This is a genomic window from Murinocardiopsis flavida (assembly GCF_003014485.1).
GTDB lineage: Bacteria > Actinomycetota > Actinomycetes > Streptosporangiales > Streptosporangiaceae > Murinocardiopsis > Murinocardiopsis flavida.
The window spans coordinates 56,779-114,449 of record NZ_PYGA01000022.1 but is presented as its reverse complement, the minus strand read 5'-3'; the positions used below and the strand labels follow the sequence as shown (position 1 = coordinate 114,449).

General features: G+C 71.4%; 49 protein-coding genes (2 of these 49 only partly in view). 24 read left to right on the top strand and 25 right to left on the bottom strand.

What is annotated here, in order from left to right; translation table 11 throughout:
• Positions 1-1,505 carry the 3' portion of an AMP-dependent synthetase/ligase gene (locus CLV63_RS26040; RefSeq protein ID WP_106585852.1) on the top strand. The gene continues 292 nt to the left of window position 1, outside the view, so 1,505 of the gene's 1,797 nt are visible here — the last part of the coding sequence; its start codon lies off the left edge, out of view; the stop codon is at positions 1,503-1,505.
• A 30-nt stretch (positions 1,506-1,535) separates the two neighbouring features.
• Here CLV63_RS26040 and CLV63_RS26035 read toward each other — a convergent pair whose 3' ends face one another.
• From CLV63_RS26035 to CLV63_RS26010, 5 genes are all read right to left on the bottom strand, one after another.
• A complete protein-coding gene (locus tag CLV63_RS26035; RefSeq protein WP_106585851.1) occupies positions 1,536-2,684 on the bottom strand; it encodes a glycosyltransferase family 4 protein in 1,149 nt (382 codons plus the stop codon).
• Between the two features lie 73 nt (positions 2,685-2,757).
• Positions 2,758-3,783, bottom strand: a complete 1,026-nt coding sequence (locus CLV63_RS26030) for a C40 family peptidase (RefSeq protein WP_245929060.1) — start codon at positions 3,781-3,783, stop codon at positions 2,758-2,760.
• Between the two features lie 592 nt (positions 3,784-4,375).
• A complete protein-coding gene (locus tag CLV63_RS26020; RefSeq protein WP_106585848.1) occupies positions 4,376-5,365 on the bottom strand; it encodes a C40 family peptidase in 990 nt (329 codons plus the stop codon).
• Positions 5,366-5,802: 437 nt separating this feature from the next.
• Complete coding sequence (locus CLV63_RS26015) at positions 5,803-7,236, bottom strand: NYN domain-containing protein (protein ID WP_106585847.1); 1,434 nt, start codon at positions 7,234-7,236, stop codon at positions 5,803-5,805.
• Positions 7,233-7,505, bottom strand: a complete 273-nt coding sequence (locus CLV63_RS26010) for a hypothetical protein (RefSeq protein WP_106585846.1) — start codon at positions 7,503-7,505, stop codon at positions 7,233-7,235. Before CLV63_RS26010 ends, CLV63_RS26015 begins: the two co-directional genes overlap by 4 nt.
• 233 nt (positions 7,506-7,738) lie before the next feature.
• Here CLV63_RS26010 and CLV63_RS26005 point away from each other — a divergent pair, with 233 nt between their 5' ends.
• The 3 genes from CLV63_RS26005 to CLV63_RS25995 are packed head-to-tail and all read left to right on the top strand — an operon-like array spanning position 7,739 to position 10,582.
• Complete coding sequence (locus CLV63_RS26005; protein ID WP_245929059.1) at positions 7,739-9,463, top strand: DEDD exonuclease domain-containing protein; 1,725 nt, start codon at positions 7,739-7,741, stop codon at positions 9,461-9,463.
• A 49-nt stretch (positions 9,464-9,512) separates the two neighbouring features.
• Positions 9,513-10,274, top strand: a complete 762-nt coding sequence (locus tag CLV63_RS26000) for a rhomboid family intramembrane serine protease (protein ID WP_106585844.1) — start codon at positions 9,513-9,515, stop codon at positions 10,272-10,274.
• Between the two features lie 32 nt (positions 10,275-10,306).
• Complete coding sequence (locus CLV63_RS25995; protein ID WP_106585843.1) at positions 10,307-10,582, top strand: Lrp/AsnC ligand binding domain-containing protein; 276 nt, start codon at positions 10,307-10,309, stop codon at positions 10,580-10,582.
• A gap of 49 nt (positions 10,583-10,631) precedes the next feature.
• On the opposite strand, the gene trpD is transcribed toward CLV63_RS25995, so the two are convergent.
• Both trpD and CLV63_RS25985 read right to left on the bottom strand, forming a co-directional pair.
• Positions 10,632-11,684, bottom strand: coding sequence for an anthranilate phosphoribosyltransferase (gene trpD / locus CLV63_RS25990; RefSeq protein WP_106585842.1), 1,053 nt, complete (start codon positions 11,682-11,684; stop codon positions 10,632-10,634).
• Positions 11,685-11,759: 75 nt separating this feature from the next.
• A complete protein-coding gene (locus CLV63_RS25985; protein ID WP_245929058.1) occupies positions 11,760-12,200 on the bottom strand; it encodes a hypothetical protein in 441 nt (146 codons plus the stop codon).
• 348 nt (positions 12,201-12,548) lie between these two features.
• Here CLV63_RS25985 and ctaE point away from each other — a divergent pair, with 348 nt between their 5' ends.
• The 4 genes from ctaE to qcrB are packed head-to-tail and all read left to right on the top strand — an operon-like array spanning position 12,549 to position 16,900.
• Positions 12,549-13,172, top strand: a complete 624-nt coding sequence (gene ctaE / locus CLV63_RS25980; protein WP_449288808.1) for an aa3-type cytochrome oxidase subunit III — start codon at positions 12,549-12,551, stop codon at positions 13,170-13,172.
• Between the two features lie 16 nt (positions 13,173-13,188).
• Entirely contained in the window at positions 13,189-14,130 is a 942-nt protein-coding gene (qcrC, locus tag CLV63_RS25975; protein ID WP_106585840.1) for a cytochrome bc1 complex diheme cytochrome c subunit, read from the top strand.
• Entirely contained in the window at positions 14,123-15,232 is a 1,110-nt protein-coding gene (gene qcrA, locus CLV63_RS25970) for a cytochrome bc1 complex Rieske iron-sulfur subunit (RefSeq protein ID WP_106585839.1), read from the top strand. The genes qcrC and qcrA overlap by 8 nt, the downstream gene beginning before the upstream one ends.
• A 3-nt stretch (positions 15,233-15,235) precedes the next feature.
• On the top strand, positions 15,236-16,900 hold the full coding sequence (gene qcrB, locus CLV63_RS25965; RefSeq protein WP_106585838.1) for a cytochrome bc1 complex cytochrome b subunit: 1,665 nt from the start codon (positions 15,236-15,238) through the stop codon (positions 16,898-16,900).
• A gap of 372 nt (positions 16,901-17,272) precedes the next feature.
• Here the strand turns inward: qcrB and CLV63_RS25960 are convergent, their stop codons facing one another.
• From CLV63_RS25960 to ctaC, 4 genes are all read right to left on the bottom strand, one after another.
• Positions 17,273-18,649: a L,D-transpeptidase gene (locus CLV63_RS25960; protein ID WP_211301474.1), complete on the bottom strand. Its 1,377-nt coding sequence runs from the start codon at positions 18,647-18,649 to the stop codon at positions 17,273-17,275.
• A gap of 265 nt (positions 18,650-18,914) precedes the next feature.
• Positions 18,915-19,340 (bottom strand): cytochrome c oxidase subunit 4, encoded by a 426-nt coding sequence (locus CLV63_RS25955; protein WP_106585836.1) that lies wholly within the window; start codon positions 19,338-19,340, stop codon positions 18,915-18,917.
• A 15-nt stretch (positions 19,341-19,355) separates the two neighbouring features.
• Entirely contained in the window at positions 19,356-21,035 is a 1,680-nt protein-coding gene (ctaD, locus tag CLV63_RS25950; protein ID WP_106585835.1) for an aa3-type cytochrome oxidase subunit I, read from the bottom strand.
• Positions 21,032-21,907: an aa3-type cytochrome oxidase subunit II gene (ctaC, locus tag CLV63_RS25945; protein WP_449288807.1), complete on the bottom strand. Its 876-nt coding sequence runs from the start codon at positions 21,905-21,907 to the stop codon at positions 21,032-21,034. Before ctaC ends, ctaD begins: the two co-directional genes overlap by 4 nt.
• A gap of 459 nt (positions 21,908-22,366) precedes the next feature.
• On the opposite strand from ctaC, the gene CLV63_RS25940 reads away from it, so the two are divergent.
• The gene (locus tag CLV63_RS25940) at positions 22,367-22,603 is read left to right on the top strand and encodes a sulfurtransferase TusA family protein (protein WP_106585833.1); all 237 of its coding nucleotides are present in this window, start codon (positions 22,367-22,369) and stop codon (positions 22,601-22,603) included.
• A 108-nt stretch (positions 22,604-22,711) separates the two neighbouring features.
• Here CLV63_RS25940 and rpsD read toward each other — a convergent pair whose 3' ends face one another.
• Entirely contained in the window at positions 22,712-23,323 is a 612-nt protein-coding gene (rpsD, locus tag CLV63_RS25935) for a 30S ribosomal protein S4 (RefSeq protein ID WP_106585832.1), read from the bottom strand.
• A 77-nt stretch (positions 23,324-23,400) separates the two neighbouring features.
• Between rpsD and CLV63_RS33305 the strand changes: the two genes are divergently transcribed.
• Entirely contained in the window at positions 23,401-24,174 is a 774-nt protein-coding gene (locus CLV63_RS33305; RefSeq protein WP_146165663.1) for a DUF2470 domain-containing protein, read from the top strand.
• 106 nt (positions 24,175-24,280) lie between these two features.
• Here CLV63_RS33305 and CLV63_RS25925 read toward each other — a convergent pair whose 3' ends face one another.
• From CLV63_RS25925 to CLV63_RS25895, 7 genes are all read right to left on the bottom strand, one after another.
• Positions 24,281-25,255, bottom strand: a complete 975-nt coding sequence (locus CLV63_RS25925; protein ID WP_106585830.1) for a carbohydrate kinase family protein — start codon at positions 25,253-25,255, stop codon at positions 24,281-24,283.
• Positions 25,256-25,511: 256 nt separating this feature from the next.
• On the bottom strand, positions 25,512-25,862 hold the full coding sequence (locus CLV63_RS25920) for a HesB/IscA family protein (RefSeq protein WP_106585829.1): 351 nt from the start codon (positions 25,860-25,862) through the stop codon (positions 25,512-25,514).
• 239 nt (positions 25,863-26,101) lie between these two features.
• Positions 26,102-27,205, bottom strand: coding sequence for a glycerate kinase family protein (locus CLV63_RS25915; protein ID WP_106585828.1), 1,104 nt, complete (start codon positions 27,203-27,205; stop codon positions 26,102-26,104).
• A gap of 142 nt (positions 27,206-27,347) precedes the next feature.
• Positions 27,348-27,932 carry a PspA-associated protein PspAB gene (gene pspAB / locus CLV63_RS25910; protein ID WP_106585827.1) on the bottom strand — a complete coding sequence of 195 codons (585 nt, stop codon included), beginning with the start codon at positions 27,930-27,932 and terminating at the stop codon, positions 27,348-27,350.
• Positions 27,933-28,007: 75 nt separating this feature from the next.
• Positions 28,008-28,943: a zinc metalloprotease HtpX gene (gene htpX, locus CLV63_RS25905; RefSeq protein ID WP_106585826.1), complete on the bottom strand. Its 936-nt coding sequence runs from the start codon at positions 28,941-28,943 to the stop codon at positions 28,008-28,010.
• Between the two features lie 231 nt (positions 28,944-29,174).
• On the bottom strand, positions 29,175-29,459 hold the full coding sequence (gene pspAA, locus CLV63_RS25900) for a PspA-associated protein PspAA (RefSeq protein ID WP_106585825.1): 285 nt from the start codon (positions 29,457-29,459) through the stop codon (positions 29,175-29,177).
• Positions 29,456-30,253, bottom strand: coding sequence for a PspA/IM30 family protein (locus CLV63_RS25895; protein WP_106585824.1), 798 nt, complete (start codon positions 30,251-30,253; stop codon positions 29,456-29,458). The genes pspAA and CLV63_RS25895 overlap by 4 nt, the downstream gene beginning before the upstream one ends.
• A 115-nt stretch (positions 30,254-30,368) precedes the next feature.
• Between CLV63_RS25895 and CLV63_RS25890 the strand changes: the two genes are divergently transcribed.
• Positions 30,369-30,998, top strand: coding sequence for a DUF3043 domain-containing protein (locus CLV63_RS25890; protein ID WP_106585823.1), 630 nt, complete (start codon positions 30,369-30,371; stop codon positions 30,996-30,998).
• Between the two features lie 247 nt (positions 30,999-31,245).
• On the opposite strand, the gene CLV63_RS25885 is transcribed toward CLV63_RS25890, so the two are convergent.
• Positions 31,246-31,449: a hypothetical protein gene (locus CLV63_RS25885; RefSeq protein WP_106585822.1), complete on the bottom strand. Its 204-nt coding sequence runs from the start codon at positions 31,447-31,449 to the stop codon at positions 31,246-31,248.
• A gap of 298 nt (positions 31,450-31,747) precedes the next feature.
• On the opposite strand from CLV63_RS25885, the gene CLV63_RS25880 reads away from it, so the two are divergent.
• The 7 genes from CLV63_RS25880 to CLV63_RS25850 all read left to right on the top strand — a co-directional run bounded on the left by CLV63_RS25880 (position 31,748) and on the right by CLV63_RS25850 (position 40,082).
• A complete protein-coding gene (locus tag CLV63_RS25880; protein WP_106585821.1) occupies positions 31,748-33,232 on the top strand; it encodes a leucyl aminopeptidase in 1,485 nt (494 codons plus the stop codon).
• 93 nt (positions 33,233-33,325) lie between these two features.
• Positions 33,326-34,702, top strand: a complete 1,377-nt coding sequence (gene lpdA, locus CLV63_RS25875; protein WP_106585820.1) for a dihydrolipoyl dehydrogenase — start codon at positions 33,326-33,328, stop codon at positions 34,700-34,702.
• A gap of 100 nt (positions 34,703-34,802) precedes the next feature.
• The gene (sucB, locus tag CLV63_RS25870) at positions 34,803-36,239 is read left to right on the top strand and encodes a 2-oxoglutarate dehydrogenase, E2 component, dihydrolipoamide succinyltransferase (protein ID WP_106585819.1); all 1,437 of its coding nucleotides are present in this window, start codon (positions 34,803-34,805) and stop codon (positions 36,237-36,239) included.
• 349 nt (positions 36,240-36,588) lie between these two features.
• A complete protein-coding gene (locus CLV63_RS25865; RefSeq protein WP_106585818.1) occupies positions 36,589-37,476 on the top strand; it encodes a TIGR01777 family oxidoreductase in 888 nt (295 codons plus the stop codon).
• A 29-nt stretch (positions 37,477-37,505) separates the two neighbouring features.
• Positions 37,506-38,216, top strand: coding sequence for a lipoyl(octanoyl) transferase LipB (gene lipB / locus CLV63_RS25860; protein ID WP_106585817.1), 711 nt, complete (start codon positions 37,506-37,508; stop codon positions 38,214-38,216).
• Between the two features lie 59 nt (positions 38,217-38,275).
• Positions 38,276-39,229: a lipoyl synthase gene (lipA, locus tag CLV63_RS25855; protein ID WP_106585816.1), complete on the top strand. Its 954-nt coding sequence runs from the start codon at positions 38,276-38,278 to the stop codon at positions 39,227-39,229.
• A 118-nt stretch (positions 39,230-39,347) separates the two neighbouring features.
• Entirely contained in the window at positions 39,348-40,082 is a 735-nt protein-coding gene (locus CLV63_RS25850) for a DUF4191 domain-containing protein (RefSeq protein ID WP_106585815.1), read from the top strand.
• A gap of 181 nt (positions 40,083-40,263) precedes the next feature.
• Here CLV63_RS25850 and CLV63_RS25845 read toward each other — a convergent pair whose 3' ends face one another.
• Positions 40,264-40,716 carry an RDD family protein gene (locus tag CLV63_RS25845; RefSeq protein ID WP_245929056.1) on the bottom strand — a complete coding sequence of 151 codons (453 nt, stop codon included), beginning with the start codon at positions 40,714-40,716 and terminating at the stop codon, positions 40,264-40,266.
• Positions 40,717-40,992: 276 nt separating this feature from the next.
• Here CLV63_RS25845 and glnA point away from each other — a divergent pair, with 276 nt between their 5' ends.
• The gene (glnA, locus tag CLV63_RS25840; RefSeq protein WP_106585814.1) at positions 40,993-42,417 is read left to right on the top strand and encodes a type I glutamate--ammonia ligase; all 1,425 of its coding nucleotides are present in this window, start codon (positions 40,993-40,995) and stop codon (positions 42,415-42,417) included.
• Between the two features lie 574 nt (positions 42,418-42,991).
• On the opposite strand, the gene CLV63_RS25835 is transcribed toward glnA, so the two are convergent.
• Complete coding sequence (locus CLV63_RS25835; RefSeq protein ID WP_106585813.1) at positions 42,992-43,324, bottom strand: hypothetical protein; 333 nt, start codon at positions 43,322-43,324, stop codon at positions 42,992-42,994.
• A 396-nt stretch (positions 43,325-43,720) separates the two neighbouring features.
• On the opposite strand from CLV63_RS25835, the gene CLV63_RS25830 reads away from it, so the two are divergent.
• A complete protein-coding gene (locus tag CLV63_RS25830) occupies positions 43,721-44,329 on the top strand; it encodes a cysteine hydrolase (RefSeq protein WP_106585812.1) in 609 nt (202 codons plus the stop codon).
• 147 nt (positions 44,330-44,476) lie between these two features.
• Positions 44,477-47,533 carry a bifunctional [glutamine synthetase] adenylyltransferase/[glutamine synthetase]-adenylyl-L-tyrosine phosphorylase gene (locus CLV63_RS25825; protein WP_106585868.1) on the top strand — a complete coding sequence of 1,019 codons (3,057 nt, stop codon included), beginning with the start codon at positions 44,477-44,479 and terminating at the stop codon, positions 47,531-47,533.
• Positions 47,534-47,613: 80 nt separating this feature from the next.
• On the opposite strand, the gene CLV63_RS25820 is transcribed toward CLV63_RS25825, so the two are convergent.
• A complete protein-coding gene (locus CLV63_RS25820) occupies positions 47,614-47,949 on the bottom strand; it encodes a hypothetical protein (RefSeq protein ID WP_106585811.1) in 336 nt (111 codons plus the stop codon).
• Positions 47,950-48,334: 385 nt separating this feature from the next.
• Between CLV63_RS25820 and CLV63_RS25815 the strand changes: the two genes are divergently transcribed.
• Positions 48,335-48,526, top strand: coding sequence for a hypothetical protein (locus tag CLV63_RS25815; RefSeq protein ID WP_106585810.1), 192 nt, complete (start codon positions 48,335-48,337; stop codon positions 48,524-48,526).
• A 211-nt stretch (positions 48,527-48,737) separates the two neighbouring features.
• On the top strand, positions 48,738-51,800 hold the full coding sequence (locus tag CLV63_RS25810; RefSeq protein WP_106585809.1) for a helix-turn-helix transcriptional regulator: 3,063 nt from the start codon (positions 48,738-48,740) through the stop codon (positions 51,798-51,800).
• Positions 51,801-51,878: 78 nt separating this feature from the next.
• Here the strand turns inward: CLV63_RS25810 and CLV63_RS25805 are convergent, their stop codons facing one another.
• The gene (locus CLV63_RS25805; protein ID WP_106585808.1) at positions 51,879-53,645 is read right to left on the bottom strand and encodes an NAD+ synthase; all 1,767 of its coding nucleotides are present in this window, start codon (positions 53,643-53,645) and stop codon (positions 51,879-51,881) included.
• A 198-nt stretch (positions 53,646-53,843) separates the two neighbouring features.
• Here CLV63_RS25805 and CLV63_RS25800 point away from each other — a divergent pair, with 198 nt between their 5' ends.
• Positions 53,844-55,205 (top strand): glutamine synthetase family protein, encoded by a 1,362-nt coding sequence (locus CLV63_RS25800; RefSeq protein WP_211301473.1) that lies wholly within the window; start codon positions 53,844-53,846, stop codon positions 55,203-55,205.
• 105 nt (positions 55,206-55,310) lie between these two features.
• On the opposite strand, the gene CLV63_RS25795 is transcribed toward CLV63_RS25800, so the two are convergent.
• A protein-coding gene (locus CLV63_RS25795; protein WP_106585866.1) for a helix-turn-helix transcriptional regulator crosses the window boundary here: on the bottom strand, positions 55,311-57,671 show its 3' portion. The gene runs 597 nt beyond the window's last position; only the last 2,361 of its 2,958 coding nucleotides appear in the window; its start codon lies beyond the right edge, outside the window; it ends in the stop codon at positions 55,311-55,313.

Here is a 57,671-nt window from a genome sequence, read left to right as displayed (position 1 = left end):
TCCCCATCTACGAGACCTCGTCGGCCGAGCAGGTCGAGTGGATCCTCGGCAACAGCGGCAGCCGCGCCGTGTTCGTCGAGAGCGCCGAGCACGGCGAGCGGGTCGGCGCGGTCAAGGACGCACTGCCGGACCTGGAGTCCGTCTGGCAGATCGACGATTCGGGCCTCGACACGTTCACCGCCACGGGCACCGAGGTCGACGCCGCGGCAATCGAGGAGCGCCGCGCGGCGGGCACCGTCGACGACCTCGCCACCCTCATCTACACGTCGGGCACCACCGGGCTGCCCAAGGGCTGCGAACTCACCCACCGGAACCTGCTCTTCACCATCCGCAACATCATCGACGGCCCGCTGGAGCAGGTGTTCACCGTCGAGGGCCGCGCCACGCTGCTGTTCCTGCCGCTGGCCCACTCCTTCGCGCGGATCATCGAAGTGGGCTGCGTGGAGTCCAAGACCATCCTGGGCCACTTCCCCACCACCGGCCCGGAGCTCATCGACACCCTCGGCGTCTACCAGCCCACGTTCCTGCTGGCCGTACCCCGCGTCTTCGAGAAGGTCTACAACAAGGCCGAGCAGAAGGCCGTCTCCGAAGGCAAGGGCCGGATCTTCGCCGCGGCGGCCGACACCGCCATCGCCTACAGCAAGGCGCTCGACACCGGCTCCGTGCCGCTGGGCCTGCGGCTCAAGCACGCCCTGTTCACCCGCCTGGTCTACGGCAAGATCCTCAAGGCGGTCGGCGGCCAGGCCACCCACGCGGTCTCGGGCGGCTCCGCGCTGGGCACCCGCCTCGGCCACTTCTTCCGCGGCGTCGGACTCACCATCATCGAGGGCTACGGTCTCACCGAGACCTCGGCGCCCACCGCGGTGAACGACCCCGGCCGCATCAAGATCGGCACCGTGGGCCAGCCGTTCCCCGGCGTGTCCATCGCCATCGGCGACGACGGCGAGATCCTCGTCAAGGGCGACCACGTGATGCGCGGCTACTGGGACAACCCGGCCGCGGCCGCAGAGGCGTTCGACGAGGACGGCTGGTACCGCACCGGCGACCTCGGCGACCTGGACGACGACGGCTACGTCAGCATCACCGGGCGCAAGAAGGAGATCATCGTGACCGCGGGCGGCAAGAACGTCGCCCCCGCCGTCATCGAGGACCGCATCCGCGGGCACGCGCTGGTCAGCCAGTGCCTGGTCGTCGGCGACAACCGCAACTTCATCGCGGCGCTCATCACGGTCGACCCCGAGGCGCTCGAATTCTGGAAGCAGCAGAACGGCAAGTCCGGCGGTGTCGCCGACCTCGTCGACGACCCCGACCTCATCGCCGCCGTGCAGGCCGCCGTCGACGACGCCAACAAGGCCGTGTCGCGGGCCGAGTCGGTGCGCAAGTTCACCCTGCTGCCCGTCGACTTCACCGAGGACGGCGGGCAGATGACCGCGTCTCTGAAGCTCAAGCGGCACGTCGTCGCCGAGCAGTTCGGCAAGGACATCGAAGAGCTCTACGCCGGCTGAGTGTCCGGGCGGGGGCGCCGCCCCCGCCCGTCAGCCGAGGATCGCGTCGAGGCGCTGCGCCGCGCCCGCCCAGGTCCACTCCCGCGCCACCCGCTCGCGGCCCCGCCCGCCCATGGCGGCGGCCGCGGCCGGGTCGCCGAGCAGGGCGATGAGGCGGCGCGCGGTGGGCCCCGGCAGCAGGGGGTCGACCACGTGCCCGGTGTCGCCGTCGCGCACCGCGTCGGGGGCCCCGCCGGACGCGCCGGCCACCACCGGCAGGCCGGCGGCCGCTGCCTCCAGGAACACGATCCCCAGGCCCTCGACGTCCAACCCGCCGTTGCGCGACCGGCACGGCATCGCGAAGACGTCGGCCGCGTCGTAGTGGGCGGGCAGGTCGTCCCATGCCACCGAGCCCGTGAACCGGACGGAGTCGGCCACCCCGCGCTCGCGCGCCAGCGCCTCCAGCCGCGACCGGTACGGACCGCCGCCGACCAGCAGCAGCACGGCGTCCGGGATGTCGGCGCGGACCCGCGGCCAGGCGCGGATCAGGGTGTCCTGGCCCTTGCGCGGCACCAGCCGCGAAACGCACGCCACCACGGGGCGCTCCCCCAGGTCCAGGCGCTCGCGCAGCTCCGCTCCCCCGGCGCCGGGCCGGAACCGCTCGGTGTCGACGCCGGGCGCCAGCCGCCGCATCCGCCGCGCGGCAGCGGGGTCGAGCACCCGCGCGAGCCGCGCCCGGGTGTAGTCGCCGAGGTAGGTGACGGTGTCGGTGTTGGCGCCCACGGAGCGCAGGAGGCCGCGCGCGCCCGGCAGCGACGCCCAGCCGGCCTCGTGGCCGTGGGTCAGGGCCACGATGCGGCGCACACCGTCGCGGCGCAGCCCCGCCGCCATGGCGCCCAGCGGGACGGCCGAGCCGAAGAGGACGGAGTCGCACTCCTCCAGCCGGGCGATCCGGCGCGCCCTGGCCCGCACCGCCGGGCCGGGCAGCAGCACCGAGGTGCGCTCGCGGATGACGGGGAACGGCTGGGCGATGTCGAACGCCTCGGGATCGCGCCAGGTGCCCCTGTCGGACCGCGCGGGCGTCGAGCAGTACACGACCACGGACCCGGGCGGCCGGTGCCGGGCGAGGGCGTGCACGAACGCCTGGATCCCCCCGGGGCGGGGCGGGAAGTCGTTGGTGATGATCAGAGTGCGCGTCACGGGCCCATTGTGGCCGACTCCGCGCACACGGCGGGCCGGCCCCGCGGGTGCGGCGGCCGGCCCGTCGGCGGGGTCAGGGGCGGATGCCGCCCACGAACTCCTGCTTGTAGTAGCTGTTCAGCGAGACCTCCATGACCGGCTTGGACGAGGTCGACGCGTGCACCATCTTGTTGTTCCCGGCGTAGATGCCGACGTGCGACGGCGAGGAGCTGTAGAAGAACAGCAGGTCGCCGGGTTGCAGCTCGTTGAACGACACGCGCTGGCCGGCGCCGTACTGCGACTGGGAGGTGCGGGGCAGGTTCACGCCGCCCTTCTTCCACGCGGCCTGGGTGAGGCCGGAGCAGTCGAAGCCGTCGGGCCCGGTACCGCCCCAGACGTAGGGCTTGCCGACCTGGGCGTAGGCGAAGTCGAGCGCGGCCTTGGCGTTGCCGGTCGCCGGGCCGTTGTAGGAGCTGCCGCCGGAGGAGCTGCCGCCGCGGCCGTCGCCGACGTTGGAGGTGGCGCTGTCCTGCTCCGAGGTGGTGAGGTCGTCGAGGATCTGCTGCTGCTTCTCGACCTTCTGCTCGCCCTGCTTCTTCGCCTTGTTGGCGTCCTTGAGCTTCTTCTTCGCCTTCTCCTCGGTGTCCTCGTACTCCTTCTCCAGCTTCTCCAGGCGGTCCTTCTCCTCGGTGTACTTGGAGAGGTTCTCGGTCTGGTTGCTGGAGAGGTAGCCGAGGTCGGCGGCCTGCCGGAGGGTGTCCTCGGGCCCGCCGGAGCCCATGAGGTAGGACGGGGCGCTGTAGTCGGTGCCGCTGTACGCGGCGTTCGCCATACCGCCGACCTGCTTGCGGAGGCCCTTGAGGCCCTTCTCGCTCTTCTTCAGGTCGTCCTTGACGTCCTTCAGCTTCTTCTTGGTGGTGTCGTGGTCCTCCTTCGCCTCGTTGTACTTCTCGGCGAGCTCGGAGAACTCACGCTCCAGCCTCTCGATCTTCTGCCGGACCTCGCTCGCGGAGGGCTCCGCGTTGGCGACACCGGGGGCCGCGATCAGCGCACCCGCCGCGACGAGGGACACAGCGGTCAGGCGGCGGCGTTTCGGGCCACGTTCATGGCGGTCGTCCACAGTTGTGGCACACCTTCCTCCCATATCCTCCGCCTACCGGGACGCGCACGCCGGGGGCGGCCGGGCACAGGCCGGCCTGGAAGCGTGGCAGCGGGGGCGGGTGCCATCGGGACACCCCAAGAGCGCCGGGCGGCGGTCGCGATCGAGCAGGTGGGGGGCGATCCGCCGGGGCTGCTCCCCGGTCTCCGTGATCTCGGGGGAGCGGACGATCGCGGAGTTCAGCGGGAGTCGGCCGCCGCCATCCTGGTGATGGCGAGAACGACGACCTCACTCGCCGACGAACCCTAGTGCATCGCCGGCACCATTCTCAACCATTCTGTTATCTTGCGAACGATCCTCGCGAATGCCGCATACCGGACACCGCCGGTCCCCCGCCCGCCCGATGCGGCGAAAGTCCCGTCGGCGCCGCGTTCCCGGCCCCCGGAGGCGCCGCCCCGCGCCGCGGCGAACCGGGTGCGCCGCGTGTGACAATCGCCTCCGGCGCGGCCCCGGCGCGGCAGCGGGGCCCGGCACGACAAGCGGGGCCCGGCACGACAAGCGGGGCCGGACGCACCGTCCGGCCCCGCTGACTGCGTTCTACGTTTCCGTGCCGCTACGGGCGGACGGCGCTCTCGTACTGCCCGCCCCAGTAGCCGGACAGCGAGACGACCTCGACGTTCTTGCCGGTGCGCGGCGCGTGGATCATCTGGTTGTTGCCGACGTACATGCCCATGTGGCCGTTGCCGCTGAAGAACACCAGGTCACCTGGTTGCAGCGCGTCGCGGCTGACCGACTGGCCCGCGCCGACCTGGCCGTAGGTGGTGCGCGGCAGGCTGACGCCCGCGGCGCCCCAGGCGCGCATGGTCAGGCCGGAGCAGTCGAATCCGCTCGGGCCGGCACCGCCGTACACGTAGGGCTTGCCCAGCTGCGCGTAGGCGTAGTCGAGCGCGGCCTTGGCGTTGCCGGAGGCCGACCCGTTGTAGCTCTGCCCGGAGTCGTTGCCGCCCGAGGCGGGGTCGGCGTCGGGGAACTCGGCGAGCAGGTCCTCCTGCTTGTCGATCTTGTCCTCGACCTTGTCCTTCTTCTTCTCGATCTTGTCCTTTTCGCCCTTGGTCTCCTTCAGGGCGTCCTTGGACTCCTTCTTGAGCTTGATCAGCCGCTCAGTGGAGCCCTCGAACTCGTCGAGCTGGGTCTTCTGGTTGTCCGAGAGGTAGCCGAGGTCGGCCGACTTGCCCAGCAGATCCTTGGGCGAGTCCGCCGCGAGGACCCGGGTCGGGGAGTCGAGCTCACCCGCGCGGTAGTTCGCGCTGGCGAACTCGGCGACCTTGTTGCGGAGCTTGTTGTAGCGCTCCTCCTCGTCGCCGACCTGCTTGTCGAGACCGTCGTACTTCTTCTTCGCGGTGTCGTAGTCCTCTTTCGCCGCGTTGTAGTCGTCGACGATCTTCCCGGCCTCCTTCTGGAGGTCGGAGATCTTCTTCTTGACTTCTTCCTTCGTCGGCTCAGCGTGCGCGATGCCTCCGGGAAGAATCAGGCTCCCGGCTGCGACGGCTCCGATACCGGCAACGATCCGGCTGGCCGTGCGCCGTCCCGAACTGTTCGCCATGGGCGGGACACGCTCCTCGTCATCAATGTCCGCACGGAGTGGGGATAAGGGGTGGGCGCCGGCGGACCTCAGGCGCTGACAGCACCGTGCGGGAGCAGCGGCCAGCGGGGTGACCCGCCGCATGGGGGCGGCGGACGGCGCTACGTCCAACACGAGCAGCCGGTACTCCGCACCGCGGCCTCAGGGCAGCGCGCGCCGCGGGTGCGACGGACACCGGCATGGGGCCATGGTGCGGAGCCGACTATCCGGCTCCGGGATGAACCTAGCGGGTCAACCCGTGCCACTCAACCACGGGACCCGCGAAGTCTCCGCGTCAGCACCCGTCCCGCGCTCATCTGCGCTGCCCTGCGGCCCCATTGGGCCTCCGCTATGACACTGGCCACATCCGGCCACTCGCACCGCGATCGGTTTGCCCGCCCAGGCCGGGTCGGGGTTCGTCACGCCCCTTCGAGCCGCCGCAGGAACAGCAGCGAGGGGACGGGCCGCGCCCCTTCCCGCCGCACGGCGGAGACGATCTCGCGGTCCGAGGTCACCACGCCGAGCGGCCGCCCCGGCGGCTCGGCCCGCACCAGGCGGATGATGAGCTCGTCCGCGGTCTCCCCCGGGTCGCTGAACAGCAGCCGGACCCGCCGGTTCGACGGCAGCGCCGGCGGGGCGTCGACGTCGGCGCCGTCGAAGACGCAGGTGATCTCCGCCTTGGTGCGGCTCGCCAGGCCCTCCAGCGACGTCAGCAGCCGGGTGCGCTGGTCGGCCAGCGGCAGCGTGCCGTACCCGGTCTTGGTCACGTTGTAGCCGTCGACCAGCAGGTGCACCCGCGGCAGCAGGAGCAGCTGGTCGACCACTGCCGGGTCGTCGGCCGCGAGGCCGACCGAGGGGGTGCCGCGGACCCGCCGCTCGTGCTCCTCGGCGACCAGGTCGGCCGGGCTCTCGATGGAGGTCGGCAGGGCGAGTTCGCGGCGCAACCCGTGCGAGGCGTCCATCAGCACGTCGAGCAGTACGTGCAGCCGCGCGTCGTCGGCGCTGCGCCCGGCGCGCGCCGCCCTGCGCGCGTTCTCCACCTGGGACTCGGCGGCGGCGAGCCGGTTGCGCAGGCGGCGGTTCTCCGCCTCCACCGCGCCGAGCCGGCCGGCCGCCGCGGTGTCGCGCTCCGCCGCGTCGGCCGACGCCCGCTCGGCCCGCTCGACCGCGTCCTTCGCGCGCTGCCGCTCGGCGTGCAGGCGCCGCCGCAGGTCCGCGATCTCGGAGCGCTGCTCGCGCAGGCCGGACCGCAGCCGCACGGTCTCCCTGTGGTGCTCGCTCTTCACCTCGTCCAGCCTGCGGCGCGCCTCGGCGAGCTCGGCCGCCACCGCGCCGACCTCCTTGGCGCTCTCCTGCTGTTCGAGGTCGCCGTGGATCCTGTCCACGATCAGCGCCCAGCCGGCCGGCCGGAGCAGGTACGCGGCCGCCGCGACGGCCACCGGGTCGGCGGCGGGGGGCACCATGCCCCGGCGCAGCCCCTCGGCGAGCTCCGGCCACACGCGCGCGACCCGCTCGGCGACCCGCCCCCGGAACCCGGCGTCGGTCTCCAGCTGCGCGGCGATCTGCGGGCCCGCGAGCCGCGCGCGGCGGCGCGGCTCGAACTTCGCGACGCGGCGCAGCGCCGCGGGCACCTCGGCCGCCGGCAGGCCGCCGAGGATGTCGGCGCCGTACTCGACCACCCTGGCCCGCACGTCCTCGGGGAGGGGGCGGTCGAGCCCTTCTTCATCCCCCGTGTCCCCCGTGTCCGGTTCGGGGGCGTCCAGCGGCTCCGGTGGCGCACCGGAGCCGCTGGACGCCCCCGAAGGGCCCGGACCGCCGGCCGGGCCCGTCGAAGCGTCCTCACTCGACGTCATGCCGGTTCCGCCGCCTGTTCCTGGCCCGCGGACGCCTCGGCCGCCGGCCGGGGCACGACGTCCACCGCGTCGACGGCGTCGCACCAGCGGCACCGCACGTGCTCGACGGTCTCCGCGAGCACCTCGCTCTCCTCGACACGGCTCGCACCCGACAGGTCGAGGTGCAGGTAGTCGCGGGACCGGACCGTGCGGGTGACGTCGAACCGGGTCAGGTTGCCGCACTGCGCGCAGCGCCACCGCTCGGTATCGGTCGGCACCGAAATGCTCATTGTGTTGCTCCTCCTTTGTCTGCACCCTAGGGCGCATCGCACCCGCTACCCGAGAAGACACGAGTACCGTCCGATTACGATTCGCATTCCTCTTTGGCCTGGTTGGCCGTTATCCTTCCATGCCGCCGCACGCGGCCCCGGCGGCACACCAGGGCCGCCGCGCAGGTCGGAGCGCCCGACCCCCGGCAGAACTCCTGTACGAACCGTCCGAGGGCCGCCCTACCCTGGTCCCCGTGGACGATCAGCGACCCCCCGCGATCCAGGGCACCCTCGACGACCTGGGGACCCCGCTGTCGCAGACCACCTTCGTCATCGTCGATCTGGAGACCACCGGCACCCGCGCCGACGGCGCGGGCATCACCGAGATCGGCGCGGTGAAGGTGCGCGGCGGCGAGGTCCTCGGCGAGTTCGGCACCCTGGTCGACCCCGGTGTGCCCATCCCGCCGTTCATCACACTGCTGACCGGCATCACCCAGGCCATGGTCGCCCCCGCGCCGCGCATCGAGGCGGTCCTGCCGGGCTTCCTGGAGTTCGCCGGGCTCGACCGCCCCGGCACCGCCCTGGTCGCCCACAACGCACCGTTCGACGTGGGCTTCCTCAAGGCCGCGTGCGCGGCGCACGACCGGCCGTGGCCGCACACCGTGGTGATCGACACCGTCCCGCTCGCGCGCCGCCTGGTCACCCGCGACGAAGTCCCCAACCACAAGCTCGGCACCCTCGCCGGCTTCTTCCGGGTCCCCGACCAGCCCACCCACCGCGCCCTCGACGACGCCCGCGCCACCGTCGGCGTCCTGCACGGCCTGCTCGAACGCCTCGGCTCGTTCGGCATCGACACCCTCGAGGAGCTGCGCGGGTTCCGCGCCGCGCCCACCGCCACGCAGCGCCGCAAGCGGGGGCTCGCCGACGACCTCCCCAACGCACCGGGCGTGTACGTCTTCGAGGACGCCAAGGGCGACGCACTCTACGTCGGCAAGAGCGGCGACCTCCGCAAGCGCGCCAAGTCCTACTTCACCGCGTCGGAGACCCGGGGGCGGGTGCGCGAGATGCTCGCGCTGGCCGAGCGCATCACCCCCATCGTCTGCGGCACCGGGCTCGAAGCCGAGGTCCGCGAGCTGCGGCTGATCGCCGAACGCACGCCGCCCTACAACCGCCGCTCCCGCAACCCCGACCGCAAGACCTGGCTGAAGCTCACCGCCGAGCGGTTCCCCCGGCTGTCGCTCGTCCGCGCCGTACGCGACGACGGCGTGCCCTACCTCGGCCCCTTCAACTCCGCCCGCGACGCCGAGCTCGCCCGCGAGGCCCTGCTGCACGCCTTCCCACTGCGGCAGTGCACCCACCGGTTCACCGCGACCACCGAGGTCCGCGCCTGCGTCCTCGCCGAACTGGGGCGCTGCAACGCCCCCTGCGAGGGGCGCGAGACCGAGGCGGAGTACGCCGCGCACACCGAGGCGGCCGGCACCGCGTTCACCGGCGACCCCTCCCCCGTGGTGCGGGCCGTCACCGCGCAGATCCGCACCCTGTCCGCCGCGCTCCGCTTCGAGGAGGCGGCGGTGCACCGCGACCGGCTGGCCGCCTTCCTCAAGGCCGCCATCCGCGTCCAGCGCCTCTCCGCGCTCGCCGCACTCCCGCACCTGGTCGCCGCGCGGCGCGCGGCGAACGGCTGGGAGCTGTGCGTGGTGCGGCACGGCCGCCTCGCCGGCAGCGGACTCATGGCCCCCGGCGCCGACCCGCACGCCTACCTGCGCGCCCTCGTCGCCACCGCCGAGACCGTGGGGCCGGGCCACGGCCCCACGCCCAGGGCGCGCGCCGAGGAGATGGAATGCGTGCTGCGCTGGCTCGACACGCCCGGCACCCGCCTCGTCGAACTCGACGGCGACTGGACATGCCCCACCAACGGTGCCGAAAAGCACCGTGAAATGGCAGACTGGCAGCGCGAACCATCCGGCGCCCGAAAATGAGCGGCAGCAGCCGTTCCGGGCGAACGAGGAAGAACGGTACCCACAGCCGATGGCGGGTTTGCCCCTCAGCGACGACTACCCGGTCCGCCGGGTCCCCGTCGTCACCTACCTGCTCATCGCTGCCAACGTCGCGGTGTACCTGCTGTCGCCCATGTCGAACATGGCCACCTGGTACGGCGGCGAGGCGTTCCAGCGGGTCTGCGCCATGGAGATCTACACCCTCCACTGGGCGGCGATCCCCAAGGAGCTGCTCACCGGTGTGCAGCTCACCGGCGCCACCGAGTGCCCCGGCGGCGACTTCGCAAAGCTCCCCTGGGTGTCCGCACTCACCTCCATGTTCCTGCACGCCGGGGTCGCGCACCTGCTCGGCAACATGGTCTACCTGTTCGTCTTCGGCCCCTGCGTCGAGGACCGGCTCGGCCGCCTGCGCTACCTCGCCCTGTACGTGGGCACCGGCGTCGCCGCCTGCTACGGCTTCGCGCTGAGCCAGGGGCCCGTCGAGGTGCCCATGGTCGGCGCCTCCGGCGCCATCTCCGGTGTCCTCGGCGCCTACCTCGTCGTGCAGTTCCGCAGCCGGGTCGTCACCCTGGTCTTCGGGATCATCCCGGTGCGGCTGCCCGGCTGGGTGCTCGTCGCCACCTACTTCCTGCTCCAGTACCTGCTCTACGTCGGCAGCACGGCGTCCGGCGGCGAGGGCGACTCCGTCGCCTACGCCGCCCATGTGTACGGTTTCGTCGCCGGGGTCGTGGCCGGCCTGCTCATCTACCGGATACGCTGGCGCGCCGGGGCGCGGCTCTCCGACGTCCACTGACCCCGCGGCACGCACCGACTCTGAGGAGCCCAGTGATCACCTCGATCGTTCTGATCAAGGCCGACGTCGACCGCATCGCCGAGGTCGCCGAGGCGATCGCCGCGATCGAGGGTGTCAGCGAGGTCTACTCGGTCACGGGCGGGATCGACCTGATCGCGGTCGTCCGCGTGCGCGAGCACGAGGAACTCGCCGAGGTCATCCCCGGCCGGGTGAACAAGGTCCCCGGCGTCCTCAGCTCCGACACCCACATCGCGTTCCACACCTACTCCCAGCACGACCTCGAAGCGGCGTTCTCGCTGGGAATGTGAGCCGGCCGCCCGCCTCGGGCCGCCCGGGCCGCGGAGCGGCGAGCGGGGTTCAGGACGCCTTGGCGTAGGACTGGCTGGTCTCGATCCACCGGTCGAGCAGGGCGGCCGCGGCTCCGCTGTCGACCGCCTCGGCGGCCGCGGCGAGCGCGTCGGGCAGCGCATCGGCGAGCGACCCGCCCACGCCGCGCGCCGCCGCGACCCCCGCGGCGGCGTTGAGCAGCACCGCGTCGCGCACCGGCCCCGCGGCGCCCGCCACCATGTCGCGGACGACCGCGGCGTTGTACTCGACGTCGCCGCCGCGCAGCGCGTCGGGCGCGGCCCGCTCGATCCCCAGTCCCGCCGGGTCGAGCACCTCGCGCCGCACCGCGCCGTCGTGGACCGTCCACACCGTGGACGTGGTGGTCGTGGTGAGCTCGTCGAGGCCGTCGTCGCCGCGGAACACAACGGCCGACATGCCCCTGCGGGCGAACACCCCGGCGATGACCTCGCTCATTCCGGGGTCGAACACGCCCACGGCCGCGGCGGTCGTCCGGGCGGGGTTGGTGAGCGGGCCGAGGAAGTTGAACACGGTCGGCACCGCGAGCTCCCGGCGCGGTTTCGCCGCGTAGCGCAACGACGGGTGGAACAGGGGCGCGAAGCAGAAGGTGATCCCCGCCTCCTCCGCGACCCGCGCCGTGTACCGCGGGGCGAGGTCGATGACCACACCGAGCCGCTCCAGGACGTCGGCGGTCCCGCACGACGATGACGCCGCCCTGTTGCCGTGCTTGACCACCCGGACGCCCGTGGCCGCCGCGACGATCGCCGCCATGGTCGACACGTTGACGGTGTGCGCCTGGTCGCCGCCGGTGCCGACGATGTCGAGCGTGGTGCCGGGCACACCGATCTGGACGGCGTTGTCGAGCATGCCGTCGGCGAGGCCGGTGACCTCCTCGACGGTCTCGCCCTTGGCGCGCAGCGCGATGGCGAACCCCGCGATCTGGGCGTCCGTGGCCGACCCCGACATGATCTCGTTCATCGCCCACTCGGTCTCGGCCGCGGCGAGGGTCGCACCGGAGAGCAGCGCGTTGATCAGATCGGACCAGGTGGTTCGTGCGGCGTTCATGGGCTTCCTCAAGAGGGCGGTGCGACACAGCGGGCCCTGCGCGCGGCCGGGCGGCGCCAGGGTCCGGTCAGGGGGTCACGGCGTCGCCGCGAGCCCCGCGGCGCGGGCGCGCATGAGCTCGGCGAGGGACTCGGCGATGGCGACGGGGTCGATGGGGTGGGCGACGACCTTGTCGGCGCGCGACCAGGTGGCCAGCCAGCCGTCGTCGCGCCGCCCGATGAGCAGCAGGACCGGGGGGCACCGGTAGATCTCGTCCTTCGCCTGGCGGCACACGCCCATGCCGCCGGCCGGCTGCGCCTCGCCGTCGAAGATCGCGACGTCGATGCCGCCGGCGTCGAGGCGCTTCATGACGGCGGGCGCTGTGGCGCACTCGACGAACTCGACCTTGGGCACATCGGCGGCGGGACGGCGGCCCACGGCGCGCCGCACCTGTTCGCGCACACCGGCGTCATCGCTGAAGAGGAGGACCTTCATCGGGGTGGTCCGCTCGTCGGGTTGCGCGCCGCTCGTGCCCATGGTCGACCGTCCTTAAACTCCGGTAATCGCCGGCCGCGCGCCCGGGTGGTGCCGGGACCGACCGCCTTCGATGCCGTAGAGCCTATTGCCTCACGCTCTCTCGGGGGTCATCCGAGGGGGCACGGGGCCATAGGCACGGCCTCTCGCCCCCCACAGGATTCCCGAGGGGTGACAGGCCATAGGCAATGCCTCAACACTCTCTCGGGGGTCATCCGAGGGGGCGAGAGGCCGCAGGCAATGCCTCTGGCCCCCCGCAGGGGGTCCCCGAGGGGGCAGTTCCGACATGCCGTACGGCGCGTTTCGGGGGGTCGGGCAGCAGACCCCGCCGGATACCGCAATAATGCAGACGTGGCGACAGCAACCGCGAAACAAGAAATAGCACCGACACCGATACATGGTGCGGCCAAGCGTCCTGACCTGGTGAGCGTTGGCACCATCGTGTGGCTCGCCAACGAGCTCATGTTCTTCGCAGCGCTGTTCGCGATGTACTTCACCATCCGATCGGTGACCAAGGGCGACGAAGCACTGGGGCCCTGGCCCCAGGTGGAACTGAACGTTCCGCTCGCCCTCGTCATCACTGTTGTCCTGGTGGCCTCCAGCTTCACCGCGCAGGCGGGCGTCTGGGCCGCCGAGCGCGGTGATGTGCGGAAGCTCCGTATGTGGTTCGTCATTTCGTTCCTCATGGGCCTGTTCTTCGTCCTCGGCCAGGCGTACGAGTACTACGAACTCGTGCACCACGGACTCACCTTGCAGTCCAGTGCCTACGGCTCGATGTTCTTCCTCACCACGGGTTTCCACGGTCTCCACGTGATCGGTGGGCTGATCGCGTTCCTCATCATGCTGGGACGCACGTACGCCGCGAAGCGCTTCACCCACCAGCAGGCCACCAGCGCGATCGTCGTGTCCTACTACTGGCACTTCGTCGACGTGGTCTGGATCGCTTTGTTCGCAACCATCTACTTCCTTCAGTGACCCGAACGGGGAAACCGTGAAATGGATAACCGCGCGGCGGCGGCATCCCCTGGCGGGGTATGTCGTCGTCATCCTCGCGCTGGTCGTCTTCGGCGTGGGCTACACCTTCCTGGCGCCCACCGCTGACCGCGCGGAAGCGCAGCAGGACCAGGCGGCACCCGAGCGCAGCGACGGCAAGATCGACCTCGCCCAGGGCAAGGAGATCTTCGCCCAGAGCTGCGCCTCGTGCCACGGCAAGAACGCCGAGGGCAAGCGCGTCGGCGACACCGACGTGCCCTCACTCATCGGCGTCGGCGGTGCCGCCGTCGACTTCCAGGTGAGCACGGGACGCATGCCGTCCATGAACGCCGACAAGCAGATGCCCCGCAAGTACCCGGCGTTCACCCAGGACGAGATCGACGACCTCGTCGCCTTCTACGAGGACGAGTTCGGCGACGACGGCCCGAAGGTCCCCGAAGAGGACCTGGTGCCGGCCACCGCCCCCGAACGCAACCAGTTCCCGTCCGACCACGAGGGCGAGAAGGCGTTCGAGAAGGCCAAGGAGGAGTACGACGAGGCCTTCGCGTCCTACACCTCCAACAGCGACACCGAAGCCGGCATGAAGCTGTACCTGACCAACTGCGCGCACTGCCACAGCTGGTCCGGGGCAGGCGGCGCGCTGACCGACGGCCGCTGGGCCCCCGAGCTGCACGAGGCGTCGCCCCGCCAGCTCTACGAGGCCATGCTCACCGGCCCCGGCGCGATGCCCGTCTTCAACGACGCGACCGTCTCGGCCGAGGACAAGCAGAACATCATCGCCTACGTGAACGACCTCCAGGAGGAGCCCGACGCAGGTGGCCCCTTCGCGCTCGGCAGGGTCGGGCAGGTGGCCGAAGGGTTCATCGGTTGGACCATCGGCATCAGCCTGATCGTTGCGTGCGCGATCTGGATTACCGCGAAGCAGCGTTCCCATGACTGATCACAACAACACCAACGACGACGCCGACAACGGCAGGGTCATCGGCACGCCCACCGGCGGCGACTCCGAGACCCTGGTCGGCCCGAACGCAGACGCGCACGGCGAGCACCAGGGGCCGTACCCGGCCGATGAGACCCACGTGTGGCCCGAGGAGGTGCAGCGCAGGGGCGAGAAGGTCGCGGCGCTGTGGTTCTTCGTCGCCTTCCTGGCCGGTGTGGGCTTCTTCGTCGCGTACTTCTACTTCCACCCGAACGCGCAGGACGAACCGAGCATCGCCGATCCGGCGACGGCGCAGTACGCCAACATGGCGATCGGCGGCACCATCGCGCTGGCGCTGTTCGCCATCGGCGCGGGGATGACCGTGTGGGTGCGGCAGGTCATGCCGCACTACGAGGTCGCGATCCCCTACGACGAGTTCCCGTCGGCGCCCACGGAGAAGGCGTCGTTCGGCGACTTCTTCATGCGCGGCGCGCACGAGAGCGGGTTCATCAAGCGCAAGCTGATGCGGCGCACCCTGCTGCTCGCCATGGCCCCGCTGGGGCTCGCGCCCATCGTGCTCCTGCGCGACACCGGGCCGCTCCCCGGCGACAAGCTGCACCACACCATCTGGCGCAAGGGCATGCGGATGGTGGTCGAGGGGACCGACCACGAAATCCGGGAAGCCGACCTGGAGAACGAGCCCGGCGGGATGATCACCGCGCTGCCGAAGCACGATGAGTCCGACCCGGAGCACGCGCACGGGTTGAGCCTCAACGAACAGGCCAAATCGGTCATCCTGCTGATCAGGATGCCCGAGGACGACTTCAACCCGGAGATGGAACGGCTCAACTGGACGCACAAGGGGATCGTGGCCTACTCCAAGATCTGCACGCACGTGGGCTGCCCCGCTGCGCTGTACGAGCGGACCAGCCACCGCATCCTGTGCCCGTGCCACCAGTCGACGTTCGACGCCGCCAACGGCGCCGAAATCGTCTTCGGCCCGGCCCACCGGCCGCTCCCGCAGCTCCCGGTTACAGTGGATGATGAGGGCTTCCTGGTCGCCGGCGGAGACTTCTCCAGCGCACCCGGACCCACGTTCTGGGATGCGGAGAGGGGTGCCTAGAACATGAACGCCAACGAACCTCCCAAGGCACTGCGCGGCGTCGGCAACTTCATCGACGACCGGTTCCACCTGGCCAAAATGGGCGAGAAGAACCTGCGCAAGGTCTTCCCGACCCACTGGTCGTTCATGCTGGGCGAGATCGCGCTCTACTCGTTCATCATCCTGCTGCTCTCCGGGGTCTTTCTGACCCTGTGGTTCGACCCGAGCATGGAGCACGTCACCTACGACGGCTCCTACCAGCGCCTCAACGGCGTGGGCATGAGCAGGGCCTACGAGTCCACTCTGCACCTCACGTTCGACGTGCGCGGCGGCCTGTTCATGCGCCAGGTCCACCACTGGGCGGCGCTGATCTTCGTCGCCTCGCTGGTGTTCCACATGCTGCGGGTCTTCTTCACCGGGGCCTTCCGCAAGCCGCGCGAGATCAACTGGGTCATCGGCGCCACCATCTTCATGCTGGCGACGATCGAGGGCCTCTTCGGCTACTCGCTCCCCGACGACCTGCCCTCGGGCATGGGCCTGCGGATCCTCCAGGGCGTCATGATGTCGCTGCCGCTGGTGGGCACCTACGTCTCGATGTTCCTGTTCGGCGGGGAGTTCCCCGGCGACCTGATCATCCCGCGGCTGTACTCGCTGCACATCCTGGTGATCCCCGCCGTGCTGCTCGCGCTCATCGCCGCGCACTTCATGATCCTGTGGCACCAGAAGCACACGCAGTACCCCGGCGCCAAGGAGACGGAGAAGAAGAACATCGGCGCGCCGATGTTCCCGGCGTTCGCCGTGAAGGCCGGCGGGTTCTTCTTCTTCACCTTCGCGATCATCGCGGGGCTCGCCGCGTTCGTGCAGATCAACCCGATCCACCTGTTCGGCCCGTTCAGTCCCACGTCCATCAGCGCGGGCACCCAGCCCGACTGGTACATGGGCTTCCTGGAAGGGTCGCTGCGGATCTTCCCGAACTGGTTCGACGTCAACATCGCGGGTTATGCGATACCCACGGCGGTGCTCGTCCCCGGTCTCGGCATCATGGGTCTGGTGTTCACGGGGCCGATGGTGTGGCCGTTCATCGAGGCGTGGATCACCGGCGACCGGCGTCCCCACAACGTCGCCGACCGCCCGCGCAACGCCCCCACCCGCACGGGGCTCGGCGTCGCCGCCATCACGTTCTACGGCGTGCTCTGGCTGGCCGGATCGAACGACATCCTGTCGCACACGTTCTCCATCAGCCTGTACACGACCACCTACATATTCCGGGTGGCCGTGCTTGTCGGGCCGGTTCTCGCGTTCATCATCGCCAAGCGGATCTGCCTGGGTCTGCAACGCCGCGACCGCGAAACCCTGGAGCACGGGTACGAGAGCGGCACGATCCAGCAGCTGCCGAGCGGTGAGTTCATCGAGGTCCACAAGGAGTCCTCGGAGAACATGGTGCACGTGTTGCAGAGCAAGAAGCCGCTGCCGCGCATCGACGTCGACGCCACGGACGAGAACGGTGTCGAGTCGCCCGCCAAGCGCAGCATCATGGGTCGCCTGCGCGAAGGCCTCGCCCACTGGTACACGAAGGACAACGTCTCCTTCGACGGTGTGCGGCCGAACAGCGGCCACCACCTGCACCACGACGGGTTCGAGGACGCAGCGGAGGAGCACGACAGGTCGGAGACCGTCAGGACGCCCTGACGCACCTCCTGAGGCCCGGAAAGGCCCGGCCGGAACCCCACAAGCGGGGTCTTCCGGCCGGGCCTTCCGCGTTCTCCATGCCCTTCTTCGGCCCCGTACGCATCGCCGCAGACCACCGCTCCCCCGCAGACCTCGACCCAGCACAGAGGAGAATGCCGAGAACGCCCTTCCAACAGCCCACCTGGGCAAGGCTGCCGGAAAGCCTTGCGCAGCCTAGGAACGGTCCCAAGTGGCCAGGGACGCCCTTGCCCCCACACGCCTGCGCCCCGCGGGGCGTCGGGGCCGGGGGCCGCGCACGCCCGTGGCGCACGACGGCGCCCCGCGGCCTCTGAGAGGCTTGCGGGGCGCCGTTGGGGACCTGGGCGGGGGCGCCTAGTTGCCGGCGCCCGCGGACTCCTTGTCGTCCTTCTGGTCCTTCTCGCCGCTCTCGGCGTTCTCCTTCTCGCCGTTCTCGGGCTTGCTGGTGGACGCCCCGGGGGTGCCCTCGTCGTCGGTCTTGTCGGCCTTGCCGGTCTTGCTGTGCTCCAGCCACTCGTCCCACGAGCGCTGCCAGTAGCCCCAGCCGTTGTCGACCTCGAGCTCGCGCTTCGTGCCCTCGACGATGAACGGGTCGCCCATGAGCGACTCGTCGTGGAACCACTTGGCGTCGGCGGTGCTCATGTTGGTGCAGCCGTGGCTCATGTTCGCCTGGCCCAGCGAGCCGTTCCACGGCGCGGCGTGGGTGAACTCGCCGCTGTTGGAGAAGCGCACCGCCCAGTTGACGTCGAGCTTGTAGTAGTCGGGGTGGCCCTTGGGGACGCCGACGGTCGCGGAGTCCATGACCAGGTGGGCGTACTTCTCCATGGTCAGGTGGACACCGCTGGTGGTGGTGTACTTCAGCGTGGAGGCGTCGCCGTTGCTGATGGGGAAGTCCTTGATCTCCTTGCCGTCGCGCTCGACCACCATCTGGTGCGACTTGTCGTCGATCGTGGTGATCTGCTCGCGGCCGACCTCGAAGTCGAGGCGCTGGTTCTTGACGCCGTAGACCCCATCGGCCGCCTGGACCCCTGCCAGGCGCATGTTGACGTGCACCTTCTGCTCGGGCTTCCAGTACTCGCTCGGGCGGAACACCGCCATCTTGTCGCCGAACCAGTTCCAGGCGCCCTCGGCCGGCTCCTCCGAGACGACCTCGATGGCGTTCTCGACCTGCAACTTGTTAGTCACCGGGAGGTCGAAGTTGACGATGACGGGCATGCCGACACCGACGGTCTCGCCGCTCTGCGGGAAGTTCGACTGCACTTCGAGCTTCTTGCCGTCGGTGGCGGCCTCGGCGCTGAACTCGCTGACGACCTCGGTCTCCTCACCGTCGCCGTTCTCGGCGGTGGCGGTGACCTTGATGTCGGCGCCCGGAACAAGGGTCTGCGTGCTGACCCACTCGGTCTTGTCCTTGTTCAGGCTGCCCTTGACGTCGTTCAGCTCGGCCGTGGCCTTTTTGCCGCCGCCCTCGCCCTCGGGGCTCTCCTTCTCGTCGGCCGCCCCGCCGCTCTGGGTGATCTTGACGGTCTTGACCTCGCCGTTGTCGGCGGTGACCGTGACGGGAAGATCGGGGCGGACCTTCTTCGCGCCGTCCTCCGGCGCGATCTGCACCTTGACCGGATCGGATCCGCCGCCCTCGGCCCCGGTGGCGTCGGCGCCCTCACCGGTACACGCGGCAGCGGAGACGACGAGCGCCAGGCTCGCGAGCCCGACCCCCAGCCGTCGGGTCTTCATAGGGAATGCGCTGCCCTTCACGCGTGCGACCTCCAACGTCCTGACTCGGCATCCAGAAATGGACCGTCCGGTGAGACGCGCCGCCGAGCGAAAAAGTTTCCAAGAAAATGGGATTAGAGCGGCCGAAATGACGGGGGTAGCCCCGTGGGGTAAGGAGCCGCCCAACGACAATACCCCGGCAGGGCAACGAACACAGTGGAATCGTCACCCTGCCGGGGCGGATCGAAAGGACTCCGTTATCGGGAGGTGTCCTTCCGCGTCGTTCTCAGTGTTGGAACTCGCCTCGGTAGTACTCGAAGACCCAGCCGATGGCGGTCAGGATGATCGCCAGGAAGCCGACGAACACCATCCACCAGCCGATGGCGACGCCCACCGCGGTCCACGCCACTGCCATGGCGACGAACAGCGGCCACCAGCTGTGCGGGCTGAAGAACCCGAACTCGCCGGCGTTGTCGGCGATCTCGCCGTCGAGGCGCTCCTCGGGCGCCGGCCCGTGGGTGCGCTCGCTGCGGCGGGCGGCCTGCCACAGCCAGAACCCGATCATCCAGCCGAACCCGACACCGACGGTGAGCGCGACCGTGCCGGTCCACTCGATGCGGTTCTCGGCGACCCACGACCAGTACGCGTAGATGACCGCGACAGCCCCGAAGAAGGTCGAGACCGCCATAAACAGGTATGCCTGCATCTTCATGGTGTACGCGCCCTACTACTTCGAGCCGACCGGTTCGGGAGCCGCACCGGGTGCGGCGGCGTGCGGGTGGTGCAGGTCGAACGCCGGACGCTCCGAGCGGATCCGCGGCAGCGACACGAAGTTGTGCCGCGGCGGCGGGCAGGAGGTCGCCCACTCCAGCGAGCAGCCGTAGCCCCACGGGTCGTCGACCTCGACCTTCGGCGCGTTCTTCGCGGTGATCCACACGTTCCAGAAGAAGATCAGCGTCGACGCGCCCAGCACGAAGGAGCTCACCGAGGAGATCTGGTTGAGCGCGGTGAACCCGTCTTCGGGCAGGTAGTCGGCGTAGCGGCGCGGAAAGCCCTCGGCGCCCAGCCAGTGCTGGACGAGGAACGTGCCGTGGAAGCCGAAGAACAGCAGCCAGAAATGGATCTTCGCGAGGGGCTCGTTCAGCATCTTGCCGGTGAACTTGGGCCACCAGAAGTAGAAGCCGGCGAACATCGCGAACACCACCGTGCCGAACACGACGTAGTGGAAGTGGGCCACCACGAAGTAGGAGTCGGTGACGTGGAAGTCGATGGGCGGCGACGCCAGCAGCACGCCGGTGAGCCCGCCGAACAGGAAGGTCACCAGGAAGCCGATGACGAAGAGCATGGGCGACTCGAAGGTGAGCTGCCCGCGCCACATCGTGCCGATCCAGTTGAAGAACTTCACCCCGGTGGGCACCGCGATGAGGAACGACATGAAGGAGAAGAACGGCAGCAGGACCGCGCCCGTGGGGAACATGTGGTGCGCCCACACGGTGACCGACAGGCCGGTGATGGCGATGGTCGCGGCGACCAGGGTCTTGTAGCCGAAGATCGGCTTGCGGCTGAACACCGGCAGGATCTCCGTCGCGATGCCGAAGAACGGCAAGGCGATGATGTAGACCTCCGGGTGGCCGAAGAACCAGAAGAGGTGCTGCCAGAGGATCGCGCCGCCGTGCGCTGGGTCGAACACGTGCGTGCCGATCATCCGGTCGGCGCCCAGGGCGATCAGGGCCGCGGTGAGGACCGGGAAGGCGATGAGGACCAGCACGCTGGTCAGCATCGTGTTCCAGGAGAAGATCGACATGCGGAACATCGTCATGCCGGGCGCGCGCATGCACAGGCCGGTGGTGATGAAGTTGACCGCGCCGAGGATGGTGCCCAGGCCGCTGACCGCGAGGCCGAGGAGCCACAGGTCCCCGCCGAGCCCCGGCGACCGCACCGCGTCGGACAGCGGTGTGTAGGCGAACCAGCCGAAGCTGGCCGCGCCGCCCGGGGTCAGGAACCCGCCCACGGCGATGAGGCTGCCGAACAGGAACAGGTAGTACCCGAACAGGTTGATGCGCGGGAACGCGACGTCGGGGGCGCCGATGTGCAGCGGCATGATGATGTTGGAGAACCCGACGAACAGCGGGGTCGCGAACATCAGCAGCATGATCGTGCCGTGCATGGTGAACAGCTGGTTGAACTGCTCACCGGTCATGAGCTGCATGCCGGGCGAGAACAGCTCGGCCCGGATGAGCAGGGCGAGGATCCCGCCGAAGAGGAAGAACCCGAACGAGGTGATCAGGTACATGTACCCGATGACCTTGTGGTCGGTCGACGTCAGCCAGCTGACGATGATCGAGCCCTTGGGCTGTGGCCGCGCCGCGGTCGCGACCGCGGTCTTCGACTCGTTGACCGAGGTCATGACTGGCCTGCCTCCTCTGGGCTCGGCTCGGCGGACGGAGCGGGCTCGCCCTCCTGCTCCGTGACGGGCTCCTCGGCCTCGACCGCCTCCTTGCGGAGCTCGTTGATGCGGTCGTCGTAGTCGGCGGGGTCGACGACCTCGACGTTGAACAGCATCCGGGAGTGGTCGGCGCCGCACAGCTCGGCGCAGCGGCCGGCGAACTCGCCCTCGACGCCCTCCTTGACCTTGACCTGGAACTCGTTCTCCTGGCCGGGGATGACGTCCATCTTGAACAGGAACGCGGGGATCCAGAAGGAGTGGATGACGTCGGGCGAGTTGAGCTTGAAGTTCACGACCTGGCCGCTCGGGATCACCAGGGTGGGGTCCTCGCCGGGGATGCCCTCGACGGCCAGCGGCTCGCCCGCGGGTCCCTTCTCGTCGAGGTAGCGGAACTGCCAGCTCCACTGGAAGCCGACGACCTCGATGTTGACGTCGGCCTTCTCCTCGGTCTCCATCAGGATGCTCTGGTCACGCGCGGTGAAGTAGAACAGGACCGAGATGATGACGATCGGCAGGACGGTGTAGAGCGCCTCGATGGGCATGTTGTACCGCACCTGCGGCGGCAGCTTCTCCGAGCGCTTGCGGTGGAAGATGACCGTCCAGACGATCAGCCCCCACACGAGAATGCCGACCGCGAACGCCGCCACCCAGGAGCCCTGCCAGAGCGCGAGGACGCGATCGGCCTGCTCGGTGATGGGCTCCGGCACACCCAAGCGGGTGTACTCGTTCGACGCGCAGCCGGTCGCGGCTATGCCCAACGCGGCCAGCGCCGCGCCACGTGGTACCCATCGGCGCAGCGCGGAGCGCCGATTCCTATGGCGGGTCGGACTCACGGATTGCCTTCCCAGCGGTGATGCCCGCGGTGCGCGCGGGCATTGGTGTGTCCAAAGATTGTCAAGGGGAAACATTATCGCGAACTGTCGCCGCGGCCGATCAGGGGTCTGCTCAGGTCAGCGTGTTGCGTCGGCCCGGCTCGCGTGCCGGGCGCCCTGTGCCTCGGACCGGTGCCCACGGGGCGCCCCTGGTTGGCGTGCGGCGCCCCGTTTGCGGGGACGGTCCGCGATCGTCTCCTCGGCCGTCGTGACGGCCTCGGTCCGCCGGGGGCGGGCCCCTCACGCTGCCACGGTGCCTGCGGGATTCCCGTCCACGAGCGGACTACAGCGAGCGTATCGCTGGGTCGGCCGACCCCCGAACCGGGTGCCGTTTAGCACCCGCGGCGGGTAAGGAAGGATGGAGGGAGCGGTGCGGACCGCCCCGGCGCCCGGGGCGGCCTCGGTTCAAAGGAGTCGCTGGTGGCTGATCAGCCGGTGCTGACCATCGACGCGATCGGACGCAAGTGCCCGATCCCGATCATCATGCTCGCGGGGCGCATCCGCGAGGTGCCGATCGGGTCCGTCATCGCGGTGACCGCCGACGACCCCGCGGCGCAGGCCGACATCCCCTCGTGGTGCCGGATGAAGCTCCAGGAGTTCGTGGCCGAGGTGCCGCTGCACCAGGGCAGCGCCTACCACATTCGGCGCATGTACTAGCCCTGCCTGTGCGGGCCGGTGCCCGAACGCCCGGAGGCGGGGGCCCGACACGGCGAAGGGCCGCCCGATGACTCGGACGGCCCCTGCCACTGCACGCGGTGGTGCTGATCAGCGCGCGTAGTACTCCACGACGAGCTGCTCGTCGAAGGGCACCGGCACCTGCTCGCGCTTGGGCCGGTCGACCACGGCGATCCGCAGGTCCTTGTGGCTGACCGCGAGGAAGCCCGCGATCTTGTCGTCGGCGTGGACGCCCTCGGCGGCCTCGACGAACGGCACCATGGTCCGGGACTTCTCCCGGACGCCGATGATCTGGCCCGGCTTGACCACGTACGACGGGATGTCGACCTTCTTGCCGTCGACCGTGATGTGGCCGTGGTTCACGAACTGGCGCGCGGCGTAGATCGAGGCGGCGAAGCCCGCCCGCAGCACGACGGTCACCAGGCGCAGCTCCAGGTCGGAGATCATCTCCTCACCGGTACGGCCGGAACGCTTCTTGGCGTTCTCGTAGACCTTCGCGAGCTGCTTCTCGCTGAGGTCGTAGTACCAGCGCAGCTTCTGCTTCTCGGCCTGGCGAACGGCGTAGTCGCTGGTGGAGCGACGGACGCGGCGGCCGTGCTCACCCGGGGGGTACGGCCGCTTCTCGAAGTAGCTGACCGCCTTACGGGTCAGCGGGGTGCCGGCGCGCCGGGACAACCGCACCTTGGGTCCGGTGTAGCGCATTGCAAAGTCCTCCGTCTTCACGGTCACTTGAAAAAACGGGAATCCTAGGTAAGGCTTGCCTAAGTCTAGGAGGTGTCATGCGACAGCCCAGTCCGCCCGAAGTCGAGCGGATCCGTTCCCTCGCCACCACGGCGACCCCGACCACGGTGGCGATGGCAGACGATCCCAGCGCGCGTTTCAGCGTGCGTGGGGCAGTCGATCATGCCGGTCGCGTGGTACTGAAGATCGACACGGGACACCCATTGCACGAGCTGCCATGGGCGACCCTGCACGAATGCCCCGACCTTGCGGTCAGCGTCGACCTCTCCGCGCTGCGGCATGTGGGTCAGACACCTACTGTACGCGCTCGGCTGTGGTGCGAAGGATGGCTGTCCGCCGTTCCGCCCCACGAGCGCCGCGCCGCAGCCCTCGCCGTGTGGGAGCGGACCCCTGAGGAGGACCTGATCAGCGCGGTCGACCGCGATCCGGGAACGGATGCTCCGCTGCTGGTCAGAATCGCGCCGACGCTGGTGTTCTACGCCACCTACGACACCGCGGGGGTGATCGACGGCGACCTCTTCCGCGCCGCCCGCCCCGATCCGCTGACCGACGCGGCCGAACGCCTCCTCGGCCACGCCAACGACTGCCACCGCGACGAGCTCGCCGCCGCCGCGCGGGGCGTCGCCGACGTCCCCGACGGCTCGACCTGGCTGTGGGAGCTCGACTCCCGGGGCGCCACCCTGTGGGTGGCCCCGTACAGCGGGTCCCACCCGGTCCTCGTTCGGGTGCCGTGGAGCGCACGCGCCGGCGACCCGCACGCCCTCAGGCAGGCGCTGGGCGACCTGCTCACCGGCAGCGGCGCGGCCCGCTGAACCCGCGCCCCCGCGTCCCACGCGCGTCGGGGGCCGGGCTCCCCCGGCCCCCGACGCGCGTGGGGCCCCGCCGCAGGCGCGGCGGGGCCCCACGGTCGCGGCGGGATCAGGCGAGGTGCGGTTCGACCTCGGCGGCGGAGTCGTCGCCGTAGGAGGTGGCCAACCGCTCCAGCAGGCTCTCCTTGGAGACCGTGTACTCCTGCGGGCCGTCGACCTCGAGGATGTGCACGGCCATGGCGTTGCCGACCTGGGCGCTGCGTTCGAGCCCCAGCCCCCAGGAGACCCCGGCGAGGAAGCCCGCGCGGAACGCGTCGCCCACACCGGTGGGCTCCACCTGGACCTTGACGGCGGCCGCGGGGACGTGCAGCGGCGGCTCGCCGTCGCGGTCGATGCGCACGCCCTTGGCGCCGAGGGTGGTGAGGCGGGTGCCCACCCGTTCGAGCACCTCCTGGTCGCTCCACCCGGTCTTCTGCTCGCAGAGCGCCTTCTCGTACTCGTTGGTGAAGAGGTACCGGGCGCCCTCGACCAGGCGGCGGACCTCGGGACCCTCCATGAGGGCGAGCTGCTGCGAGGGGTCGGCGGCGAAGGGGAACGAGCGGGCGCGGCACTCGTCGCTGTGGCGCAGCATCGCCTCGGGGTCGTCGGCGCCGATCAGCACGAGGTCGAGGCCGCCGTGCCGCTCGGCGACGGCGCCGAGCTCGATGTTGCGGGCCTCGGCCATGGCCCCGGCGTAGAAGGACGCGATCTGGTTGTGGTCGCGGTCGGTCGTGCACACGAAGCGCGCCGTATGGCGGATCTCGGAGATGTGCACCGCTGAGGTGTCGACCCCGTGGCGGTCGAGCCAGGACCGGTACTCGGCGAAGTCGCCGCCGGCGGCGCCCACGAGGAGGGGGGTGAGGCCCAGGCGGCCCATTGCGAAGGTGATGTTCGCGGCGACTCCCCCGCGCCGCACGTTCAACTCGTCGACCAGGAAGGACAGCGAGACCTGCTCCAGTTGGTCGGCGATGAGCTGTTCGGCGAACCGTCCGTCGAAGGTCATCAGGTGATCGGTGGCGATGGATCCGGTAACCGCGATGCGCACTGCGGAGGGCTCCTTGGGTCGGGGGTTCGGGACGAGCGGATGAACCCTAAGAGTACCGACTGCTCTCGGAGGCGCCAGTGCTTGGTGTGCCCGAGCGGTCGCACGACGTGGCGCGCCGGGCCCATGACAAGACACATGACAAGGCCCGTGCGGTGGACCGCACGGGCCTTCGCAGCGGGGTCCGGCCGCAGCGGACCGGGCTCCGGGCGGCGCCGGGGCGCGGCCGCGAACGGGCCGCTCCCGGACGACCCCCTGCCTAGTTGAAGGAGTCGCCGCAGGCGCAGGAGCCGGTGGCGTTGGGGTTGTCGATCGTGAAGCCCTGCTTCTCGATGGTGTCGACGAAGTCGACCGTCGCCCCGATGAGGTAGGGGGCGCTCATGCGGTCGGTGACGACCTCGACGCCGCCGAAGTCGGCCGTGACGTCGCCGTCGAGCTCGCGCTCGTCGAAGAACAACTGGTAGCGCAGCCCCGAGCAGCCGCCGGGCTGTACGGCGACGCGAAGCCTGAGGTCGGTACGCCCCTCCTGGTCAAGGAGTGCTTTGACCTTGCCTGCCGCCCCGTCCGTCAGGTGGATCCCCTGTGCGGTGGCCTCGCTCTGAACCGTCATCTGCATAGCTCCTGTAAAAAAAAGGGGTGGCGGCCGCACGGCGACCTCGACATCGAACAACATCGTGGCGCGGCGGGACATTCCTTGCCGTTCCCCGTCGCGAGCGCGGACGCTTCTTCCTGTTGCCCCCCAGGTTAGGTCGTCGCGGGCCACATCGCCATCGCGCGACGCACCGGTCGCCCCGCAGATCGCCCCGCGGATCGGCCCGCGATCGGCCGCGACGCCCTGTGCGCAGGGGTTCAGCGCTGCCACAGCCCGGCGACGCGGGCGGCGAGAATCCGCAGTTCCGCGGCCGAGCGGCTGAGCGCGGCCTCGGCCGACCCCGCCGACTCCACCAGCGAGTACATCTCGCTGATCCCCGCGGCGGCGGCCTCCCTGCGGCCGACCGTCACCCGCCCGGCCAGGACGATGCAGGGGACGCCCTGCTCGGTCGCCGTCCGCGCGACACCGTGCGGGAGCTTGCCCCGCAGCGACTGGAAGTCGAAGGAGCCCTCACCGGTGATCACGACGTCGGCCGACGCGACCTGCCCGGCGAGGTCGACAGCCGCCAGGACGCGTGAGACGCCGGACTCCACGGTCCCGCCGAGCAGCAGCAGGGCGTAGCCCAGGCCGCCGGCCGCGCCGGCGCCGGGGGTGGCGCGCAGCGCGCCGGAGGGGTCGGTGGCGTCGGCGAAGACCGCGAGCGCCGCGTCGAGGCGCTGCACCTGGTCGTCGTCGGCGCCCTTCTGCGGGCCGAAGACCGCGCTCGCTCCGTGGATGCCGAGCAGCGGGTTGTCGACGTCGGTCGCCGCGACCAGGCGGACGCCCTTGGTGGCGGCGACGGCGGCGGACAGGTCGACGCCGCCGGGCAGCGCGCCGAGCGCACCGCCGCCGGCGGCGAGCCCGTCGGCCGGGGCCGCGCCGAGGGCCGCGAGCAGGCCGGCGCCGCCGTCGTTGGTGGCGCTGCCGCCCAGGCCCACGACGACGCTGCGCGCGCCCGCCCCGATGGCGTGGGCGATGAGCTCGCCGACCCCGGCGGTGGTGGTGCGCCCGGGGTCGCGCCGGTCCTCGGGAACGAGGTGCAGGCCGCACGCCTGGGCGCTCTCGATGTAAGCGGTGTCGTCCACCAGCAGGTACTCGGCCGCGACGGGGTCGCCCAGGGGGCCGGTGACGTCGATGCCGACGGTCGTGCCGCCGAGGGCGGCGTGCAGGACCTCGACGAACCCCGGCCCGCCGTCGGAGAGCGGGATGAGTTGGGCGTCGAGGTCGGGGACGGTGTCGCGCCAGCCGTCGGCGACCGCGCGGGCCGCCTCGATGGCGCTCAGGGTCCCGGCGAACTTGTCAGGGGCAATAACGATACGCACGGTGCCCAGTGTGCCCGCCCGGCGCCGCGGAGCACTAGACCGGGGCCGCGGATTCCTCCGTATTTCGGTAATTCGTTTCCGTTTCACGGAACTACGGCTTCATGGAACTACGGCGCCGGTGTGCCGCGGCTGCGTACCGGTGTCAGCCGGTCAGGCCGGGGGCGCCGTAGACCGGGAACCAGCGCGACTTGTCCTCCTCCACCTGGAGGTCGTTGCCGACATAGGCGGCCATCTGCAATTCGAGCGCGTTGTCGCGCCGCTGGCCCGGCTGCGGGGCGAACGGGTAGAACGTGCCGCGCTTGTACAGGTACACCAGCGCGAAGCGGCGGCCGCTGTCGTCGGAGAAGCCCACCAGCGAGCAGAGCAGCGACGGCCCGAACCCGGCGTGCTCCAGCGAGGAGTTGACGGCGTGCAGGTCGGTCACCAGGTCGCTGATGTCCATCGAGTCGGTCGACCCGCTGCGCACCACCAGCCAGGTGTAGCCGTACTCGTCGCGCTGCTGCTCCACCGGCGGGCCGTTGTCGGCGTCGAGGAGCGCGGTGATCTCCTTCTCCAGGTCGGCGAACGCCCGGCCCTCGGCCGCGCGGAACGCCACGGAGCCGGTCCCGGTGGGGGTGAACCCGGCCGCGGCGTCGAGGGTCACCGCCGCCGAGGGCAGTCCGAACAGCCGGTCGAGGTCGGGTTTGGCAGGCTTGGACCTGCCCAGCAGCGCCCGCAGAAAGCTCATGGTCGTCGTCCCCTCATGCACTGGGTTGTTCGCACCGGGTCGTTCTCCTGTGGACCATTGTGCGCCGCCGCGCCGCTACTCGACGGCCCCCGCCGGCCCGCCGCCCTGCCCGAGCTGGCGGGAGATGTCGCCCAGCTGCGCGAGCCGCTGCTCCATGGGCGGGTGGGTGGCGAACAGGGTGCTGATGGAGAACCCCTTCTTGGAGGTGGCGGGGGTGAAGAAGAACGCGTTGAACGGCTCGGCCTTGCGGAGGTCGTTGCTGGGGATCCGCGCCATGTCGCCGGTGATCTTGGTGAGGGCGCTGCCGAGGGCCGAGGGGCGCCCGGTCAGGTAGGCGGCGGCGCGGTCGGCCGACAGCTCCCGGTACCGCGAGAGCGCCCGGGTCAGCACGAAGCTCAGCGCCCAGACGATCGCGCTCACCAGCACCACGGCGAGCGCGATGAGGGCGGGGTTGTTCTGGTTGTTGCGGCCGCCCCCGCCGAACGCCACGAACCGCAGGCCCATCTGGGTGAGGAACCCGGCGATGATGCCGAGGAACCCGGCGATCGTCATGACCATGACGTCGCGGTGCGCGACGTGCGACAGCTCGTGCGCAAGCACGGCCTCGAGTTCGGCGTTGTCGAGCCGCCGCAGGATGCCGGTCGTGGCGCAGACCACGGCGTTCTTCTCGTTGTGGCCGGTGGCGAACGCGTTGGGGACGTCGGTCTGGGCGATGGCGACCTTCGGCTTGGGCATGTCGGCCATGGCGCACAGCCGGTCGATGATCGCATGCAGTTCGGGCGCCTGCTCGGGGGTGACCTCGCGGGCCCCCATCGAATACATGGCGATCTTGTCGGAGCCGAAGTACTGGAACGCGGCGAAGCCGAGGACCACCACCAGGACGAGCCACCACGGCATGCCCACAACGATGAGCGCCGCGATGAAGATGATGTAGACCAGGAGCAGCAGCCCCATGGTCAGCACCATGCGGTTGGTCAGCCCCCGGTCGGGGATGAACTTCGAGCCTGCCACGTTGCACCGCCTTTCACCGCATACAACGGTCCGCTCCGGTGCGCGGTTCCGTACAACGGACGAGTTTATGCAGGTGGTGGTGTGATAAATCCGAAACACGCTGGAGGGAACCGGCCCGCGGCGGCAGTGGAGGCGGCGACGGCCGCCGTGGTCGGGACCACGGCGGCCGTCGGAACCAGCTTCGCCCGGGAAAACAGCCGCGCCTCCGTGCCGGACGCGCGGACCGGTGTCTCAGTTCGGTCCGGGGATGAGCCCCTCGTCGCCGAGCATGGCGCGCACCTCCTCCATGCCGGCATCGGCATGGGGAAGGATGAACTGCGACGGCTCAAGGGAGTCGGGCGGCAGCGGCTTGCCGTCCTGACGCACCTTGCCGAGCAGCTCGTGCAGCGCCTGGCGGAAGGTCTCCTCGTTCCCCGACTCGATCGCCGCCTCCAAGGTGGCGTCGAAGGTGTTGAGGACGCCGAGGTCGGCGTCGGAGAGGTCGAGCTGACCCTCTCCCATGATCCGGACGATCATGCCCCCTCCCCCTGGCGGTAGGGCTGCACCTGGCCGGAGTTGGTCGACCCGTTCTGGCCGCCCTCGATCTGCGGGGCCGAACCGCCCCCGCTGCCCTGGCCGATCTCCTGCTTCATGCGCTCCAGCTCCAGCTCGACCCCGCTGGTGCTGGCCATGCGGTCGAGCTCGGACTGGATGTCGTCCTTGCTGCTGCCGGTGACGTCGTCGAGCGCACCGGAGGCCAGCAGTTCGTCGACCGCCCCGGCACGGGCCTGCATCTCGGCGGTCTTGTCCTCGGCCCGCTGCACCGCCATGCCGACGTCGCCCATCTCCTCGGAGATGCCCGAGAACGCCTCGCTGATCTGGGTCTGGGCCTGGGCTGCGGTGTAGGTGGCCTTGATGGTCTCCTTCCGGGTGCGGAAGGAGTCGACCTTGGCCTGGAGGCGCTGCGCGGCGAGGGTCAGCTTCTGCTCCTCGCCCTGCAACTGCTCATGCTGCTGACGCAGGCCGTCGATCTGGGAGTCGAGGCCGGACCGGCGCGTGAGGGCCTCGCGCGCGAGATCCTCGCGGCCCTGTGTGAGCGCGGCCCGGCTCTGGGTCTCCAGTTTCCCCGACTGGGTCTGCAACTGCTGGATTTGCAGTTCCACCCGCTTCCGCGAGGTGGCGACGTCGGCCACACCCCGCCGGACCTTCTGGAGCAGTTCGAGCTGCTTCTGGTACGAGTAATCGAGGGTCTCCCTTGGATCCTCGACATTGTCCAGGGCCTTGCTGGCCTTGGACTTGAAAATCATCGAAAGTCGCTGAAACACGCTCATCGGCGCGGCCGTCCTCTTCTCGGTCCGTATCGGCTGTTCCCAGCAGGCGCTGGACCAAAGCCTACGCGCTACGGCGAGCGGTCGCCATGAAGGGCCGACCGGCTACCCTGAAGGGGTGTTCCGACGTCGTTCCGCTTCCGCATCCGAAGAGCAGGCCCAGCCCGGCTCTGTTGACACCGAGCCCGCAGAGGCCGCCCAGCGCAAGGGGTATACCCCGAAGAAAGGGGCGGCAACGCCCAAGCGCAGGGAGTCCGAACAGAGCCTGCGCCGCCCGCTGAACGCCCCGCAGACCCGCAAGGAGGCGTACCGCCAGTACCGCGACCGCCAGAAGACCCGCGACAAGCGGGTCCGCGAGGGCTACGCCAAGGGCGACGACCGCTACTACCGGCGCCAGGACCTCGGCCCGGCCCGCGCCTACGCGCGCGACGTCGCCGACTCCCGGCGCAGCATCAGCGAGTTCTTCCTGATCTTCTCGCTGGTCATCATCGTGGCGCTGTTCGTGCTGAGCCCCGAGTACCAGCTCATCGTCAGCTACGTCATCTGGCCCGTCATGCTCGTCACCATGCTGTTCGAGGGCTTCCTCATCAGCCGCAAGGTGAAGAAGGCCGCCGTCGTCCTCTACCCCGAGGACGACAACCTCCGCGGCGTCGGGTTCTACGCGGCGATGCGCCAGCTCCAGATGCGGAAGCTGCGGCTGCCGAAGCCGGTCGTCAAGCCGGGCGACAAGGTCACCCCCCGGCGCTGATCCGGCGCCGGCCCCGGGGCACCGCCCTCTTTTCGACGGCCCCCTGACGGCCCCCTTCGGTTCGGCGGCGGTGCGGTCTCCGGGCGCCCGCGCCCCTGTCAGGGTCGGGCCCCGATCGCACGCCGTGCGCGGCCCCGCGGCGCGACCCTGTCAGGGACGACTCAGGGTCGCGGCCGCGCCGCGGGCCGCACGCCCCGGCGAGGTCAACGGGCTCGACCGGGCCCCGTACCGCGGCGAACGGCCGGGCTCACCCCTCGGCGAGGCTCATGGTGTAGACCGCCGTGGCCTCCTCCAGCAGGGTGACCTTCTCGGCCCCGCCCTCCTGCACCTCGCGCCAGTGCTCGCCGAGCCAGCTCTCGGCGTCGCCGCGCGAGGTGAACGACTCGTCGGGGAATTGCCCGGCGTCGAGAATGCCGCCGTCCGCCGCCTCATACCGCCAGGTCCACGCCATGGTCCGCCCTTCAGCGCCGTCACGATCGTCCTGCCGGGCAGCCTAACCGCAGCGTCCGCCGATGTGGGGCATGTTGCGATCGTCACATTTGTTCACATGCGGGGTGCTTCCGGCCGGTTCCGGCCGGGGTCGTGCGCGCACACCGCCCGGGGGCCTGGACCGATGGCGGGCCACCCCGCAGCCGCGCACTCCACGCCGCTGCCGCCGGCGCCCCGGCCGGGCGCCGGGCCCCGCACGCGGGCCGACTCACCCGGTCTGCCGTGTCCACCGGCACGTCACAAGGGCTAGCATCGACACCGTGAGCACGCCGCTGTCAGTCACCTCAGAGTCCCCAAGTTCGCTCGACGTCGACGCGGTCGTCGTCGGTTACCACTCAGGCTCCGACGGCCCCGAGCCCGCGTCGGGCGCTCGCGACGTCGACGCCGCGTTCCCCGGCGGCCTCGCCGCCACACTCGCGCTCCTCGGCGCCCGCGGCGCGGCCGAGGAGGTCCGCACGGTCCCCGCGCAGGGCGTCCTCAAGACCCCCGTCGTCGTCGCCGTCGGCCTCGGCCCCGCGGGCGAGATCGGCACCGCCGCCATCGCGCGCGCCGCGGGTGCGGCACTGCGCACCGTCGAAGGCAAGGCCCGCGTCGCGGTCGCGCTCCCGGCCGAGTCCGCCGAGCAGGTCGAGGCGGCCGCCACCGGCGCCCTCCTCGGCAACTACGCGTTCGACCGCTACCGCACGGGCGACGACGTCGACAAGCGCGCCCAGGCGCTGCTGGTCGTCAGCGCCGCCGACGGCGCCGACGACGCCGCCGCCCGCGCCGTGATCGTCGCCGAGTCCGTGAACCTCGCCCGCGACCTCGTCAACACCGCCCCCGCCGACCTGCACCCCGAGGACCTCGCCGGAATCGCCGAGGAGGTCGCCCGCGACCACGGCCTCCAGGTCGAGACCCTCGACGAGCAGGCGCTCGCCGACGCCGGATACGGCGGCATCGTCGGTGTCGGGCAGGGCTCCGCGAACCCGCCCCGGCTGGTCCGCCTCTCCTACAGCCACCCCGACGCCACCAGCACCATCGCGTTCATCGGCAAGGGCATCACCTTCGACTCCGGCGGCCTTTCCCTCAAGCCGGCCGGCGCCATGGACTGGATGAAGGCCGACATGGGCGGCGCAGCGGCGGTGCTCTCGGCGCTGCGCGCCATAGCCGGGCTGCGGCCGGCCGTGAACGTCGTCGGCTACCTCGCCATCGCCGAGAACATGCCCGGCGGCGGCGCGCAGCGGCCCTCCGACGTGCTCACCATGTACGGCGGCAAGACCGTCGAGGTCCTCAACACCGACGCCGAGGGCCGCCTGGTCATGGCCGACGCCCTGGTGCGCGCGCACGAGGACGGTCCCGACCTGATCGTCGACGTCGCCACCCTGACCGGCGCGCAGCTCGTCGCCCTCGGCACCCGGGTGTTCGCGGTCATGGCCAACGACGACGGCGTGCGCGACTCCGTCGCCGCCGCCGCGGCCGAGGCCGGCGAGGACGCCTGGCCCATGCCGCTCCCCGAGGAGCTGCGCAAGGGCCTCGACTCCGCCGTCGCCGACATCGCCAACGTCGCCGGCGAGCGCTGGGGCGGCATGCTCAGCGCCGGCGTGTTCCTCAAAGAGTTCATCGAGGACGGCGTCGACTGGGCGCACCTCGACATCGCGGGTCCCGCGTTCAACCAGGGCGGCGCCCACGGCTACACCCCCAAGGGCGGTACCGGATCGGCCACCCGCACGCTCGTGCGCATCGCCGAGCGCGCCGCACAGAACTGAATATCCGCGCGGCCGGGCAGCCGTTGACTTCCGCGCCCGGCCGCGCGCACGACGTCACACCCGCATATTCGCAATCAAGGAGTGTCCAAACCCGTGAGTGAGAGCGGCGGCACCTTCGACCTCGTCATCCTGGGCGGCGGCAGCGGCGGCTACGCAGCCGCCATACGAGCATCCGAGCTGGGCCAGAGCGTCGCCCTGATCGAGAAGGGCAAGCTCGGCGGCACCTGCCTGCACTACGGGTGCATCCCGACCAAGGCGCTGCTGCACTCCGCCGAGGTCGCCGACAGTGCCCGAGACAGCGAGAAGTTCGGTGTCAAGGCCGAATTCGGCAGCATCGACATCGAGGGCGTGCACAAGTACAAGGACAAGGTCGTCAACGGCCTGTTCAAGGGGCTCACCGGCCTGCTGAAGTCGCACGGCATCACGGTCGTCGAGGGCGCGGGCCGGCTCACCGGCACCGACGAGGTCACCGTCGACGGCGCCGTCTACAAGGGCCGCAACATCCTGCTGGCCACCGGTTCCGAGCCCAAGACCCTCGGCCTGGACATCGACGGCGAGAAGGTCATCACCAGCTTCGAGGGACTGACCATGGGGAGCGTCCCCTCGTCGGTGATCGTGCTGGGCGGCGGCGTCATCGGCGTCGAGTTCGCCAGCGTGTACCGCTCCTTCGGCGCCGAGGTGACCATCGTCGAGGCGCTGCCGCACCTGGTGCCCGCCGAGGAGGAGTCAAGCTCCAAGCTGCTGGAGCGCGCCTTCCGCAAGCGCGGCATCAAGTACGAGCTCGGCAAGCCGTTCGAGAGCGTCAAGACCACCGGCTCCGGCGTCAGCGTCACCCTTGAGGGCGGCAAGACCCTGGAGGCCGAGGTGCTGCTGGTCGCCATCGGCCGCGGCCCGGTGTCGAAGGACCTCGGCTACGAGGAGGCCGGGGTCCGGCTGGAGCGCGGCTTCGTCATGGTGGACGAGAACCTGCACACCGGCGTCGGCAACATCTACGCCGCGGGCGACCTCATCCCCACCCTCCAGCTCGCCCACGTCGGCTTTGCCGAGGGCATCTTCATCGCCGAGCAGATCGCCGGGCTGAACCCGCCGGCGATCGACTACGACGGTGTCCCGCGGGTCACCTACTGCGAGCCCGAGGTCGCCTCGGTCGGCATCACGTCCAAGACCGCCAAGGAGCGTGGGCTCGACATCGTCGAGATGAACTACAACCTCGGCGGCAACGGCAAGAGCCAGATCCTCCAGACCCAGGGCGCCGTGAAGGTCATCGCCGAGAAGGACGGCCCCGTCGTCGGCGTGCACATGGTCGGCGCGCGCGTCGGCGAGCTGATCGCCGAGGGCCAGCTGATCTACAACTGGGAGGCGCTGCCGTCGGAGGTCGCGCAGCTCATCCACCCGCACCCGACCCAGTCCGAGGCGATGGGCGAGGCCCACCTCGCCCTGGCCGGCAAGCCGCTGCACGTCCACGACTGACACGCGGTGGGTGGGCGGGTGCCGTACGGCACCCGCCCACCCACCGCCTCCCAGCGTTCCACCCGTTCACAAGTAGGGACCCATGCCGACATCCGTACCAATGCCTGCGCTGGGCGAAAGCGTCTCCGAGGGCACCGTCACCCAGTGGCTCAAGCAGGAGGGCGACACCGTCGAGGTCGACGAGCCGCTCCTTGAGGTGTCGACCGACAAGGTCGACACCGAGATCCCCTCGCCCGTCGCGGGCGTGCTGACCAAGATCCTCGTCGGTGAGGACGAGACGGTCGAGGTCGGCGCCGACATCGCGGTCATCGGCGAGAACGGGGACTCCCCCGCTCCCGAGGCGGACACCGGGTCGGCCGCCGCCGACGAGACCACGCCCGAGCCGGAGAACGACCCCGCGGAGTCCGAGCAGCCCGCTCCCGCCGCGCAGCAGGAGCCCGAGCCGGCACCCGAACCGGAACCGGAACCGGCCCCCGCGCCGGAGCCGGCGAAGGCCGAGCCGGCGCCCGCGCCCAAGGAGCAGCCGCGCGAGGACCGCGCCGGCGGCGCCTCGGTCGACATCGAGACGGTCAGCGGCACCGGCCGCTCCACGGGCACCGACGCGCTCACCGAGGGCTACGTCAGCCCGCTGGTGCGCAAGCTCGCCTCGGAGCAGGGTGTCGACCTGAACCGGGTCGAGGGCACCGGTGTGGGCGGCCGCATCCGCAAGCAGGACGTGAAGGACGCGGCGCGCAAGCAGCAGGAGCGCCCCGCCGCCCCCGCTGCGGCGGCACCGGCCGCGGCGCCGCGCACGGCGGCCGCCGACCCCGCGCTGCGGGGCCGCACCGAGCAGATGTCGCGGCTGCGGCAGACCATCGCCGAGCAGTCCGTGGAGTCGCTGCGCACCTCCGCGCAGCTCACCCAGGTCATCGAGGTCGATGTCACCGGGATCGCGGCGCTGCGCGAGCAGGCGGCCGAGCAGTTCGCCGCGCGCGAGGGCGTGGAGCTGTCGTTCTTCCCGTTCTTCGCGCTCGCGGCGGTCGAGGCGCTGAAGGCGCACCCCAAGCTGAACGCCGTCATCGACAGCGAGAAGCACGAGGTGACCTACCACAGCATCGAGAACCTCGCGGTGGCGGTCGACACCGACCGCGGCATGCTCGCGCCGGTGCTCAAGGACGCCGGGGACCTCAACCTCGGCGGGGTCGCACGCAAGGTGGCCGACCTCAGCGAGCGGGCGCACACCGGGATGCTCAACCCCGACGAGCTGAGCGGCGGGACGTTCACCGTCACCGACACCGGTGCCGACGGCGCGCTGTTCGAGACGCCGATCATCAACCAGCCGCAGGTGGCCGTGCTGGGCACCGGGGCGGTCGTCAAGCGCCCGGTGGTGGTCGAGGACCCGCGCCTCGGCGAGGTCATCGCGGTGCGCTCCATGGCGTACCTGGCGCTGAGCTACGACCACCGGCTGATCGACGGCGCCGACGCGGCGCGGTTCCTCCAGACCGTGCGGGAGCGCCTGGACGAAGGCGCGTTCGAGGCGGAGCTGGGCCTGGCCTGAATGGCCTGAAAAGGCGTGCCGCGGGCCGTGCGGGGGTGCGCCCCCGTGCGGGCCGCGGCCCGCCGCGGTTCGCGCCGAAGGCGGCGGAACGTGAGTGGGGCGGGGCCCGTTTCCGGGCCCCGCCCCACCTTTCACCCCACCAATCACCATCCCCTGATGATCCCCATCATCAAAGGTGTGTGCGCCGACGGCGGACCGCCGACCGGACGGCGGCACTAACGACCAGTGCCGCGTCCAGTACATACGGTAGTACCTGCGGGCGACTCCTTGCAGCGGTTTCCCGGCAGAAAATCGGCGCGATTCCGCCGCCGGCCGCACATCGACCGATCAACGGGGTAGCACTGGCCTCATGAGAATCGCGATCACCGGCTCGTCCGGACTGGTGGGCTCGGCCCTGGCCCGTTCCCTGCGCGCGTCGGGACACGACGTCCTGCACCTGGTGCGACGGCCCGCGCGCACGGTGTCCGAGGTGACCTGGGACCCCGGCGGCGGCTATGTCGACTCCGGCCGCCTGGCCGGGTGCACGGCGGTCGTCCACCTGGCGGGGGCGTCCATCGGCCCGGCGCGCTGGACCGCCCGGTACAAGCGGCGCATCCGCGACAGCAGGGCGTCCGGCACCCGCACGATCGCCGCGGCGCTCGCGGCGATGGCGGAGCCGCCGCGGCTGCTCTCCGGCTCCGCAGTGGGCTTCTACGGCGACACCGGCAACCACGCGGTGACCGAGACCGCGGACCCCGGGCAGGGCTTCCTCGCCGACGTGGTGGTCCTGTGGGAGGGCTCCACGGCGCCGGCCGCCGATGCGGGGATCCCGGTCACCCTGCTGCGCAGCGGCATCGTGCTGGCGGCCGAAGGCGGCCTGCTCGGGACCGTGCTGCCGCTGTTCAAGGCCGGGCTGGGCGGGCGGCTCGGGAGCGGCACCCAGTACATCAGCTGGGTCGCGCTCGCCGACGAGGTCGGCGCCATCCGGTTCCTGCTGGAGCACCCCGAGATCGACGGGCCGGTGAACCTGACCGCGCCGGAGCCGGTGACCAACGCCGCGTACACCGCCGCCATCGGGACGGCCCTCGGCCGCCCCACCCCGCTGCCGGTGCCCGGCTTCGCCATGCGCGCCGCGCTGGGCGGGTTCGCCGACGAGGCCGCGCTCGTGAGTCAGCGGGCCGTGCCGCAACGCCTCCTGGACGCCGGGTATTCCTTCACGGCCCCCGACATCGGCAGTGCGCTATCCGACATCGTCTGAGCGGGGGCGCCGGGCGTAAGGTGGGATGTGTGAGTGAGCTCGTCAACGCCTGGCTCGGCGACACCCCGGTCCCCTACCACGAGGGCTGGGAGCTCCAGCGGCAGGTGCACAAGCGCCGTGCCGCCGACCAGATCCCCGACACCGTCCTGCTGTTGGAACACGAGCCGGTCTACACCGCCGGCAAGCGCACCGGCCCCTGGGACCGCCCGGTGGGCGATCCCGGCGCCCCCGTCGTCGACATCGACCGCGGCGGGAAGATCACCTGGCACGGGCCCGGGCAACTGACCGTCTACCCCATCGTGAAGCTGCGCGACCCCATCGACGTCGTGGCCTACGTCCGCATGCTGGAAGAGGCGCTCATCCGCGTCATCGCCGAGTACGGCCTCACCGGCACGCGGGTCGAGGGGCGCACCGGCGTGTGGCTCGCCGCCGACCCCGAGCGCGGGCTCATCGAGCGCAAGGTCGCCGCCATCGGCTGCCGGGTCGCCCGCGGGGTCGGCATGCACGGCTTCGCGCTGAACTGCGATCCCGACCTCGGCTGGTACGACCGCATCGTGCCGTGCGGCATCACCGACGCCGGGGTCACCAGCCTCACCGCCGAACTCGGCCGCAGGGTCGCCGTCCGCGACGTCCTCGCCGCCACCGAGCGGCACCTCGCCGACGTCCTCGGCGCCGAACGCCCCGTCCACCGCGACGGATACCCTGAACTGCCGGAATACCGTGAACTCGCCGATGCGTGACCAATCACCCGTACGCACCGGACCACCCCACAAGGGACTACGAAAGGAAGGGGCTCGCGTTGACCGTCGCTCCTGAGGGCCGCAAGCTCCTGCGGGTGGAGGCCCGCAACAGCGAGACACCCATCGAGAAGAAGCCGCCGTGGATCCGCATCAAGGCGAAGATGGGGCCCGAGTACACCGAGCTGCACAACCTCGTCAAGAGCGAGGGCCTGCACACGGTGTGCCAAGAGGCCGGCTGCCCGAACATCTTCGAGTGCTGGGAGGACCGCGAGGCCACGTTCCTCATCGGCGGCAACTCCTGCACCCGGCGGTGCGACTTCTGCCAGATCGCCACCGGTAAGCCCATGGCGTTCGACCGCTCCGAGCCCATGAAGGTCGCCTCCTCGGTGAAGAAGATGGGGCTGAAGTACGCCACCGTCACCGGTGTCGCCCGCGACGACCTCGACGACGGCGGCGCGTGGCTGTACGCCGAGACCGTCCGCCGCATCCACAAGTACAGCCCCGGCACAGGCGTCGAGCTGCTGATCCCCGACTTCGACAACGACCCCGACCAGCTCGCCGAGGTGTTCGGGTCGCGCCCCGAGGTCCTGGCGCACAACGTCGAGACCGTGCCGCGGATCTTCAAGCGCATCCGGCCGGGCTTCCGCTACCAGCGCTCCCTCGACGTCATCACCAACGCCCGCGAGGACGGCCTGGTGACCAAGTCCAACCTGATCCTCGGCATGGGCGAGAACCGCGCCGAGATCAGCGAGGCGATGCGCGACCTGCACGAGGCGGGCTGCGACCTGCTGACCATCACCCAGTACCTGCGGCCGTCCAAGCTGCACCACCCCATCGACCGGTGGGTGCGGCCCGAGGAGTTCGCCGAACTGGGCGCCGAGGCCGAGGAGATCGGGTTCGCCGGGGTCATGTCGGGGCCGCTGGTGCGCTCCTCCTACCGGGCGGGGCGGCTGTACCGGCAGGCCGCCGAGAAGCGCGGCCTCGCTGTCACCGCGGTGTCGGTGGACGCCTGACGCCGCGGACCGACGACCGCGACCGCGACCGCGACCGACGACAACGTGATCAAGCTGGAACGGCTGCCGACGGCAGCCGTTTCACGTTCGGTCCCCTGTACGCCGTAAGCTGGGACGTATGGCGAAGAAGCCCAAAGACTCCCAGAACACCCCGGCCGCCGCCGGGAAGGGCGGTTCCGAGAAACCGCCCGGCCGGATCAAGCAGATCCGCATGGTCGGCAAGCTGGTGCACCAGAAGAGCCCCAAGACCATCCCGATCGCCGTGGCGATCTTCCTCGCGGTCTTCGGGCTCGCCATCGCCGGCGGTTTCCTGTTCGGCGGCGGGTACAGCTGGCTCTACTGGGGGCCGCTCGGCTTCATGGTGGCGTTCCTCCTGGGGTTCGTCTACTTCACCCGCGCCGCGTCCCGCGTGCAGTACCAGATGCTCGACGGCCAACTCGGCGCGGGCATGGCGGTCCTCCAGAACCTGCGCGGCGACTGGTCAGTCGACCCCGGTGTCACCGGCAACCGCAACATGGACGTCGTCCACCGCGCGGTCGGCCGCCCCGGCGTGGTCCTGGTCGGCGAGGGCGACCCCATCCGGCTGCGGTCGCTCATCGGCGCCGAGAAGAAGCGCATCTCCCGTGTCGCGGCGAACACCTACATCTACGACGTCCAGGTGGGTCACGGCGACGGCCAGGTGAAAATCGCCGACCTCCAGAAGCGCATGATGAAGCTGCCGCGCAACCTCGACAAGACCGAGGTCGCCGAGCTGCGCTACCGGCTCAAGGCGCTGCCCGCGTCGATGCAGATGCCCAAGGGGCCCATGCCCAAGGGCGTGAAGATGCCCAAGGGGCCCAAGGCCCAGGGCTGACCCTCCGCTGTCGGCGAAGGCCCCCGCCGCGGCGGGGGCCTTCGCCGTTCCCGTGGGCGGGAGCGCGCGGCGGCTGCGGGGCGCCCGCCGGGGCGACGTTCACCGGCGGAGCGCCGCTCAGATGCGCACGGCCGGGGGCCGCTCAGATGCGCACGGCCAGAGGCGGCTGCGAGGCGCGCTGTCAGATGCGCACGGCGATGGTGCCCGCCGCGCGGTCGTGCAGGCCGCGCTGGTCGCGGTCGTAGACCACGGCGGGGATCACCAGGCACAGCAGGACGGTGCGCAGCAGCACGGCGGCCGGCCAGAAGAGGGCGCGCTCACCTGTGGGGGCCAGGCCGATGCCGACCAGCCGCTTGCCGATGGTGGTGCCGAACAGCGAGAGCAGGACGACCCCTTGCACGGCGAAGATCAGCAGGGCGAGGTTTGCGGCGTCCTGGCTGCCGGGCGCCGCGAAGAACGACGCCGCACCGAGGCTCAGCAGCCAGTCGAAGAAGAGCGCCGCGAAACGGCGTCCGAAACCCGGGACGGAACCCGGCCCCGCCGGCGGCATACCGTAGCGGTTGCCGCGGTAGCTGTACTCGGTGTCGTCGCCCTTGCCGGTGGGCGCCGGCGCGTGCTCGCCTGTTGATCCCATGCTCCTACGGTAATGCGCCCCCGGCGGCCGTCCGCCCCGGTCGGCGTCCCATCGGCGTCGCCCCCCGTGGGAGATTGTGACCTGCGGTGATGTTCATTATGGTGACCACGGGGAAGGCGCCGCTGTCCGTAACGTGGGCGAAACATTGGAGACACGGCTCGGAAATCGGCCCCTCTTAACGTCAAGGCCGTAGCCGAGAGATGGCGCCTGCCACGGACCAGCCCGAGGATGTGCGGCCCGCTCGCGCGATCTCTGCCATCTGCACGGAGGTAACCCTTGTTCAGCAGCGCCGAAGAGGCCCTGGCATTCATCCGCGACGAGGACGTCCAGTTCCTCGATGTCCGGTTCACCGACCTGTTCGGCGGTGTCAACCACGTCACGGTCCCCGCCGAGAACGTCACCGAGAAGACGTTCACCGAGGGCCAGATGTTCGACGGCTCGTCGATCCGCGGCTTCCAGGCGATCCACGAGTCCGACATGCTGCTGCTGCCCGACCTGAGCACCGCTGTCGTGGACCAGTTCCGCGAGTTCAAGACGCTCAACGTCACGTTCTTCGTGCACGACCCGTTCACCCTGGAGTCCTACAGCCGCGACCCGCGCAACGTCGCCCGCAAGGCTGAGGCGTACCTGCGCAGCACCGGCATCGCCGACACCGCGTTCTTCGGCCCCGAAGCCGAGTTCTACATCTTCGACGACGTGCGCTTCGAGACCAAGGCGAACTCCGGCTACTACGCCATCGACTCCGTCGAGGGCGCCTGGAACACCGGGTCGGCGCTCGAAGGCGGCAACCGCGGCTACCGGCCGCGCTACAAGGGCGGCTACTTCCCGGTGGAGCCGGTCGACCACTACAGCGACCTGCGCTCCCGGATGGTGCGCGCGCTGATCGACGCCGGCATCGAGGTGGAGCTCCAGCACCACGAGGTGGGCACCGCCGGCCAGGCCGAGATCGGCATCAAGTTCGGCACCCTGCTCCAGGAGGCCGACCGCGTCCAGCTGTACAAGTACGTGGTGAAGAACGTCGCCAACGCCGCGGGCAAGACCGTCACGTTCATGCCCAAGCCGCTGTTCGGCGACAACGGCTCCGGCATGCACTGCCACCAGAGCCTGTTCAAGGACGGCGAGCCGCTGTTCTTCGACGAGACCGGCTACGCCCAGCTGTCCGACACCGCGCGCTACTACATCGGCGGCCTGCTCAAGCACGCTCCGGCGCTGCTGGCGTTCACCAACCCCACGGTGAACTCCTACCACCGCCTCGTGCCGGGCTACGAGGCCCCGATCAACCTCGTGTACTCCCAGCGCAACCGCTCCGCGTGCATCCGCATCCCGATCACCGGGTCCAACCCCAAGGCCAAGCGCCTGGAGTTCCGGGTGCCCGACCCCTCGGCAAACCCCTACCTGGCGTTCTCCGCGATGCTGATGGCGGGGATCGACGGCATCAAGAACAAGATCGAGCCGCCGGAGCCCCTCGACAAGGACATCTACGAGCTGCCCGCCGAGGAGGCCGGCTCCATCGACAAGGTGCCCGCGTCCCTCGACGCCGCCCTCACCGCCCTCGAAACCGACCACGAGTTCCTCCTCGAAGGCGGCGTGTTCACCGAGGACGTGCTGGCCACCTACATCGACTACAAGCGCACCGAGGAGATCGACTCCCTCCGCCTCCGCCCCCACCCCCGCGAGTTCGAGCTCTACTACGACATCTAGCAGAGCCGCTCCCTGAGCTGCGACGGAGCCCGGACACCGGGCCCGCGCACACGGGGCGCACATCCCGGCGACAAGAGGCCGCGACCGCCCAAGGGCAGCCGCGGCCTCTCGCGTGAGTGGGCGCGCGGGGGCGTGCGGGGTCGGAGTGGGCGAAGGGGCGGCGAAGGCCGGTGGTGGGGTGGCGGTGGGCCGGAGTCCGGTTGGATCGGGTCAGGTGCGCGGGGGTCGGCCCGTCCCCTGGGCGGCCTTGCCGCCCCGCAGACGGACCGTCGCCGAGAAGCCGAAAGCCCACCGCGATTGAGGGAACACTTTCCCTCTAGATCAGCGGGGGAATGCAGGGGAGTTGGATTTCGAGAAGGGGATCGCTGCCACGGCCACCCGATACCCCCGCTACGTCGAAGGTTGCCGTCGCGATTGCGAAGCATCCGCGACGGTAGCCAACCCCCTTCTCCCCAGGACACCAGGGGCGTCCCGCCCACGCCCTTCTCCCGAGAGCACCGGGGCCGCGCCGCCCGACTCCTTCTTCCGAGGACGCCGGCACTCCACCCGCGGCCCTCAGACGCGAGCCCTGGATTCAGGTGTTGGGCGGTTCCGGATGGGGCGGTGCGGCGTCGAGGGTATTGAGGGCGGACTGCCAGCGGGCGCGGCGGGCGGCGGGCGGCAGCTCCCACCAGGGTGTGCCCCGCTCCCCCAGTCCCTCCTTCGCGGCCTGGACGCGAGCACGCGCCGCGCGCTCCCCTGCCGGGTCGGCGGCGCGGCGAGCGGCGCCGACGGCCCGGCGCGCGGACATGAGATGGCGGACCAGGCGGTCGCGTACCGCCTCGGACAGCAGTGGGTCGGCGGCCCGCCAGCGGCGTCCGGCGATCAGGACGAAGCGGCCGTCACCGGTGCGCTCGGGTGTGCCCACACCGTCCCCGCTGCCCTGCTCGGGAGGCCCCGAACCCACCGCCTATTGCCCTAGCCGGCAGGTCGCGAACCCGCCCCTCGGAATGTCCCGAAGCCGCCGTGCGGTCCTGTTCGGGACACGGCCCCGTGCGCTGTCCGGGAGATCTCGAACCCGACCCGCTGCACCGCGCACGAGGTTCGCGGAACCGTCCCCGGAACCCCACTCGGGAGGTCCCTGAACCAACTCCGCAACTCCGTTCGGGACGTCCCGGAACCGACTCCTCGTCCCGATTCGGGGAGCCGCGAAACCGCGCTGCCGCCCCTTTCCTGAGGTCTCGACCATGCCCCCTTTCCCGGGTCCCGAAAGCGCACCCGCGGGCGGTTCGGGGCATCCATCGCACATGGCAAAATCCCTGCCATGGCACTCATTCCCGCGCACACAGCGGTTCTCGCGCTGCACTGGCAGGTCAACGTCATCGAGCCCGGCGGCTTCTTCGGACCGCTCCTCAGCGGGCCGGTGGAGCAGAGCGGGGTGGTGAAGCGGGCCACGCGCTTCCACGCCGATGCCCGCACCGCCGGGGCGGCGATCGTCTACACGCGGTTCACCATCCCCGAGGACGAGGGCGGCCTGGTGCGCAACACCGGCTTCATGAACGCGGTCGGCGACGCCCAGGAGAACTTCCGCCCGGATGCCCCCGGTTCGGCGCTCATCGCCGCCATGGCGTCCCAGGGCGAGGACGACCGGGTGGTCGACAACCAGAAGCTGTCCGGTCTGGCAGGCAACGACCTTCCCACGGACCTGACGCTGCGCGGCATCAACACCCTTCTGGTGACGGGCGTGGCGACCAACCTCACCGTCGAGCAGACCGCGCGCCACGCGACGGACCTCGGGTTCACGGTGCACGTCGTCGCCGACTGCGTGGCCGCGGCAAGCCCCGAGGTGCACGAGTCCTCGCTCGCCAACCTCGACCTGACCACCGCCGGGCGGCTGAACGCCGACGAGGCGCTCGGACTCCTCACCGGCTGAGCGCCGAGAAAGCGCTCGGGCTCCTTACCGGCTGAGCGCCGACGAAGTGTTCGGCCGCCTCACCAGACAAACGCCAAGGACTCCCGCGGGCTTCTCGCCGGCTGAGCCCCGCGGGTCGGGCCGTGCGGGGCTACGGTTGTGGGCGTGGTGGCACACGAGACGTTCCAGAGGACGGCCGGCTCCCTCGCGCGCAGGGGCTTCAGCGACGGGAGCCGGGCGCTGCGGCTCCTGGACGAGGCGGGGTTGGACCCCGAGGGCGACCCCGGGCACCTGAGGATCATCGCGGCGCTCAGCGCCGCGGCTGATCCCGACCTCGCCCTGCTGGGGTTCGCCCGGCTGGCGGAGTCCGACGACTCCCCCGCCGAACTGCGGGCCGCCCTCATCGACCACCCCGACCTGTGCGCGCGGCTCACCAAGGTGCTGGGGGCCAGCTCGGCGCTCACCGATCACCTGGTCCGGCATCCCGGCGACTGGCGGGAGCTGCGCGGCGCCGACGCCGCCCGCGCGCCGAGCGCCGAGGAGCTGCGGTCCGGCCTGCTGCACCTGGTCGGGGCAGATCCCAACGACACCGCGCCCACTGCCGCGCCCACCGCCGCGGCCGACTGCACCGACCCCGAAGGACTCGCCCACACCCTGCGGGTGGCCTACCGGCGCCGGGTGCTGCGGCTCGCGGGGCGCGACCTCACCGACCGGTGCACGGTCGACGAGGCGTCAGCGGAGCTCGCCGACCTCGCGGCCGCCGTCCTGGACGCCGCTCTGGCCATCGCACGGGCCGAGCACGCCGAGGACGCCGCGCTGTGCCGCCTCGCCGTCGTCGGCATGGGCAAGTGCGGCGGCAGGGAGCTCAACTATGTGAGCGACGTCGACGTGGTGTTCGTCGCCGAGCCGGCCGAGGGGGTCGAGGACGCCCAGGCCGCCCAGCGCGCGGCCGCGCGGCTCGCCGCGGCGCTGATGCGCATCCCCGGGGAGACCGACAGCGAGGGCACCCTGTGGGAGGTGGACGCCGCGCTGCGGCCCGAGGGCAAGAGCGGGCCGCTGACCCGGCCGCTCGCCGGGCACGTCGCCTACTACGAGCGCTGGGCCAAGACGTGGGAGTTCCAGGCGCTTTTGAAGGCCCGGCCCATCGCCGGGGACGCCGAGCTGGGCGCCGCATACATGGACGCGATCGCCCCGATGGTGTGGCAGGCGGCGAGCCGCCCCAACTTCGTGGACGACGTCCAGGCGATGCGCCGCCGGGTGGAGGCGCACATCCCCGCTGCCGAGGCCGACCGCCAGGTCAAGCTGGGTCCGGGCGGCCTGCGCGACATCGAGTTCTCGGTGCAGCTCCTCCAGCTCGTCCACGGGCGCTCCGATCCGACGCTTCGCGCGGGCGGGACCCTTGCGGCGCTCGACGCGCTGTCGTCCGGCGGTTACGTGGGACGCGAGGACGCCGCGGGGCTCTCGGCGGCGTACCGGTTCCTGCGCAGGGTGGAACACCTGCTGCAACTGTCGCGGCTGCGGCGCACCCACGTCCTGCCCGACGGCGCCACCCCCGAGGGCCAGGAGCACGTGCGCAGCCTCGGCCGGGCGCTGGGGTTCACCGCGAACCCGGTCACCGACCTGACGGCGGCGTGGCGGCGGGTCGCGGGCGAGGTGCGGCGGCTGCACGAGAAGCTGTTCTACCGCCCGCTGCTGAACGCTGTCGCGCGGCTGCCGGGTGCGGAGGCGCGGCTCACCGCCGACCAGGCCCGCGACCGCCTGGTGGCGCTGGGCTTCGCCGACCCGTCGGGGGCGCTGCGCCACCTGGAGTCGCTGACATCGGGGGTGACCCGGCGGGCGGCGATCCAGCGGACCCTGCTGCCCGTCATGCTGGGCTGGTTCTCCGCTGCCCCCTCCCCTGATGCGGGGCTCCTCGGGTTCCGCCAGGTCAGCGAGGCGCTGGGGCGGACCCCGTGGTATCTGCGCCTGCTGCGCGACGACGTCCGCGTCGCCGAGCGCATGGCGCACCTCCTCGGCACCAGCCGCTACGTCACCGACCTGCTGCTGCGGGCGCCCGAGGCCGTCGCCATCCTGGACGACGACGCCGACCTGGTGCAGCGCCGCAACGCGGAGCTCGCCGCCGAGGCCGACGCCGCGCTGCGCCGCCACGGCGACTCCGAGACCGCGGTGACGGCGGTGCGCGCGCTGCGCCGCCGGGAGCTGCTGCGCACCGCTGCCGCCGACCTGTTGGAGGTGACCGGGATCGAGGGCGTCGGCGACGCGCTCACCGCCGTCACAGCCATCACCATCGACGCCGCCCTGCGCACCGCGATCGCCCGTGTCGAACGCGAGCGCGGCGGCCCCCTGTGCACCCGCATCACCGTGATCGCCATGGGCCGGTTCGGCGGCAACGAGCTCAGCTACGCCAGCGACGCCGACGTCATGTACGTCCACGACCCGGTCGAGGGCGCCGAGACCGGGTCGGCGACGGAGAGCGCGAAGGCCGTCGTCTTCGAGTTGCAGCGGCTGCTGGAGCTGCCGTGCGCCGACCCCCCGCTGCGGTTGGACGCCGATCTGCGCCCCGAGGGCAAGAACGGGCCGATGGTGCGCACGCTCGACTCCTATGCCGCGTACTACGGCCGGTGGTCCTCGACCTGGGAGAGCCAGGCGCTGCTGCGCGCCGTCCCCGTTGCGGGCGATCCGGAGCTGGGCGCGCGGTTCGTCCGGCTCATCGACCCGATCCGCTACCCGGCGGGCGGCATCGAGGACGACGGCGTGCGCGAGATCCGCAAGCTCAAGGCGCGGATGGAGGCCGAGCGGCTGCCGCGCGGCGCCGACCCCACGCTGCACACCAAGCTCGGCAGGGGCGGCCTGTCGGACGTGGAATGGGTGGCGCAGCTCCTGCAACTGCGCCACGCCTACGAGCTGCCGGGCCTGTGCACAACGGGCACCCTGGACGCCCTGGACGTCGCAGCGGCGCACGGCCGCATCGACCCCGACGACGCCGCGACCCTGGAAGTGGCGTGGCGCCTCGCCGCCAGGGTGCGCGGCGTGGTCATGCTCGTCCGCGGCAAGGCCGGCGACTCCGTGCCGACGTCACTCCAGGACCGCACGGCGCTCGCGCTGGCGCTGGGCTACCGCAGTGAGGACGACGGCGAGGGAGCGGGCGAGCTCCTGCTCCAGGACTACCGCCAGGTGACCCGGCGGGCCCGCGCGGTGATGGAGCGGGTGTTCTACGACGACTGAGCGGGGCGGCCGGCCCCGCGGCCGTTGCAACGGTGCGGTCGGCACCGCTGCACGGCAGGGGGCGGCACGGGTCACACGGGTTACCAGAACACGGCGACCGCGACGTTGACGATGGTGAGCAGCCCGGCGATCAGCGCGTAGCGGTTCTCGACCTTGCGGAGGTTGAGCACGCCGAACACCACGACGGCGAGCGCGATGACGAGCTTCACGGCGACCTTGGCGTGGTTGACGGGGTCGTCGCCCATCTCCAGCACGCCGACGAGCAGCAACCCGATGACCAGCTGGGTCAGCGCGCTGTGCAGGAGGACCTTGGGCGACTTGGTGCTGTCGGACATGACCTGCATCAGCCATCCGGCGATGATCCCGGCCATGGCGAGGAGGTGCAGGAACAACAGGAGCGAGTGGACGATCGTCATACCCGCAGATTACTACGACGTGTAGTAGCCGATGCACGTTTGCTGACAGTCTGACGCAACGTTTTCATCTCGATGCCCATAGGGTCCACCGGCTCGATCCTCCCGCCTTCCCCGTCACCAACGGACCGGGGACGAGCACGGTCGGTCCGGCTCCCGCCTCGTTCCGCCCCGCCCCGTCCTGCGCGGTCCTTAGGAACGGCCGACGCTCCTTAGTGCTGCACGGGCGCCGCCCGGCGCCGTCTTAGGCGCGTATGGCCTGATCCGGGGCCACGACGCCGCAAGGATGAGGAGTTCTCCCGATGTGCACGATGGGGCCTTAGCGCGAATCTGAGGATCAAGCGGAACGGACGGACCGGGCCGCACGAACCGAACGAGGCGACTCACGATGATGCACCCCGACATCCTGACGGCCGTTGCGCAGACCCGGATCGACGACCACGCGCGGCGCCGCGCCGCACGCCCCGCCTCCTGGCGGTACGGCGACGCTGCCCCACCGGCCCCCGACACCCGGGAGCGCCCGGCCGAGTCGACCGAGCCGGCCGCCGAGACCGAGCGCGTCCCTGCCGGGCAGCGGTGACGGCGCGCCGCCGCGGCCCGGCGCCGGAACAGCGGCGCCGGGCCGCGGTCAGTGGGGGCTCAGTCTGTGGGTCCTCAGCCAGTGGGGACGCGGGCCGCCGAGGCGCGGGCCGCCGGAGTGCGGACGCGCCGCCGCCGCTCGCATCGGGACGGTGTCCACCTGCTGGGAAAGAGTGAGGACCGTGTCACAGCCACTCGGCATACTGGGAGATATGACCCCACAAGGCACCAGTCCCCTGTTCGTCGGGCGCGATGCCGAACTCGGCGTGCTCCTCGACCACGCGCGTGCGGCGCGGACCGAGGGCTCCGCCATGCTCCTCCTCAGTGGGGACGCAGGGGTCGGCAAGTCGCGGCTGCTCGCCGAGTACGCCGCGCGCACCGGCAACACCCGGGTCCTCGCGGGCGGCTGCCTCGAACTGGGCGTCGAAGGGCTGCCGTTCGCGCCGTTCGTGGCCGTGCTGCGCCAGTTGCTGCGCGAGTCGGGCCGCGACCTCTTCGACGCGCTCGCGGCCGATGGCGAGCAGGAGCTCGCCCGCCTGCTGCCCGAGCTGGGCCAGGCCCCGGGCGACCGCTACGAGGCGCGCGGCCGCCTCTTCGAGCAGGTCCTGCGGGCCCTCCAGGAGACCGCCGAGCCCGACGGCCTCACGGTCATCATCGAAGACCTCCACTGGGCCGACTCCGCGACCCGCGACCTCCTGGTGTTCCTGGTGCGCAACCTCGACACACCGGGCGTCCAGCTGCTGGTGAGCTACCGCGCCGACGACATCCACCGCGGCCACCAGCTGCGCCGGCTGCTGCCCGAGCTCGAACGCCTGCCCACCGTCGCCCAGCTCGAACTCACCCCGTTGAGCCGCGAGGACGCCGCGTTGCAGGCGGCCGCCATCCGGGGCGCCGAGCTCCACCCCGACGAAGTCGACGCCCTCTACGGGCGCTCAGCGGGCAACCCCCTCTTCGTGGAGTCGTTGGCGGCCCACACCCAGCTCATCGGCTCCCTCGTGCCCGACCGCCCCCGCGAGCTCCTGCTGTCCTCGCTCGAACGCCTGGGCGACACCGAGCGCTCCATCGTGAAGGCGGCCGCGGTCGGCGCCGTCAGCAGCGACCACATCGAGCACGAGATGCTCGCGCACGTGATCGACCTGCCCGACCACGAACTCGACGCCGCGCTGCTCGCCATCGTCGACTCCAACGTCCTGCGGGTCGAGGGCACCGGCTACCGCTTCCGCCACTCGCTGCTGCGCGAGGCCGTCCACCAAGACCTGCTGCCCGGCCAGCACGCCCGGCTGCACCTGCGCTACGCCGAGGCGCTCGACACCCGGCCCGAACTCGTCCCGGCCGACCGCATCGCCTCCGAGCAGGCGCACCACTTCCACGCAGCGCACGAGCTGCCCCGGGCGCTGAGCGCCGCGTGGTGGGCCGCCGTGCGCGCCGGCGAGGCCCTCGCCTTCGCCGAAGAGCTCCGCATGGCCGAACGCGTCATCGAACTCTGGGACCGCGTCCCCGATTCCGCCCGACGGGTCGAGGGCGTCTCCTTGGCCGAGGTCCTCTACCGCGCCGCCGGTGCGGCCCACGACAGCGGCGACCCCGCCCGCGCCAAGGAGCTGTGCGACGCCGGTCTCGCCGAGTTCCCCGCCGACACCGCCGAAACGGCCGGCACCGCCGGGGAGCCGTCCCCGTCCCCCGCCGACGGCTCCGCGCACGACGACGCCGTCCTCCGCGCGCTGCACCTGCGCCTGCGGGGCCGGAGCCGCATCCAACTCGCCGACGACGACGGCATCGACGACTACTGGGCCGCGCTCGACGTCCACCCCATCGACAACTGGCGCTACGGCTTCCTGCTCGCCATCATCGCCCGCGAGCTGATGATGCGCGGCGGCACCGTCCCCGCCGGCAAGCTGTCGCCGCAGGCGCTCGGCGACGATCCCGCCAACACCGCCGCCGCCCCCGCCGACGAACGGGCCATCACAGTGGCCGACCTCGCGCGGGCGGCACTGCGGCACGCCGCCGCGTCCGGCGACCGCTGCGCCGAGGCCGACGCCCACATCACATTGGGCACGCTCTACGGAAACGACGGCCGCTTCGACGCCGCCGTCGCGGCGTTCGGCGAAGGCGTCGACATCGCCCGGGCGGCGCACGAACCCGCGCTCGAACTCCGCGGCATCAGCAACAAGTCGGCGTTCCTGCGCGAGATCGGGCGCCTGGACGAAGCGGTCGACGCCGCCGACCTCGGCCTGGCACGCGCCCACCAGTCCAACCTGCACCGCACCATGAGCACCTTCGTGATGCTGAACAAGGCGGAGGCCCTGCGCGACCGCGGCGAGCTCGCCGCGGCGCGCGACGCCGTCGCCAACGGACTCAGCTGGGCGAAGCCGCCGCTGTGGCGGTCGTTCATGCACGTCGTCGACGGCACCATCGCCCTCGCGCAAGGCGACCTCGCCACGGCCGAGACCGTACTCGGCCACATCCGGCACCTGGGCACCCTTCGGTTCGCGCACCTCCAGCACGCGATCTGCTCGGCCACCTTCGCCATCGACGCGCACCGGGTCTTCGGCGACACCGCGTCCGCGATCGACATCGCGCGTTCGGTCAGCGACGCGTCGTTCGAGGCCGGCTCCGCCCTCAGCTACGGCTGGCCGCTGCTCCAGTCGGCGGCCCAGGCGCTGCACGCACACCGCGCCGCCGAAGGATTCGACGCAGCCGCCGACCTCCACGACCGCATCAGCGCACTCGTCGACCGGATACCGGTGCACTGCGCAGTCCAGGGCGCCTGGCGCTCCAGCGTCCGGGCCACCCTGCTCAACGCCGAGGCGGCCCCCGCCGACGACGCCCACGCCGCCTGGGGCGCCGCGGTCCAGGAGTGGGCGGCGACCGGCCTGTCGCTCCAGCGCGCCGACGCCCAACTGGGTGCCGCCGCCGCGGCAGCGGCGGCGGGCGACCGCCACAGCGCCGCCCCGCTGCTGCGCGCGGCCGCGCACGCCGCGAAGGAGTCCGGCGCCGAACCGCTTGAGCGCCGCGTCACCGACCTCGCCCGCCGCACCGGCATCGCGCTCGACGCCACCCCCGCGTCGGCGCCCCCGGGGCCGCCGGCCGGCCTGACCCCGCGCGAGACCGAGGTGCTGCGGCTGCTCAGCCGCGGCAGGACCAACGCCGAGATCGCCGGGGAGCTGTTCATCTCCGCCAAGACCGCGAGCGTGCACGTGTCGAACATCCTCGGCAAGCTCGGGCTCGCCAACCGCGGCGCCGCCGCGGCGCACGCCCGCGAGCTGGGCCTCGACTGAAGCCGCCGAGCCCGACAGACTCGACGAACCCGCCGAGCCCGTTGAGCGCGTCGAGGCCGTCCGCTTCTGGCGCCGGGGTCAGCGCGGGGCGGCCCACCGGTTGGTCATGGGCAGGCGGCGGTCGCGGCCGAAGTTGCGGCGGCTGATCTTGGGGCCGGGCGGGTACTGCCGCCGCTTGTACTCCGCGCGGTCGACCATGCGGATCACCCGGTCGATCAGGGCGGGGTCGTGCCCGGCCGCGAGCAGTTCGGCGCGGCCGAGGTCGGTGCCCACGTAGTCGTCGAGGAGCGCGTCGAGCACTGGGTAGTCGGGCAGCGAGTCGGTGTCGGCCTGGCCGGGGCTCAGCTCAGCGCTCGGCGGCTTGCTGATGGAGTTCTCCGGGATGGGCGGGGTCTCGCCGCGCCGCGCCGCCTCGGCGTTGCGCCACCGTGCCAGCTCCCACACCAGGACCTTCCAGGCGTCCTTGATGGGGGCGTAGCCGCCCGCGGAGTCGCCATAGAGGGTGGAGTAGCCCGTGGCCAGCTCGCTCTTGTTCCCGGTGGTCAGGACGAGGTGGCCCTCCTGGTTGGAGATGGTCATGAGCAGTTGGCCGCGCACGCGCGCCTGGAGGTTCTCGGCCGCGAGGCCGTCGCAGGGGAACGCGGTCTCGTACGCCGCGACGATCGGCGCCACCGCGATGGTGCGGCCGTTGATGCCCGTGCGCTTGACCAGCTCCTCCGCGTCTCCCACGGAGTGGTCGGAGGAGTAGCGGCTGGGCATGAGGACGGCGTTGACCCGTTCGGGGCCGATCGCGTCGGCGGCGATGGCCGCGACCAGCGCGGAGTCGATGCCGCCCGACAGGCCGAGGATCACCGACCCGAACCCGTTCTTGCCGATGTAGTCGCGGGTGCCGGTGACCACGGCGGCGTAGACCTCGCCGACGGGGTCGAGCCGGGGGGCGACCACCGGGGCGAGCGGGGGGTAGGCGGCGACCGGCGCGTCGTCGACGGTGGTCCGCTCGATGGCGACCTCGCCCGCCGGGCCGTCGCCGCCGCCATCAGCGGCACCGGCTGCGGTGCCCGCGACCGGGAGTTCGAGGTCGGTGACCAGCAGCGCCTCCTCGAACTGGGCGGCGCGCGCCAGCAGCTCGCCGCCGGAGTCGACCACCAGGGAGTCGCCGTCGAAGACCAGCTCGTCCTGGCCGCCCACCAGGTTGACGTAGGCCAGGGCGGCGCCGGCCTCGCGGGCGCGGCGCGCGCACAGCTCCAGCCGGGCGTCGTCCTTGTCGCGCTCGTACGGCGAGCCGTTGGCGACGACGAGCAGCGCGGCGCCCGCGTCGCGCACGGCCGCCACTGGGCCGCCGTCCTGCCACAGGTCCTCGCAGATGGCGAACGCCACGTCGATGCCGTGCAGCCGCACCACCGGCAGGGTGTCGCCGGGGACGAAGTAGCGCGCTTCGTCGAACACGCCGTAGTTGGGCAGGTGGTGCTTTGCGGAGACCGCGGCGACACGCCCGTGGTGCAGCAGCGCGAGGGCGTTCTGCGGCGCGCCGGGCGGTCTGCCGTAACGGGGTTCGGCCCCTTCTGCGCGGCCCAGGTAGCCCACGACGACGGGCAGCGAGCCCAGCCCTTCTTCGTCGAGCCGGGCCGCCAGGTCCCCGACGGCGCCGATGGAGGCGTCGACGAAGGAGCGTCGCAGTGCGAGGTCCTCGACCGGGTACCCGGTGAGGGTCATCTCCGGGAACACCACCAGGTGCGCGCCTGAATCGGCGGCGCGGCGGGCGTAGGCGGCGACCAGGTCGGCGTTTCCGGCGAGGTCGCCGACGGTCGTGTTGATCTGTGCGAGTGCGATGCGCAGTTGAGCCACGGACCGAGCCTAGTCCGCCGGGCCGCCGCGGCGCCCTCCGGCGGGTGATCCCGCTCCCTAACGCCTGCCACCTGGTCGTTCAGCCCTGCGCGTTAACGCGGTGGAAACCTTGACAGGGCACACTCGCTTCGAGTCGTCTGGTAGGAAGGCGGCAGTCCCGCCGGCCGCGCCCGACACCGCCGATCAGGAAGGCAGACCGTGAACCGACAGCAGGAATTCGTGCTCCGCACGCTGGAGGAGCGCGATATCCGGTTCGTCCGACTGTGGTTCACCGACGTGCTCGGATACCTCAAGTCGGTGGCCGTCGCCCCCGCCGAGCTCGAAGCGGCGTTCTCCGAGGGCATCGGGTTCGACGGGTCGGCCATCGAGGGGTTCGCGCGGGTGTACGAGGCCGACATGCTGGCCCAGCCCGACCCGTCGACCTTCCAGGTGCTCCCGTGGCGCAACGAGCCCCACGGCACCGCGCGCATGTACTGCGACATCCTGATGCCCGACGGCACGCCCAGCTACGCCGACCCGCGGCACGTCCTGAAGCGGACCCTCAGCAAGGCGTCCGACCTCGGGTTCACCTTCTACACCCACCCCGAGATCGAGTTCTACCTCCTGAAGAAGAAGCCGGGGCCGGGCGAGTTCCCCGAGCCCAACGACTCCGGCGGCTACTTCGACCACACCCCGCACAACAGCGCCCACGACTTCCGCCGCAACGCCATCAACATGCTCGAAGCCATGGGCATCTCGGTGGAGTTCAGCCACCACGAGGGCGGCCCCGGGCAGCAGGAGATCGACCTCCGCTACGCCGACGCCCTCACCACCGCCGACAACATCATGACCTTCCGCCTGGTCATGAAGGAGGTGGCGATGGAGCAGGACGTCTACGCCACGTTCATGCCCAAGCCGTTCACCGAGTACCCGGGCTCGGGCATGCACACCCACCTGTCGCTGTTCGAGGGCGACCGCAACGCGTTCCACGAGCCGGGCGCCGAGTACCAGCTGTCCAAGGTGGGGCGCGGGTTCATCGCGGGCCTGCTGCGGCACGCCGCCGAGATCACGGCCGTGTGCAACCAGTGGACCAACTCCTACAAGCGGCTGTGGGACAACGCCGCGGCGTCGGCCGGCATGGGCGGCGAGGCCCCCGCCTACATCTGCTGGGGCCACAACAACCGCTCGGCGCTGGTGCGGGTGCCCATGTACAAGCCCACCAAGTCCAACTCCAGCCGCATCGAGATCCGCTCGCTCGACACCGCGTGCAACCCGTACCTGGCCTACGCCGTCATCCTCGCCGCCGGGCTGAAGGGCATCGAGGAGGGCTACGAGCTGCCGCCGGGCGCCGAGGACGACGTGTGGGCGCTCACCGACTCCGAGCGCCGCGCGCTCGGCATCGCCCCGCTCCCGCAGAGCCTCGACGAAGCCATCCGCGCCATGGAGAACAGCGAACTGGTCGCCGAGACCCTCGGCGAGCACGTCTACGACTTCTTCCTGCGCAACAAGAAGGCCGAGTGGCAGGAGTACCGCCGCCAGGTCACCCCGTACGAACTCCAGCGGTACCTGCCGACACTCTGATCTGCGCTCTGGCCTGCCGACACTCTGGCCTGCTGACCGGGCGGGCCCCGCGGTGGGACGTGCCCGGAACGGCGCCGTGCCCGTGGCGGTCCCCGGGGGAGCCCGTCAGTCGAGGTCGAGTTCGCGGGCGCGGACGGCGGCCGCGTTGCGGTTGGTGACGCCCAGTTTCGCCAGCAGGTTCGACACGTGGACGCTGACCGTCTTGGCGGAGATCCGCAGCTCCTCCGCGATCTCCCGGTTCGTGCTGCCCTTGGCGACCAGGCGCAGCACCTCGCTCTCCCGCGCGGTGATCCCGCCGGGGGCGCGGGCCGCCGGTGCGGGACCCGGCTGCTCCAGGGCGATCCCGGCCGCCGCCGCGAGGTCGGCGATCTCCCTGCGGAGCAGGTTCGCCCCGGTGTCGAGCGCCAGCGCGGCGGCCTCCCGCAGGCGGCGCGGCGCGGCGTCACCGGTGCCGGCCGTCATCCGCACGAGGGCGGTCAGCGTCGCCGCCAGCTCCACGCGGGCGCCCAGCCGGCGGCCCAGTTCCTCGGCGCGCCGCAGGTGTTCGACCGCTTCGGCCGGGTTCTCGCTGACCAGCCCGCACACCTGGTGGTGCTGGAGCTCGCCGACCGACCCCGGCAGCGGATCGTGGCGGTCCAGTGCACCGCGGGTCGCCGCCTCGACCTCGGCGAGGAGCCGCGCCCGCGCATCGCCCTGCGGACCGGGGCCGGGACGGCGCAGCCGCGCGCACACCTCCGCGGCGCCGATGAGCATGTCGCGTTCGGCGCCGCCGAACGCCGTCCAGCGGGGGCCGAGGGCGTCCAGCGCGATCGCGGCGGCGTCGGCGAGCCGGTCCTCCGCCGTGGCGAGGCGCATCTCGAAGGCGCGCATCGCCGCGACCTCGGTCGCCGCCGAGGAGTCCGGCGGCAGCACGGTGTGGAACTCGCGGACGGTCTCCCGCAGCCGCGTCAGCGCGCCCTGGTAGAACTCGATCTCGGCGCACAGCACCAGGCGGCGCCCCCGCCACATGGGGTTGTCCGAGCCGGGGGTGTTGAGCAGCAGCGACCGCGCGCCGCTGAGGTCGCCCTTGACGAGCAGGCCGCAGCCGACCGCGTTGACCACACCGGCGCCCCGGGTGCGCAGCAGCCCCAGCTCCCGGGCGCGGTCGAGGCCGCGGCGGGTCACCTCGATGGCCACGTCGACCCGCCCCGCCGCAAGCAGCACCGACCCCTTGTTGATGATGGCGCGCAGCTCCTCGCGCGCCGCCCCGATGGCGCGGGCGATGCCGAGCCCTTCGTCCAATGTGCGCAGGCCGGCCTCCGGGTCATGGCGGGCGCCGACGACGGTGCCGATGGTGATCAGGGCGTCGGCCTCGCTGCGGCGCTGGCGGGCGCCCCGGGCGGCCGCCAGCGCCTCCTCCCCCACGGCCAGCGACTCCGCCTTCTGGTCGTGCATCATCAGCCCGGCCGCGAGCGTGCCGAGCAGCCGGGGGCGCTCCGGGTGGTCGGCCGGCAGCAGGCGCTGGGCCGCGCGCAGGTCGGCCAGTGAACTGCCGTGCGCGCTCTCCCGGTAGGCGTCGCCCCGCGCCATCAGCAGCAGGGCGACGCGGACGGCGTCGGCGGTGTCCTCGGGCCGCGGGTCGCCCGCCCAGCCCAGCTCCTCCAGCGCGGCGTCCGCGAACGCGGCGCCCCGCCGCGGGACCCCGGCCTCGACGGCGGCGATCGACGCCGTGTACAGCACGTCCACCCGGTCGGTCAGGGGCGTGCGCCCTTTCGTGGGGAGGAGGTGCGCAACGGGGTCTTCGACCTCCTCCCAGAGTTCGAGGACGCGCTCCAGCATCCGCAGCCACTCCGGGTAGGCGAGCGCCCCGGCGGCGGCGTCGGCTGCGATCCACGCCGCGGCGAGCGCACGGGGCGCGTCGCGCCCGGCGTAGGCGTGGTGGGCGTACTGCGCGGCGGATTCGGCGGCGGGCAGCCCGGGGACACCGGCCTGGAGCGCGTCGGCGTAGCGGCGGTGCAGGCGGATGCGCTCGCCGGGCAGCAGATCCTCGTGGATCGCCTCGGCGAGCAGCGCGTGCCGGAACGCGTAGCCTTCGCCCTGCGGCCGCAGCAGGTTGGCGTCGACGGCGGCGCGCAGCGCCGTGTCGAGCGCGTCCTCGTCGAGTTCGGAGGCCGCGGCGAGCAGCGCGTCGGCGGTGTACTCCCCGCCGACAGCGGCGAGGCGCACCGTCCGCCGCGCGGCGGAGTCGAGCCCGCGCAGCCGCCCCAGCAGCATCTCCCTGGGGATGTCGGGCACCGGCGCGCGGTCGAACCCGGTAGTATCGGGGCCGGTGAACTCCAGCAGGGACTCGACGAACAGCGGGTTGCCGCCGGTGCGCTCGTAGACGCGCGCCAGCGCCTGCGGGTCCAAGGCGGTGCCGCGGATACCGGCGGCCTGCTCGGCCACCTCGGCCGGGTTCAGCGCGGCGAGGTCGATCCGGGTGACGGA

Bases quoted from the DNA above. Each gene is read 5' to 3' on its own strand.
- pspAB (WP_106585827.1), bottom strand. From the start codon at position 27,932: ATGAGCTTTCTGCGGGCGCTGCTGGGCAGGTCCAAGCCTGCCAAACCC.
- CLV63_RS26000 (WP_106585844.1), top strand. From the start codon at position 9,513: ATGGCGGGTTTGCCCCTCAGCGACGACTACCCGGTCCGCCGGGTCCCC.
- CLV63_RS25885 (WP_106585822.1), bottom strand. From the start codon at position 31,449: ATGGCGTGGACCTGGCGGTATGAGGCGGCGGACGGCGGCATTCTCGAC.
- CLV63_RS26020 (WP_106585848.1), bottom strand. From the start codon at position 5,365: ATGGCGAACAGTTCGGGACGGCGCACGGCCAGCCGGATCGTTGCCGGT.
- CLV63_RS25830 (WP_106585812.1), top strand. From the start codon at position 43,721: ATGGCACTCATTCCCGCGCACACAGCGGTTCTCGCGCTGCACTGGCAG.
- trpD (WP_106585842.1), bottom strand. From the start codon at position 11,684: ATGAACGCCGCACGAACCACCTGGTCCGATCTGATCAACGCGCTGCTC.
- qcrB (WP_106585838.1), top strand. From the start codon at position 15,236: ATGAACGCCAACGAACCTCCCAAGGCACTGCGCGGCGTCGGCAACTTC.
- CLV63_RS25810 (WP_106585809.1), top strand. From the start codon at position 48,738: ATGACCCCACAAGGCACCAGTCCCCTGTTCGTCGGGCGCGATGCCGAA.
- CLV63_RS25895 (WP_106585824.1), bottom strand. From the start codon at position 30,253: ATGAGCGTGTTTCAGCGACTTTCGATGATTTTCAAGTCCAAGGCCAGC.
- CLV63_RS25955 (WP_106585836.1), bottom strand. From the start codon at position 19,340: ATGAAGATGCAGGCATACCTGTTTATGGCGGTCTCGACCTTCTTCGGG.
- ctaD (WP_106585835.1), bottom strand. From the start codon at position 21,035: ATGACCTCGGTCAACGAGTCGAAGACCGCGGTCGCGACCGCGGCGCGG.
- CLV63_RS33305 (WP_146165663.1), top strand. From the start codon at position 23,401: ATGCGACAGCCCAGTCCGCCCGAAGTCGAGCGGATCCGTTCCCTCGCC.
- qcrA (WP_106585839.1), top strand. From the start codon at position 14,123: ATGACTGATCACAACAACACCAACGACGACGCCGACAACGGCAGGGTC.
- CLV63_RS25960 (WP_211301474.1), bottom strand. From the start codon at position 18,649: ATGAAGACCCGACGGCTGGGGGTCGGGCTCGCGAGCCTGGCGCTCGTC.
- rpsD (WP_106585832.1), bottom strand. From the start codon at position 23,323: ATGCGCTACACCGGACCCAAGGTGCGGTTGTCCCGGCGCGCCGGCACC.
- CLV63_RS25815 (WP_106585810.1), top strand. From the start codon at position 48,335: ATGATGCACCCCGACATCCTGACGGCCGTTGCGCAGACCCGGATCGAC.
- CLV63_RS25820 (WP_106585811.1), bottom strand. From the start codon at position 47,949: ATGACGATCGTCCACTCGCTCCTGTTGTTCCTGCACCTCCTCGCCATG.
- CLV63_RS25850 (WP_106585815.1), top strand. From the start codon at position 39,348: ATGGCGAAGAAGCCCAAAGACTCCCAGAACACCCCGGCCGCCGCCGGG.
- CLV63_RS25920 (WP_106585829.1), bottom strand. From the start codon at position 25,862: ATGACGGTTCAGAGCGAGGCCACCGCACAGGGGATCCACCTGACGGAC.
- CLV63_RS25865 (WP_106585818.1), top strand. From the start codon at position 36,589: ATGAGAATCGCGATCACCGGCTCGTCCGGACTGGTGGGCTCGGCCCTG.
- pspAA (WP_106585825.1), bottom strand. From the start codon at position 29,459: ATGATCGTCCGGATCATGGGAGAGGGTCAGCTCGACCTCTCCGACGCC.
- CLV63_RS25985 (WP_245929058.1), bottom strand. From the start codon at position 12,200: ATGGGCACGAGCGGCGCGCAACCCGACGAGCGGACCACCCCGATGAAG.
- CLV63_RS26015 (WP_106585847.1), bottom strand. From the start codon at position 7,236: ATGACGTCGAGTGAGGACGCTTCGACGGGCCCGGCCGGCGGTCCGGGC.
- CLV63_RS26010 (WP_106585846.1), bottom strand. From the start codon at position 7,505: ATGAGCATTTCGGTGCCGACCGATACCGAGCGGTGGCGCTGCGCGCAG.
- CLV63_RS25845 (WP_245929056.1), bottom strand. From the start codon at position 40,716: ATGGGATCAACAGGCGAGCACGCGCCGGCGCCCACCGGCAAGGGCGAC.
- sucB (WP_106585819.1), top strand. From the start codon at position 34,803: ATGCCTGCGCTGGGCGAAAGCGTCTCCGAGGGCACCGTCACCCAGTGG.